The following is a 57671-nucleotide window of genomic DNA, read 5'->3' on the forward strand; positions in this document are numbered from 1 at the left end:
CACACTCCCTCCCCCGGGGCCCTGATCGGTGGCGCCCTGCTGCTTATCGTCGGCATGATCGTGCTGTCCGCGATCGTCATCGTCCAGCCGGGACAGAGCAAGGTCATCCAGTTCTTCGGCCGCTATGTCGGCACCAACCGGCGCACCGGCTTGTCGATGGTTCTCCCGCTGACAACCCGCCGGCGGGTCTCGTTGCGGGTCAACAACTTCGAGACCAACGCGCTGAAGGTCAACGACGCCAGCGGCAACCCCGTCGAAATCGCGGCGATCGTCGTCTGGCAGGTCGCCGACACCGCCAAGGCGTCGTTCTCGGTCGAGGACTATTCGAGCTTCGTGCGGGTCCAGTCCGAGGCCGCGCTGCGCCACGTCGCCACGTCGCATCCCTATGACGATGCCTCCGGTGAAGGGGAGTCGCTGCGCGGCTCGACCGACATCGTCTCCGCCGAGCTCGCTCAGGAGGTCGCCGCCCGGGTCGCGGTCGCCGGCGTGGAGATCATTGAGGTGCGGATCTCCCACCTGGCCTATGCGCCCGAGATCGCCCAGGCAATGCTGCGCCGCCAGCAAGCGTCAGCGGTCGTCGCGGCCCGGGCCAAGATCGTCGAGGGCGCCGTCGGCATGGTCGAGATGGCCCTCGACAAGCTGGAGGAGGGCGACCTGGTCGCCCTGGACGAGGAGCGCAAGGCGGCGATGGTCTCCAACCTGCTCGTCGTCCTGTGCAGCGAGCAGAACGCCGCCCCGGTCCTCAACGCGGGCAGCCTCTACACCTAGGTCGCCATGCCGACGGGTCAGCGACCATCCGGACGGCCGGAGCGGCATACCATGCTGCTCCGGCTGGATCCGGCTGTGCACGAGGCGCTTTCACGCTGGGCGAGGGACGAGCTGCGCAGCGTCAACGCGCAGGTCGAACTCGTCCTGCGGCGGGCGCTGGCCGAGGCAGGGCGGGCACCGTCGGGCGCGGCGCCGGTGCGGCCACGCGGGCGACCGCGCAAACAACCGGCGTCCGACGACTGAACTCTCGCAGCTGCCGGCCGCTCGGGTTGCCGGCGTTCTCGCCCAGGAGTAGCGTCGAATCGCGGAAGTTCGCAAGACGGAATCCGCCTCCACGACACGGATTCCGGCGTCGGTAACTCGGCACGGCAGGCCTTCGCTTGCCCGCACGGAGCACGTCCGCGTTAGCAGTGGCCGCTCCTTCTCATTCGTTTCTGCCAAGGAAGCCCGCGATGAGAAAGATCCGATTCCTCGCCCTGGTTGCGGCCGTTGGGGCCCTTCTTTTCACGACCGCACCGTCGGCTTCGGCCGACTGGTACTGGCCGCGCACGTCTCCCTACGCGGGGGTGTGCTGGAACAAGACCACGGCATACGGCGGCGCCAATCTGATGACGACGGGAATGGTGAACAACACCGCGTCCGCAACTAAGCCGAAGTTACGGCTGGTTGACGTGGCGAACCCCCTGCTGGGCAGGGGGTTCGCTGGTTTGGGTGTTGGTGGTTCTGTCTACTTGCCGTTGATGGTTAGGGGGATGGGGGCGTTTAGGAGGGCGAAGGTGTGGCGTTGGGTGGGGGTGGGTTCGGCCAGGGTGGGCACGAGGGGTGTGGTGTGGTCGGTGCCGTAGCGCAGGTCGTTGCGGGTCAGGGTGGCGAGGTGTTTGAGCAGGGCCGGGAAGGACCGCACGGGCTGGTCGTGGTCGTCGGTGTGTCGGGAGGCTTTGCGGTCCGCGGCTGGGGAGCGGTGGGCGGGGGCGACCGGGTCGGCGGGTGTTGGCGGGTGTTCGTCGGTGTAGGTCAGGGGGGCTAGGGTGGCGCGTAGGTGCCAGGTCAGGTAGGCGGCGAGCATCACAATCAGGACGTGGGCGCGGACGCGGTCTTCGAGGCGGTGGTAGATCGGGCGCAGGTCGAGGTCGGTGGCTTTGATGCTGCGGAAGTCGCGTTCGACGTGGGCGAGGTTTTTGTAGGCCTGGACGATGCTGGCGGGGGTGAGGGTCTCGGCGGGCGTTGGGGTGCGTAGCACGTAGATGCCGTCGAGGGCGGCTTCGGCGGCGATCTGGCTGGTTTTGCGGGTGATCACCACGGTGGTGTCGGTGATGGTCAGGTCGAAGTGTTTGGCCATCCGGTATTTGTTGAGGAGTTTGCCGACCCGCAGGCCGATCGTGTCGGCGCCGGCTAGCCGGCCCTCGGCCACTGCTCGCTGGGTGGGGGCCAGGGCGGTTTCGGTGGCGGTGAGCAGGTCCTCGCGTTTGCGGGCGCGTTCGGTGGCCAGGAACGGGTGTTGACCGTCGCTCTGGGTGACGACGTGGGGGCCGTGATCTGTCATCGAGGTTGCCGACGGGCGGTCGCATTGGTTTGAGTGTGGTGTTCGTGGTCCTCGGCGCCATCACTGTGCCGGGCTCGGGCAAGATGGGTGGGGTATTGGACGTTCACGGCCCTCGCGCGTGAGGTGTCGTGGAAGACGTCGCGGGAGGGCCGTGCCGGATGCGCGGAGGCATCGGTGCTCACAGTAGAAGGTGATCAGGCTCGGGTCGAGTCGCGGTTGGTGTCCGGACAGATCGGTTGTCCGGGGTGTTCTGGAGAGCTGCGCCCGTGGGGGTGGGCGCGGCCGCGGCGGGTGCATGGCATCGAGGCGGTGGTGCGTCCGCGGCGGGCTCGCTGTCCGGGGTGTTTGCTGACGCACGTGCTGTTGCCGGTGACGCTGTTGTTGCGGCGGGGGTACGCGGCCGGGGTGGTCGGTGCCGCGCTGACCGCTCGCGCGAGGGGGTTGGGACACCGGCCGATCGGGCAGGCGTTGGGGGTGCCGGGGGCGACGGTCCGAGGCTGGCTGCGGGTGATGGGCTCCCGGCTTGACCCGGTCCGGTCGTGGTTGCTGCAGGTCGCGGCCCTGGCCGGGGTGGACTGGGTGGTGCCCCAAGCGCAGGGGTGTCGGTGGCGGGACCTGTTGGCTGCCCTGGCCGCGGCGAGCGAGGCGGTCACGGGCCGGTTCGGCCGGGATGGGGTGCTCGGCCCGGTGACGGGCTGGCAGGTCGCCGTCGCCTGTTCCGGTGGTCGGCTGTTGGCGCCGGGGTGGCCGCCGGTCTGGCCGGGGCGGGGCGGCAACACGAGTTGCCCCTGACGCCTGGCCCGGGCAGGCGGCATCGTCGTAAGGGTTGTCCCTGACCGTGCCGCGGTCAGGTATTCCCCTTGCTTCAGAGGAGTTGTCGTGGAGTGCACACCCGAGCAGGAGGCGCACAAGCGGCGTGAGCGCGCGCAGCTGGTGGCGTTGTTCCGCTACCAGCTGATTAGTCCGGCCCTGGATCCGGGCTTGTCGCGCAAGGCCCGCGGGAAGGTGGTGCGCGCGATCGCGGCCCGCAGCCACGTCGGCCCGTTCGGTGGGCAGCACACCTACTCGCGGGACACATTGGATCGGTGGATCCGCCGGTACCGCGCCGGCGGGTTCGAGGCGTTGACGCCCTCGCTGCGTCAGCCGGGTTCCCGGATCGACACGGCGGTGCTGGAGCTGGCGGTCGCGCTCAAACGGGAGAACCCGGCCCGGACAGCGGCGCAGGTCGCGCGGATCCTGCGGGCTTCCTCGGGGTACTCCCCGTCCGAGTCGACGCTGCTGCGGCTCTTCCACCGGCACGAGCTGATCGGCCCAGCGACCGGGCAGGCGCCGGTGTTCGGCCGGTACGAGGCCGACGCGCCGAACCAGCGGTGGGTCGGGGACGCGTTGCACGGGCCGAAGATCGGCGGGCGCAAGACCTACCTGTTCGCCTTCTTGGACGATCACTCCCGCCTGGTGGTCGGCTACCGGTTCGGGTTCGCCGAGGACGTGATCCGACTGGCCGTCGCCTTGGAGCGCGCGTTGGCCTGCCGCGGGGTGCCCGGCGCCTGCTATGTCGACAACGGCTCGGCCTACGTCGATGCGTGGCTGCTGCGAGCCTGCGCCAAGCTCGGTATCCGGCTGATCCACGCCACCCCACACCGACCCCAAGGCAAAGGCAAAATCGAACGATTTTTCCGCACCGTACGCGAGCAGTTCCTCGTCGAGGTCCCCGACACCAGCGCCGCCGACCTGGCCGAACAGGCCACCACCGCCGCGGCGGCGCTGCTGGAACTGAACGCGCAGTTCACCGCCTGGGTCGAGTCGCTCTATCACCACCAGGTGCACTCCGAAACCGGTCAGAGCCCACTGACCCGCTGGAACGACGGCTGGCAGGCCGCCGGGCACGGCCCGACCATGCCAGCCGCGGACGCGTTGACCGAGGCGTTCTTATGGTCCCAGCTGCGCACCGTCACCAAGACCGCCACCATCAGCCTGCACGGCAACACCTACCAGGTCGAACCCGCCCTGGTCGGACGCAAGGTCGAACTCGTCTTCTCCCCGTTCAACCTCGAACAGATCGAGGTCCGCCACAGCGGACGCTCCTACGGCCAAGCCGTCCCACACGTGATCACCCGACACACCCACCCCAAGGCCCGACCCGAGACCCCCGAACCAGCCCCCGCCACGACCGGGATCAACTACCTGAACCTGCTCACCGACACCCACCACACCCACGTCGCCGACGACGAACGGATCGGCTTCCACGCCCTCTACGCCAACAGCCCCGAAGCCACCACCGAGCAGATCCCCGGGCAACTGTCCCTCGATGAAATGCTCACCGACACCACCTCGCGGCAGGACGCGGCCCGGTGAGTATCCAACGCCTGCAATCCTACTGGGGATTCACGGCCATGCCGTTCGGCCGGTCCCTGGCCCCCTCGATGCTGCACCGCCACGCCGGGCACGCCGAGGCCATGGCCCGCATCGACTGGTGCATCAGCCAACACGCCCTCGGGGTGATCACCGGCGAGGTCGGCGCCGGCAAGACCGTCGCCATCCGCGCCGCCACCGCCGCCCTGGACACCTCCCGACACGTGGTCATCTACCTGCCCAACCCCTCCGTCGGCGTCCGCGGCATGCTGCACCACATCACCTCCGCCCTCGGGCAAACCCCCACCTTCTACACCGCCACCCTGGTCCCCCAAGCCGCCGAGGCCCTCGCCGCCGAACACGCCGAACGCGGCCGCACCCCCGTCCTGGTCTTCGACGAAGCACACCTGCTCGACAACCCCCAACTCGAAGCCGTCCGCATGATGACCAACCACGGCATGGACTCCGGCGCCCCGTTCGCCGCGCTGCTAGTCGGACAACCCACCCTGCGCCAACGACTCCGCCTCGGCGTGCTCGCCGCCCTCGACCAACGCATCGCCGTCCGATACACCCTCACCGGGATGACCCCCGACGAAACCAGCGACTACATCACCCACCACGTCAAGATCGCCGGACGCACCGACACCCTCTTCAGCAACGACGCGATCACCCTGATCCACAACGCCTCCCGAGGATACCCACGCGCCATCAACAACCTCGCCGTCAACGCCCTGATGGCCGCATTCGCCAAAGACACCAACATCGTCGACGAGAAAGCCGCCCGCATCGCGATCTCCGAAACCGGCGCGGACTAACCAACCCCCGTCACCACGCCGAGCACCCCGTCACCACGCCGACCACGGCCCCGCCCGCCAACCGCGGACGGGGCCGTTCCACACCCAGACCATCGGCAAACCCGATGACGCCGCCATCCGCAGAATGAGCGACGGTCAACAAACGGGTTGCGGCAGGCGATCAGCCGTTCCCCGGGGTAGTCGGGGTGGCTGATTTCGGCCAGGTTGTGTTCATCGAACAGGGTTGGTTGAAGCGGGCCGCCCTCGGCGGCAAGGGTTTTGATCGCGGGGGCGCGGAGCGCGGTGATCCAGCCGAGGTCGGCTCGGGTGGCCGGGTCGGTGTTGGTGTGGCGGATCGCGGTGATCCGGGCGGTGGTGATCATGCCGCGGTCGCCGACCATGACCATCTCGGTGAGTTTGAAGGTGTCCCGCACCAGGGTGACGGCCTCGACGAACGCGGTGGGGTCGGCGGTGTTGCCGGGGAAGACCCGGATCGCGACCGGGCGACCGGCCGGGTCGGTCAGCAGCCCGTACTCGATCTGGGTGCGGTTCTTCTTCCCGTCGCGGGAGTAGCCGCGCCGGGCCAGTGGGCAGTGGCTGCCTTCCATCCACGAGGACGATAGGTCGAACAGCGCCATCCGGGCGGGGTTGGCGTCGGCGGCCAGGTGGCGCCGGGCCAGCTGCTTCTCGATCGCGTCCTGGCGCCCGAGTAGCCAGTCCATCGCCGCGTAGACCTCGTCGGTGGAGGCACCGGCCAGGTCGAGGTCGACGCCCAGGGTGGTGTCGGCCCACCAGGAGATGGTCGCCAGCTTCGAGCCGGGTGCCAGCACTCGGGCGATGATCAGCCCCATCGCCAGGTCCCGGGCCCGCCCGGGCGGCCCGAGTAGCCCGGGTAGGCCCAGGGCCCGGGCTTGGGCCCACACCGCGGCCACATGCCCGTGCGGCAGGGAGCGGGTGATGGTGGCGGCCTGGTCGGCCGGGATGAACGCCTGCCCGGCCAGGCAGGCCCGGATCACCTCGATCAGCTCGGCCGGCAGGTGGGAGAGGTTCGCGACCGTCTCGTTGCGCACCTTGCCGTTCTCCCGCCAGGAACGCCGCAACAGGTGGGTCTCGTAGTCCCGGGCCACCCCGTCCTTACCAACATAGTGACGACGGTGCGTGGTCACATGAACCGCTCCACCACGTTTCGCCATACCGCCAAAATATCACACCGTGCCGGATCGATCGATCCACTTTAGTGACGACACACCGAGGGGTTAGAAGCCGCATCACTGCAGGTCAAAACGGGGATCAGCCCTCAAACCACTCGCAACTTCGGACTAAGGGGTGGTCGCCTTCAGGATGGGCAGGTGGTCGCGCCTTCCCAGCCGCGCATCCAGTCGTAGGCCGCGAACGTGTCCCGCGTCGGCGGCGGGCCGACCCATTCGTAGGCGCCCGACCACGCGTTGGCCATGACGTAGCCGGCCAGCGGCTGGCCGGTGCCCAATCCGGCTGGTAGGCCGGTCAACCGCTTGACGACCCGGCCGTCGACATACCAGGTCACGCTCGTCGAGGTGAACGCGAAAGCGTAGGTGTGGAAGGCGGCCGAGGGGTCGAAGGGCATCCGCACCGTGGAGGTGCGAGCCTCGCCATCGGCCAGGTGGACGGTCAGCCACACCTTGCCCCACGTCCCCCGGCGATCCTTGGAGAGGAACTCGATGTCCACCTCGGGCAGGTTGTAGCCGTCGCCGATCCAGAAGTAGCTCGTCACGACCCCGGGCACCCGGGCGGTCTTCAGCCGCGTGGCGTAGCAGCCGGCGCCATACAGTCGCTCGGGGATGGTCTGAACCTCGGCGCTGGAGGTGGCATTGGCGCGGAAACGTAAGCGGCCATTGGCTATTTGGCTGTTGGCAAGCAGGATGGTGTTGCCGCCGGTGCCCGGCCAGTCGCCGTTGATGCGCAGCTTCCCGTCGGGTGAGAGATTGCCGGCGAAGGCCGCGTTGAACTCCTGGCGCAGGGTCATCGCGGGCGTGGCCGGATTGGCGCCGGGCGGATCCACCGCGGCACTGGATGCCGGGGCGAGCCCTCCGGCGGCGATGGTGGCAGCTGCGCATACGGCTGCGGAGAATGCATGGCGTCTCATGGCCACATCATGGCCCGGGTCGGCGCGGCACGCTCATACCACAGTGTGGAAGTTCCAGCACTGTGGGGCGACCGAGTGAGACGATGGAGGCACCGATCAGGAAGTGAGGGCGCATATGAACGCCACGCTCGCGGGATCGGCATCAATGACGCTGGCCGATTCGTCCCTACCACCACTTAAGCCCAAGCTGCGCGGCTGGTTGCACGCCAGCGCGGCCCCCTTGGTCCTGGCCGCCGGAATCGTGCTGATTTGTTTGGCGGACAACGCCGTCGAGCGCATCGCGTCGGCCATTTATGCGGCTGCCGGGTTTGTATTGTTCGCCACCAGCGCGACCTACCACCGGTTCAACTGGTCACCCCGCCCGCTCGGGGTTCTCAAGCGATGGGACCACGCCAACATCTATCTGCTCATCGCGGGCAGCTACACCCCGATTGTTGCCGTCGGCCTGTCGGGCACCGCGCGCACGGCCTTGCTGTGGACGGTGTGGGTCGGCGCGCTCCTCGGCGTCGCCTTCCGCGTCTTTTGGGTGCAGGCGCCGCGGATCCTTTACACCCTGCTGTATGTCGTGCTCGGCTGGTCGGTCGTGCCGGTCATGGGTCGGGTGTTCAGTGAGGCCGGCGTCGCGGTCGGGGTGCTGACGCTCGTCGGCGGCGTCTGCTACACGGTCGGCGGCATCCTCTATGGGCTCAAGCGCCCCAACCCGTGGCCGCGCTGGTTCGGCTTCCACGAGATCTTCCACGCCTTCACGATCGCCGCCTGGACCTGTCAGTACGTCGCGATCGCACTGTTGGTCTACTGACCCGAGCCGACATCATCTGGTGCGGCAGGATCGATCCATGCAATTCTCCTGCGAGATCCACGGCCGGCTGCGCGACCTCAACCTGGCCCGCCACGTCGACAATGTCGCAGCGATGCGCTTGCTTGACGAAGGCCGCCATCTCTTCTTCGGCGCGCGCGGCGTCCCCGGAGTCGTTGACCTGCCGGGGGTCCTTGTGGGAATCGAGGACGAGGTCACGATCCTCGTCGCGGGCCAGCGGGTGGAATACCGCGCCGAGTTCCGCGTCAATCCCGCCAAGCCCTTCCTGCTGACCATGTGGATCGGCCACCTGGGGGCCTCGTCCTTCACCGTCGACACCGAGCTGCGCACCGGCCCGGACGCATTCCCCGGCCGCGGGACACTCAAACAATCAATGCCGATCGATCCAGGGCAATTGCACGATCAAATCGGCGTGAACCACGCCCATTGATAGTTTGACGGTCCTGCACATGTGTGTGTCCGAGGGGGGACTTGAACCCCCATCCCCTTGCGAGGACTAGCACCTCAAGCTAGCGCGTCTGCCAATTCCGCCACCCGGACGAGGTGTTGGCGTGACGCTCGCGAGCGCCGCACCGGTGGGAGAGATTAGCACGCGGGCCAGGCCGCGCCCTAACCGAGGACGCGCGGAGCCCCGGTTGTCACTGGGGCGGTCCACAATGCCGGTATGCAGCTCGCCGACGTGCTCGCGACCTCCGAGCAGTTGGTCGCGACGCCCGCCCGCAACGCCAAGATCGCGCTCGTCGCGCAGGCGCTGCGCCAGGCGGGGCCGGGTGAGGTGGCCACGGTTGCGGCATACCTGTCCAACACCCTGCCGCAGCGGCGCGTCGGCGTCGGCTGGGCCACCTTGGCAGCCCTTCCCCCGCCCGCGGCCCAGGCAACGCTGACGGTGCCCGAGGTCGACGCGGCGCTCACCCGGCTGGCTGGCGCGAGCGGCGCCGGCTCGGCCGCGGCCAGGCGAGCGGCCCTCGAGGAGGTGCTCGGCCGGGCGAGCGCCGCCGAGCAGCACTACCTGCGCGGGCTCATCCTCGGCGGGGTTCGGCAGGGCGCGCAGGACGGTGTCATGCTCGCCGCGATTGCCCAAGCCGCGCAGGTCCCCGAGGTGGCGGTGCGGCGGGCGGTGATGCTCGCGGGCTTCGCCGGGCCGGTCGCCGCGGCCGCCCTGAGCGGCGGCCAAGCCGCGCTGGCAGCCATCTCGCTCGAGGTCGGCCGGCCGCTGCGCCCCATGCTCGCCGGCAGCGCACCCGACGTGGCCGCCGCCGTCCCGGACGGCACCAACGTCTATCTGGAACGCAAGATCGACGGCATCCGGATCCAGGCCCACAAGGACGGCGCCGACGTGCGGCTGTTCACCCGGTCGCTGGAGGAGATCACCGAGCGGCTGCCCGAGGTCGTCGAACTCGTGGCCGGCCTGCCCGTCGCCCGGGCGGTCCTCGATGGGGAGACGGTCGCGCTGCGCGCCGACGGGCGGCCGCAGCCCTTCCAGGTCACCGGTTCGCGCACCGCCAGCTCGATCGATCCCGCCCAGCTGCGCGCCAAGACGCCGCTAACGACCAGCTTCTTCGACCTGCTCCACCTCGACGGCCAGGACCTGCTCGACCTGCCCCTTCAGCGCCGCATCGAGCAGCTCGACGAGGTCGTGCCCGAACCCGCCCGCATCCCCCGGATGCGCACGGCCACCGCCGCGCAGGCCGCAGAGTTCTTTGCCGACCAAGTGGCCGCCGGGCACGAGGGAGTCATCGTCAAAGACCCCTCGAGCCCGTATGCCGCGGGCCGCCGCGGCGGGGGCTGGGTCAAGGTCAAGCCGCGGCATACCCTCGATTTGGTCGTGCTCGCCGTCGAATGGGGCAGCGGGCGGCGCCGCGGGACACTGTCCAATATCCATCTCGGGGCGCGTGACCCGAGCACGGGCGGTTTCGTCATGCTCGGCAAGACGTTCAAGGGGATGACCGACGCGATGCTCGCCTGGCAGACCGAGCGCTTCCAGCAACTGGAGACCCACCGCGACTCCTACACCGTCCATGTCCGACCCGAGCAGGTCGTCGAGATCGCCTTCGACGGCATCCAGAAGTCCTCGCGCTATCCGGGCGGTATGGCGCTGCGCTTCGCCCGGGTGCTGCGCTATCGCGACGACAAGAGCGCCGCCGAGGCCGATACGATCGAGACCGTGACGGCGATGCGCGGATGGTGACGGCGGGCACCCGGCGGGCCGACATCCAGGGCCTGCGGGCGCTAGCCGTGATCCTCGTCATCGCCGCCCACGTCACCGGCCGCCCCGCGTTCGGGCACCTGGGGGTCGATGTCTTCTTCGTGATCTCCGGGTTCGTCATCACCGGTGTCCTGCTGCGCGAGCGCGCCGGCACCGGGGCCACCTCGCTGCGCACGTTCTATGCCCGCCGGGCGCGCCGTATCCTGCCGCTCGCCCTGGTCGTCATCGGCGTGGTGCTCCTCGCGGCGCCGCACGCGTTCTCCCCCCAGCGGGTCGCGGACGTGCGCGTCGATGCCTGGTGGGCCGCGCTCTTTGCCGCCAAGTGGCGCTTCGCCGCGATCGGCGGCGACTACTTCCGCATCGGTGAGGCCGGCTCGCCGCTCGAGCACTACTGGTCGCTCGGCGTCGAGGAACAGTTCTATCTCCTCTGGCCGGCGCTGTTTGCTCTCGTGCTGGCCGGTTCCACGGCCCGCCACTCCGGGCCGCTGCCGCGCCGGCGGCTGACGGTGGTGCTCGCCACGGTGCTGATCGCCTCGGTGGGCTGGTCGCTCGCGCAGCAGACCGCGCAGCCGGCCACGGCATACTTCTCCTCGCTGACCCGAGCCTGGGAGATCGCGCTCGGCGCCCTGCTCGCGCTGATCCCAGCGCGAGTGGTCCGCCTCGGCCCGAGGGCCCGGCTCGCGCTGGCCTGGCTCGGCCTGGCCAGCATCGTCGCCGGCGCCGTCTGGGTGCGCCCGCAGGCCGGTATCCCCGTCCCCGCCGTCCTTCCTGCAGTCCTCGGCGCTGGATTGGTGCTCGGTGCCGGGATCGGGACACCGGGCGGTGGCCCGGCGGTGCTCACCAATCCGGTCAGCCGGTGGCTGGGGGATATCTCCTATGGCCTCTACCTGTGGCACCTGCCCCTCCTGGTCCTCCTTGGCGCCTACCTCACTCCCGGCTCGCTGGAACTGCGGCTGCTCACCGTCACCGGAACCCTCGCCCTCGCCGCGGTCAGCCACTACCTCCTCGAACGCCCCATCCTGGAAGCCCCGCGGCGGCGATCGCACCGGTCCTGGTCGACGTGGTGGCGCACGCAGCGCACCGGCATCGTTGCCTCGGCCGCCGCCTTGGTGGCGCTGGCCGCGGCCGGCTCCCTGATCATTCAGGCGGCCATACCGGCACCGGTGATCGCGGCGCCGCCGCCATCATCCGCGGCCAGCTCGACCACCCCGCCGCCGCAGGTCACGGCGACAACCAGCACGCTGTCGCCGCCCCACGCGAGCGCCCTCCCACCGACCAAGCGGCCGACAACACCACCACCACGTCCCGGATACACAGAAATCCCGTTGGGCTCGACCGGTTCCCGGCTCCGCAACGGACTGCTCACCGCGCTCGCCTCCGGCGCCTGGCCCGGTGACCTCAACCCCCAGCCGGACAGGTGGGACCAGACGGCGCAGGGCCCGGCATACGCCGCCTGCGTGGCCACCGACGCGACCAATCCGGCGTCGTGCACCTTCCACCGGAGCAGCGGACCCGAGATCATTGTGTATGGCGACTCGCTCGCCCTCGCCGTGCTCCCCGCGTTCGTCGAGGCCTACGGCAAGACCTACAAGGTGCGTGGTCTGACCAAGCTCGCCTGCGCCGCCAATGGCGCCAAGGCGGACTTCGGCAAGCCCGACTGGGCCATCCCGTGCACGAACCACCGGCTGATGACCATCCGCTATGTCAAGAAGGTCCGGCCCAAGGTCCTGGTCCTCACCGAGAACTACGCCTGGTCGCTGCGTCTGCTCTCCGGGGCCAAGGGCGCCGCTGCCGGCAAGGAGTGGGCCGCCGCGGGGCAGGATTTCGTCGACTCGGTCGCCCCCTACGTCGACCAGGTCGTCGTGCTGACCCCGTCGATGCCCGGCGTCGGCTTCCGCGACTGCTACCGCCCCGGTGGCTCGCCCGGCCGGTGCGTCACCGGCATACCCGGCTGGTGGGAGGTCGCCCGCAAGGCCGAGCGCACGATCACCGGCGCGACGATCATCGACACGACGCACTGGTGGTGCGCGGACGGCCACTGTCCGATGTTCTCCGCGGTCGGCGACACCGGGATGAAGACCGACTATCTGCATTTGTCGATCCAATATGCCCGCGTCGTCGCCGACGACCTCGCCTATCTGCTGACGACCACCGGGGTGCTGCCCGCGCGCCGCTGACGGGTTCCGATTTGTCCAAGCGGGCTGTCGGACCCGTGATCTAGGTTCCTTTCCGTGACTCTCCGCGGCATCTCCGAGCGCCCCGCGTGGCGCTTCTTCGTGACGATGACGCGCGCCGTCCCCGGGCTGGCGGCCGTGTGGTGGGTGCTGCTCGCCCTGCGGGCGCTGGTCGCGCCCGGGCTGGCAGTCACGACCGGCTGGCTCGTCGGGGCCGTGGCCGACCGGTCGGAGGTGAGCGGGCCGCTGACTGCATTCGGCATCGTGTTCGTCGCCGCCCAGGTCGCACCTCCGCTGCACCAGGTCATCGGGACGCTCGTCGGGCACCGGTTGAGTTCCGAGCTCAACGAACGGCTAATGACGGCGACCTTGACGCCGGCCGGCATCGGTCACCTGGAGCGCGGTGACCTGACCAACGACCTGACGACCGCCCGCCACTTTGACCTCGGCATGAGCGGCCCGCCGATGTTTCTCAACATCGACTTCATCGCCGCCGGCCTGGTCACGCTGCTCGGCGGGATCGCCTCTGCGCTGGTGCTCGCCGGTTACGCGTGGTGGGCGCCGCTGCTCCTGCTCGCCGCGTGGGGCTCGACCCATTGGCTGCTGCGCGAGAGCGGCGTGTGGCGCGACCGCAACACCCACGAGGTCAAGATCGCCCGCCGGCACACCGACTATGCCTATGGCCTGGCCACCGAGCCCGCCGCCGCCAAGGAGGTGCGCCTCTTCGACCTGGCCGACTGGCTGCTGGAGCGGCTCACCACCAACCGGCTGCGGATGCACGAGCTGCAGTATGCCGCCACCCGCCTGCGCGAGCGGTCGCTCGCCGGCGCCTTGGCAATCGTGCTGTGCGCCAATGCATTCCTGATGTGGATGCTCGCCCGCAGCGCCGACTCCGGGGCCATTGGGGTCCAACAGCTGATCACCTATGCCGGGGCCGCCTTCGGCGCCAGCATGATCGCTTTCGGCGGGTTGAGCTGGGCGATGGACGTCGCGTCCGCTCCGGTCCTCGCCATCGAGGCGCTCGAGCCCGCGATGCGACCCGCAGGTGCGCTTGGCCCGGTCGCGCCAGCTCCCCCGGTCGAGCCGCCAGCCCCCACGGCCCGCGATCCGCACGTGCTGACGGGGACCCACGGTGCTGGCCACGGGGGCACCCCACTCGGTGAGCCGAGCGGAGCCCGACCGCGTCGGGCGGCATCCGGGGACGCTCGATGTGGCGTCGACCCAGAGATCGTGTTCGACCAGGTGGGGTTCACCTACCCCGGGACCGAGCGCCCCATCCTGCGCGGGTTCGACCTGACGATCCCGGCGGGGGAGCAGCCTGGCGATCGTCGGTACCAATGGCGCCGGCAAGACGACGATCGCCAAGCTGCTGTGCCGGCTCTACGATCCACAGCAGGGGTCGATCCGCGTCGACGGAATCGACCTGCGCGAGCTGCCCCTGCCGGCGTGGCGGACCAGGCTCGCGGCCGTCTTCCAGGACTTCGTGCGCTACGAATTGCCGCTGCGCGACAACATCGCCCCGCTCGGCGCCCCTGATCGGCTGATCGAGAAGGCGCTCGCCCAGGCCGGCGCCGACGGGCTCGCCGGCCTGGACACGCCGCTGGCCAAGGGCTATCCGCGCGGCGTCGACCTGTCCGGCGGGCAGTGGCAGCAGCGCGTCGCGCTCGGGCGCGCGATCGCCACGGTCGGCGGCGGCGCCGACGTTGTCTTGCTCGACGAGCCGACCGCGATGCTCGACGTGCGCGGCGAGGCGGAGATCTTCCGGCGGCTGCTCGCTGCCACCGAGGCCGCGACGACGATTCTCATCTCGCACCGCTTCTCCACCGTGCGCCAGGTGGACCGGATCTGCGTCGTCGAGCACGGGCAGGCGATCGAGACCGGCAGCCACGGCGAGCTGATCGCGCGCGGCGGGCGCTATCAGACGATGTACGAGCTGCAGGCCAGCCGGTTCGTCGAGCTGAATGAGCAGGGCGAGGAGGTCATCTATGAGCCGCTCTGATCCGCTGGCCTCGCCCGCCGAGCAGCAGCTCGAGCCGCTGCCCAAGGCCGTCCCCGCGATGGTAGGGATCGTCAAGCACGGGTATCTCGCCGAGCCCAAGCTGTTGGTGGCCTCGCTCGCGATGACCTTGCTGGAGGTGCTGCCCGATGTGCTCGTCGCGCTCTGGCTGGCGCTGCTCACCGACGGGTTCGTCGCTCACGACCGCGGCAAATTGCTCATCGGCGCCGGCGGGCTGGCCGCGTCGGCGACCGCCACCTGGGCGCTATCGGTGACCCTGGGGCGGACCAAACGCCGACTCGGTGACCGGCTCGACATCTACTTCCAGGGCCACGTCGCCGCACTCCAGGCCCGGATCGGGACCATCGAGCATCACGAGCGGCCGGGCTATCTCGACCGGATCGCCGTCTTGCGCACCGGTGTCTTCGCGCTCGATCACCTCTTCGGTTCGATGTTCACGATGCTCGGCTGGAGCCTTCGCCTGGCGTTCGTCGCCGTCTTGCTCGCCACCATCCACCCCGGGCTGCTGCTCCTGCTGCCCGCCGCGCTGCCGCTCCTGGCGGTCGCCACCTGGCGGCCCAAGGTCGAGAAGGCGGCCGAGGAATCGGTGGCGCCGTTCGCCCGTCTCGGTCGCCACCTCTTCCTGCTCGCGACCAGCCCTTCCCCGGGCAAGGAGATCCGGGTCACCGGCAACCAGGACGATGTGAGCGGCCGGCGACGCGCGGCCTGGGGCAGGTGGTTTTCCCCCCTGCGCCAGGCGAGCCTGGCCACCGCGGTGTGGCTCGGCGTGGCATGGGCCCTCTTCGGGGCCACCTTCGTCGCTGCCGTCGCCTGGGTCGCCGGCCGGCCGGGGGCGAGCGCCGGCGTGGTCGTCCTGGTGTTGACCGCGGGGAGCCGGTTGACGGCATACGTCGGGTCGGCGGTCGGTGAACTCGGCTTCCTGCGCGGGATCTGGCTCGACTCGGCCCAGCGCCTGGCCTGGCTAGAGCTAGAGCCTGGCCGCCCGCGCGGATCAGGCCGCCGACTCCCCCGCGCCCGAGCGGCTCAGCGACGGCATCCGGCTTCGCGGCGTCTCGTTCACCTATCCCGGCAGCAGCCGGCGCGTCCTGGAGGACATCGACCTGCACCTGCCCGCCGGCAGCGTCGTTGCCGTCGTCGGCGAAAACGGGGCCGGCAAGTCCACCCTGGTCAAACTGCTCGCCCGCATGTATGAGCCGAACGCCGGCGAGATCACCGCCGACGGCACCGACATCGCCCGGATCGACATCCAGCAGTGGCGCTCCCGGATCAGCGGCGCCTTCCAGGATTTCGCCCGCTTGGAGTTCCTCGCTCAGACCACCGTCGGCGTCGGGGACCTCCCCCGCAGCCGGGATCGCCCCGCGGTCCAGGCGGCCCTCGACCGCGCCGGCGCCGACCAGGTCATCGACCAGCTCGCCGCCGGACTCGACACCCAACTCGGCGCCTCCTGGGACGACGGGGTCGACGTCAGCTTCGGCCAGTGGCAAAAGCTGGCCCTCGCCCGCGGCTACATGCGGCCCGAGCCGCTGCTGCTCATGCTCGACGAACCCACCGCCGGCCTCGACGCCGAGACCGAGCATGCGCTCTTCGAGCAGTTCGCCGCGGGCGCCCGCCGGGCCGCCGACAACGGGCGGGTCACGGTCTTGGTGTCCCACCGCTTCTCGACTGTCCGGATGGCCGACCTGATCGTCGTCTTGGACGGCACCCGCGTCGCCGAGGTCGGCAGCCACGCCGAGCTGATCGCCGCCCGCGGCCCGTATGCCGAGCTCTACGCGATCCAGGCCGGCGCCTATGCGTGAGCAGGGGCCATCCGCCAGCCGCTGGGGTCTGTCTGGTTATGGTCGGGGTCCCCGCAAATTATCGGAGCGACGAAGGAGCGGAGAACTTTGTGGGGTGACTAACGGCCACTCCGCCTCGCCGATCCTCGTATCGTCGAGACATGGACGACACCAAGGTCACCGTTGAACGGCTCATCCCGGCGAGCACCGCGGACATCTTCGACGTGCTCAGCAACCCCCAGCGCCACCTCGAACTCGACGGCTCCGGCTTCATCCGCTCCGATCAGGGCGCCCAGCGGATCAAGGCCGTCGGCGATGTGTTCACGATGAACATGGAGGGCGATCACATGGGCGGCGAATACCAGACCGACAACCACGTCACCGGCTACGCCGAGAACGCCCTGCTCGCCTGGCAGACCGCGCCGGCCGGCACCCAGCCGCCCGGCTGGGAGTGGGTCTGGGAGCTGGCGGCCCAAGGCCCGGACAGCACGCTGGTGCGGCACACCTACGACTGGTCGAAGGTCACCGACAAGGACCTGCTCGCCAAGGTCAAGTTCCCGCTTGTCACTGAGGCCCAGCTCGAGGACACCCTGGTCAAGCTCGACGAGGCCGTCTCCGGCTGATCGGGGCTCAACGAGAGCTCACCGGAGGCGTCGCTCCCGCCGACGCCGCTGCCCCGGTCGCTGATTGGGCCGCGCAACTAGCCTTGCCGGTATGCCGCTCACCTGGGCCGACTTGGCCGCGCGCACGCTGGCCCGCCAGTTCCCCGCTTCGGTCGCCTCCGCGGGGTCCGAGACCGCCGTGTCCGCGTCCTCGGAAACCGCCGTGTCCGGGTCCGGGGCAGCCGGCCAACAGCGTCCTGGGCCCGACGCGGCAGATGTCGTGCGCGTGGTCGGCGCCGTCGGACCGATCCAGGCCCAGACGGCCCGCTCCCCCTTCCTCGGGCTCGCCGCCCGTCTGCCCGGGGTCACCCACGAGCAGGTGAGCGCGGCATACGAGCAGCTGGGCGTCGTCCGCGGAAGCAACCTGCGCGGCACCGTGCACACCTCGACCGGCCCAGACCATGCGGTGCTGGACGCGGCCACCCGGCTGGGGCAGCGGGCGCTGTGGGCCCGCACCCTCCGGCTGGCCGACGCCAGGATGGAGGAGGTCTGGTCGGCCATCGAGGCCTATGCCGCGGACACCTGGCGCACGCCCGCGGAACTGGCCGACCACCTGCGCGCGTGGATCGCCGAGCACGACCCCGACGCCACGCCGCGGCTGGACAACAGCGCCGGCCGGTATTTCGCGTTCGGCCACGGCGGGCTGATCCGGCGACCCCTCACCGGGCCGTGGTCCGGCCAGGGGTCGCCCGGATATCACACGGCGACAACACTTCTCGGGCCAGACGACACCAGCCGCCGAGCGGTCCTGCTCGCCGACGCCGACGCAGCAACGGACGCGCTGGTGCGGCGGCACCTGACGGCATACGGACCATCGAGCCGGCAGGACATCGCCTGGTTCTCCGGCCTCGGCCTGCGGCTGGTCGACGCGGCCCTCGACCGCGCCGCCAACGAGCTGACCGCCCACGAAGGCCCGGACGGCCGCACCTATTGGGACCTGCCCGGCGGCCCCGCGCCGATCGAGCTGCCGGGCGTGCGCCTGCTCCCGGAGTTCGACGCCCTGCTGTGCGGCTTCGACCCGCCCGCCCGCGAACGCTTCGTCGACGCCGCGCACTATCGCATCCTGTGGCAGCAGGAGAACGGGCTGCTGCTGGCGCCGCTCCTGCTCGACGGACGACTCAGCGGGCACTGGCGGCTGGCCGGAACCGGGCGGCGCCGCATCCTGGAGGTCGCCTACTTCGCCGGGACCCGCAAGCCCCGCGTGGCCGAACTGGCCGCGCCGGTCGCCGCCCTGCGCGCCGTCATGGACCTCGATGTCACCGCGGTCTCGGTGCGCAAGCATGCCCCCTAGGGTGGGTCACGTGCTCGACCAGGTCGGCGCCACGCGCTATGTCACCCCGCTGCGGGAGGGCGGCTCCCTCCCCGGGATCGTCGAGGCCGACGACTTGGGCACCTATGTCGTCAAATTCCGCGGCGCCGGCCAGGGCCTGAAGGTCCTGGTCGCCGAGGTCATCGTCGGTGAACTCGCCCGGGCCCTCGCCATCCGCAGCCCCCGACTGGTCGTCATCGACCTGCCCGAACCGATCGCCACGCACGAGGCCGACGAGGAAGTGCAAGACCTGCTGACCGCCAGCCTGGGCCGCAACCTCGGCGTCGACTACCTGCCCGGGTCCTTCGGCTACGACGGCAACACCCCGCCCCCGGCCAGCGAGGCCGCCGACATCCTCTGGCTGGACGCCTTCACCGCCAACGTCGACCGGACGTGGCACAACCCCAACCTGCTGGTCTGGCACGGCCGGACCTGGACGATCGACCACGGCGCCGCCCTCTATTTCCACCACTCCTGGCCCCGCAGACCCCCCGACCCGGAGCGGTTCGCCGCCCAGCCGTTCGACCCGACCGGTCACGTCCTGGCCGGCATCGCCGCGCCCCTCGATGCCGCCCACGAGCGCCTCGCCCCGCGGCTGCCCGAGCTGGTCGACGACGTCCTCGACGCGATCCCCGACGACTGGCTCGAGCCCACCGAGTGGCTCGCCGATCCCGCGGCGCTGCGCGCGGCATACCGGGAGCATCTGCTTGCCCGGATCCAGCGGCCGGGCGCGTGGCTGCCGGGAGGCGGGCAGGCATGATCCCCTATCAATACATCGTGCTGCGTTGCGTCCCCAAGGTCGACCGCGAGGAGTTCGTCAACGTCGGTGTGGTCGTCTATGCCCAGCAGGCCGACTTTCTCGCCACCGCCGTCGACGTCGATCGCGACCGGCTGGCGCGATTCGCCCCCGACCTCGACATCGACGCCGTCGAACGCGCACTCGCCGCCGTGGATGCCGTATGCCGCGGGCTCACCTCCCGCGGCGGCCCGGACCTGCCCTCGCTCGGCAAACGGTTCGGCTGGCTGGCCGCCCCCCGCAGCACCGTTGTGCAATCGGGACCTGTCCACGGCGGGCTGACCGACGATCCGGCACGGATACTGGAGGAACTCAGTTCTCGACTGGTTTCGACCTAAGGTGGGCGACATGCGCGGCCGGCTCGCGACCGTCCTGGCAGTCCTGGCCGCGCTGTTCATCCTCGCCGCTCCCCGGGGTGACGCGGCGCTGCCGGCTCCGACGGTCCCCGAGGAGGTCGCCGACGTCTTCGCCAAGGACGTGCTGGCGTGGGTGGTCGCCGATCCCGACGGCAAGGACGCCGACCAGATCGGCAAGATCACCGGCGTCGACACCGTCCACGAGGCGTTCGGGTTCACCACCGACTTCCTGCGCGGCGACGCCGCCGCCGACCCGATCCGCTCCCTCAAGCACTGGTCGGGGGTGTTGCGCGCCGGCCGCGCCGGCGTGGGCGTCGCGTCCGTCGAGGAGCAGGACGGCGCGATCTCGCCGGCCCGGTTCACGATGAGCGCCGACCTGGCCGCTGCGCTGGAAGCCACCGGCAGCGGCTACTACGTCGAGGGGCCGGCCGGGCTCGGCCACTGGATGCTCGCCGGCCAGACCCTGACGCCGCTCGATGCCGAGGCGCGGCGCATCGCTGTCGAGCCGCTGGCGCTCACGGCGGCGCAGCCACTGCTCCACGAACGGTGGGCATCGAGCGCGCCGCGCCCGGGATTGGCCCGGGCCGGCCTGCTCGTCCTCGGCGCGCTGGTGCTGATCGGCATCGGGCTGGTCCTGATCGCCCGGGGCAATGCCGCCGCCCGCCGTGGTCCCGGATCGCCTCCGGCCGCCCGGCTGGTGGGCTGATCACGGCGCCCGCAACGCCCACGCGGCCACTGCGGCGGCCGCGGCGACGTTGAGCGAATCGACGCCGCCGGCCATCGGGATGCGGACAAGGACGTCCACCCCGTCCAGGGTGCGGCGGGCAAGACCATCCCCCTCGGTGCCGAGCAACACCGCCAGCCGCTCCGGCGCGTTTGCGGCCAACGCATCCAGGGCCACCGCCTGGGGCGCCAGCGCCAGCGCCGCCGTCGTGAAACCGAGTCCGCGCAGGGTCGCCAACCCGCCCGGCCAGGGCTCGATCCGCGTCCACGGCACCTGGAAGACGGTGCCCATCGAGACCCGGATCGCGCGCCGATAGAGCGGGTCGGCGCAGCGCGGCGTGACGAGCACGGCATCGACCGACAAGGCCGCGGCCGAGCGGAAGATCGCCCCCACATTGGTGTGGTCGACAATGTCCTCCAGGACCACGACCCGCCGCGCGCCGGCGAGCACGTCGGCGAGCGGTGGGAGCGGCAGACGATGCATCGCGGCGAGCGCACCGCGATGCAGGTGGAAGCCGGTCAGCTCCTCCAGGACCGGCGGGTCACTGACATACACGGGTATGCCGTCCGCCTCCGCCGCGGCCACGAGGTCGGCGAGGTCGGCCAGCCAGCGCCGGGCCATCAGATAGGACCGGGGACGGTATCCGGCGGCCAGGGCTCGGCGGATGACCTTCTCCGACTCGGCGATGAACAGCCCCCCGGCGGGCTCGGCCCGGCGGCGCAGGGCAACATCGGTCAGGCCGACGTAGTCGCCCAGCGCCGGGTCGTCGACGGCGGTGATCTCGATCGGCACGGTCAGGCGCTCACGTCACGGGAACCACACGATCTTCACGATGCCCGCGATGCCGACGGCGATGATGATCGCGCGCAGCGCCGGTGCCGGCAGGCGGCGTCCCACGCTGGCCCCGATCAACCCGCCGGCGAAGGTGCCAACCGCAATCCACAGCACGACCCACCAGTTGATGTGCTCCCGCGCAAAGACGATAAAGACCACGGCGGCAAGGGAGTTCGCCGTGGTCGCCAGGACGTTCTTGTAGCCGTTGAGAGTCTGCAGGTCCCCGTGGGCCAGGGTGCTGAGCAGGCCCATCAGGATGACCCCCTGGGCGGCCCCGAAGTAGCCGCCATACATCCCGGCGATCAGAATGCCCGCGAGCAGGGCGGGGTACTGCCAGCCCGGACCGGCGGCCTCGTCGTGGTGGCGCGCGCGGGCCCACGCCTGGATCCGGCCACCGAAGACGACCATGAGCAGCCCAAAGAGAATGAGCACCGGCACGATCGCCGAGAACGCCTTGGCGGGCAGCACGAGCAGAAGCACCGCCCCGATCGTCGAGCCGAGCATCGAGACGGGCACGAGGCGCCGCAACTGCCGGCCGTGTCCGGCCAATTCGCGCCGGTAGCCGAAGGACGCGGTCAGGCCCCCGGCGACCATCCCAATGTTGTTGGACACATTGGCGGTCACGGCGGGATACCCAAGGACGAGCAGGGCGGGGAAGGTGATCAATGACCCCGACCCGACGATCGCGTTGATCGTGCCCGCTCCGACCCCGGCGAGGATGACGAGAAGTGCGTCGAGAACGGACACGGGCTCACCATACGGCGCATGAACCCCTAGGGTGACGCAGGTGACCGTTGCCGGACTAGAAGCGCGCATTCCCGCGCTGCTCGTGCACGGCTATACCGCGGTCGGCGCCGTGCTCGCGCTCATGATGGTGAACTGGTCCTATCAGGGCCGCACCCGCGATGTGCTCTGGCTGTTTCTGATCGCGATGGTCATCGACGGCACCGACGGCTTCCTCGCCCGCCGCTTCGACGTCAAGCACGTGCTGCCGTGGTTCGACGGGGCGCTGCTGGACAATATCGTCGACTTCATCACCTATGCCTTCGCCCCGATGGTGCTGCTCTGGGCGACCGGCTACCTCCCGGGCGGCCTGCTCGGCGGAGTTGTGGCGGCGATCCCGGTCCTGGCGTCGTGCTATCAGTTCTGTCGCACCGACGCCAAGACCGAGGACCACTTCTTCCTCGGCTTCCCGAGCTACTGGAACATCCTCGCCTTTTATGCCGTCGTCGGGTCGCTGTCACCGGCGCTCACCTCGGGGATCGTGATCGCGCTCGCCGTGTTGGTCTTCGTGCCGATCAAGTACATCTACCCGAGCCGCACGGCCTTTTTGTGGCGCGCCAACATGACGCTCGCGACGCTTTGGCTGATCCTGTATGCCGCGATCACTGCCGGCCTGCCCGACCCGTCGCCGCTGCTGGTCGCCGTGTCGCTGCTCTATGTCGGCTACTACCTCGTGGTGAGCATCTGGATGACCGTGCGCCGGCCGAAGGTGGGCGGCTGACGCTACGCCGACGGCGGGGGCGGGTAGTTCGCCGGCGGGAACGGTTGGCCCTGGGGCGTCGGCGAGGCCCCGCCGGCGGGAGGCGGAGGGGGCGCGAGCGCCGGGGACGGCTGGGCCTGGGTGCGCTCCTCTGGTTCGAGCGCGGCCTCGCCCTCGGCGCCGGGCTGCGGGTCAACCTCCACCTGAAGTTCGGCGCGGCGGGGCGCGGCAGCCAACGTCGGCCGCTCCTCGCGCCCGGTGATCGAGCGCTCCTCGCGCCCGGAGATCGATCGCTGATTGGCCTCGTTCTCGGCCTGACCGGCCTGTCCACGGGCTTCTTCCAGCGCCTTGGCCGGGTCCTCCAAGGTCGTCTCGGCGAAGGCGTTGGCCAACTCCTCGGTCGGCTCGACCCATTCGTCGTCCTCTTCGGAGGGGGTGGCGCCGCCCCCGGTCCCGCCGAGGGTGTTGCCGATCCCGCGCAGCGCGTCGGTCAGCTCGGAGGGGATGATCCACATCTTGTTCGCATCGCCCCGGGCGAGCTGCGGGAGGGTCTGGAGGTATTGGTAGGCGAGCAGCTTCTGGGTCGGCTTGCCGCGGTGGATGGCGTCGAAGACCTGCTGGATCGCCCTGGCTTGCCCCTGAGCCTCCAGGATGCGCGCCTGGGCCGAGCCCTCGGCCCGCAGGATTGCCGACTGCTTCTCGCCCTCGGCGGTGAGGATCTGGCTGGCCTTGACGCCTTCGGCGTTAAGGATCGCGGCGCGGCGGTCCCGCTCGGCCTTCATCTGCTTTTCCATCGACTCCTGCACCGACATCGGCGGGTCGATTGCCTTCAGCTCGACGCGGTTGACCCGGATTCCCCACTTGCCGGTCGCCTCATCGAGGACGCCGCGCAGCTGGCCGTTGATCTGGTCGCGCGAGGTCAAGGTCTGCTCGAGGTCGAGGGATCCGATGACGTTGCGCAGCGTGGTGACGGTCAGCTGCTCGATGCCCTGGATGAAGTTGGCGATCTCATAGACCGCGGACTTCGCGTCGATGACCGAGTAGTAGATGACGGTGTCGATGTTCACGACGAGGTTGTCGGAGGTGATCACCGGCTGCGGCGGGAAGGAGACGACCTGCTCGCGCAGGTCGATATTGGCGCGCACCTTGTCGACGAAGGGCACCAGGAAGTGGATGCCGCCCTCGAGGCTGCGTGAATAGCGGCCGAGCCGCTCGATGATCAGCGAGGTCTGCTGCGGCACGATCCGCACTGTGCGGATGATGACGATGATCGCAAAGATCACCAGCAGGGCAAGGACGATCAGCCCTGGCGTCATGTGGGTTCGCTCCTTCGGTATGCCGATTCGGCACCTATGTGCTTGTGCCGCACCCTATTCGAGTGCGTCTTGGGGGATGGTGGGGGCGCCGCTGACGATGGCGGTGGCCCCCTGGATCTCGATGACCCGGACCTCTTCACCGGGCTCGCACACCCGCTCGCCGGCAGCGGTGCGTGCCGACCAAATGTCGCCGGCCAGCTTGATCCGCCCGTCGGTCGAGGTCACCGACTCGACCACCCGGGCGCTGCGCCCGACCAGGGAGGCGCTGCCGATGCCGTGATCGGTCACGGTGTCCAGGAAGCGCGAGCGGGCCATCGGCCGCACGACGAAGACGAGCAGCGCGCCGACGATCACGGCGATGATCACCTGGGCGGGGAAGGCTGCTCCCAGCGAGGCGGCCAACGCGCCGGCAAGCGCCCCGCCCGCCAGCATGACGAACACGAAGTCGACGGTGGCCACTTCCACGGCGGCCAGGGCCAGCGCCAGGCCGAGCCAGGCCAGCCACTCGTTGTCGCTCAGCCACTCCCTCATCGCCGGGCTTATCCTCCCTGTTCTTCCTGGTTATGACGCCGCTGCGGCCGCAGGAGTTCCGGACTCCGTCACCGCGGCCGCCCACGCGCTGAACCGGTCACCATGCCGGTCCAGGTGCAGCGGCATACCGAATGTTGTCGACAGATTGGCCGCGGTCAGCGTGATCTCGATCGGCCCTTGGGCCACGACTTCGCCATCGCGCAGCAGCAGCACGTCGGTGAAATTCGGAGGGATCTCCTCGACGTGGTGGGTGATCAGCACCAGGGCGGGTGCCTCGAGATCGGCGGCCAGGGCGCCGAGCCGGGCGACGACGTCCTCCCTGCCCGCCAAGTCCAGACCCGCGCCGGGCTCGTCGAGCAACAACAGCTCGGGATCGCTCATCAGGGCGCGAGCGATCTGCACCCGCTTGCGCTCCCCTTCGGAAAGGGTCCCGAAGGTGCGCTCGGCGAGGTGCGCGGCGCCGACAGCGGCGAGCAACTCCGCCGCTCGCGACTGATCGAGGCGGTCATAACTCTCCCGCCAGCGACCGACCACGCCATACGAGGCGGTGACGACGACATCGCGGACGCGCTCGTGGCCCGGGATGCGCTCGGCCAGCGACGCCGACGCCAGCCCGACACGGGGACGCAACTCGAAGACGTCGACGGCGCCGAGGACCTCACCGAGGACTCCGGCCACGCCGCTGGTCGGGTGCAGCCGGCCGGCCGCGATCTGGATCAGCGTCGTCTTGCCGGCGCCGTTGGGGCCCAGCACGACCCAGCGCTGGCCTTCCTCGACCTCCCAGTCGATCTCCTTGACGAGGTATTTGCCCCCGCGCACCACGCTGACGCCGGCGAACGCCAGGACATCACTCATGGTCTCGACAGTAGTACACACCAGTTCTCGGGCCGGGCAGCGAAGCGCTCCCGGCGGGCCGGTTAGAGTCGGGAACCGTGACCCTTCAACCGGTGTCCTCGTGACCCACGATGCGCTGCGCGGCAGCGGCTTGGCGCCGGTGGACGGCGAGACGTTCGTCGCCGCGTTGCGCGGCGCCGCACCGTATGTGCACGCCCACCACGGCAAGACCGTCGTCATCGTCGTGCCCGGTGAAGTGTGCGCCCGCGCCGACACCGACCGGCTGATCGGCGACATCGCGTTGCTGCACTCCCTCGGCGTGCGGCTGGTTCTGGTTCACGGCGCGCGCCCGCAGATCGAGGAGCACTTGCGCCTGCAGGGCGTGCCGAGCCGTTTTGAGGGCGACCTGCGGGTCACCGACGCGGCGGCGATGCGGGCGGTCAAGGCGGCCGTCGGAGATCTGCGGATGGATCTGGAGGCGCGGCTGTCGGCCAGCCGCAGCCTGACCGTGCGGCAGGAGACGCAGTTGCGCGTCGTCGGCGGGACCTGGGTGACCGCCCGCCCGGTGGGGGTGCGCGGTGGCGTCGATCACGGCCTGACCGGCGAGGTGCGCCGAGTCGACATCGCCCAAATCCGCGGTGCGCTGGCCAGCGGCCAGGTCGTCCTGCTCTCCCCGATCGGATACTCCCCCACCGGCGAAACCTTCAACCTGCGCAACGCCGACATTGCCGAGGCCGTGGCCATCGGGCTCGGCGCGGACAAGCTGATCTTTGTCCTGGAATCCGAGCCCCGCTCCTGGCCGCTGGCCGCGTCCGCCGGCGATTCGCTGCAGTTGTCGGTGCGCGAGGTGGCGCCGCTGCGCGGCGAGTTCGGCGAGAGCCTGTCCGCGGAGGACCGCAACTGCCTGCGCGCCGGGGTCGCCGCGGTGCGCTCCGGGGTGCGCCGCGTGCACCTGATCGGCACCGAGGGACACTCGCCGTTGCTGCGCGAGCTGTATACCCGCGACGGGTGCGGGTTGATGATCGTGCGGGACGACGACTACGACTCGATCCGCCCTGCCCGAGTCGAGGACGCGACCGCGATCGCGGAGCTGATCCAGCCGCTGGAGCAGGCCGGCATCCTGCGGCCGCGTTCTCGCGAGCAGCTCGAGCTGGACATCGCGACCTTTTCGGTCATCGTCCGTGACGGCCTGGTCATCGCTTGCAATGCGCTGGTCGACTTCCCCGCCGAGAAGGCCGCGGAGTTCGCCTGCGTCGTCGTGCACCCCGACTATCGCCGTCGCGACCTGGCCGCCGTGCTGCTGCGGCGCGCCCGCGCCACCGCTCGCGCCCGCGGCTACCGCAGGCTCTTCGCCCTCACCACCCGCACCCCGCACTGGTTCCTCGAGCACGGGTTCGTCCCCGGCTCGGTCTCCGACCTGCCGGCCGGCAAACAGCGCTCGTATGACGCTTCCCGCGCCTCCCTCGTGCTCGTGCTGGACGCGCCGTAGCTCCTGGGCGGCCGCGGCGACGCTCCGCTCGCTCAGGCGCCGAGGACCTCGCGATAGACGGCGAGCGTGCGGTCGCCGATGCTTGCCCACGAGAAGGAGTCGACGGCGCGGACGCGGCCGGCCAGGCCGAAGGCGCGGGCCCTCTCGCGGTTGCTGACCGCCTCGTTGAGGGCGGCGGCCAGATCGGCGACGAATGTGTCGGGGTCGACCGGGGTGCCGGTGCCGTCCTGGACCTGCTCGATCGGCACCAGCCAGCCGGTTTCGCCGTCCATCACGACCTCGGGGATGCCGCCCGTCGCGGTCGCCACCACCGGCAGCTCGCAGGCCATCGCTTCGAGGTTGACGATGCCGAGCGGCTCATAAACCGACGGGCAGACGAAAACCGTTGCCGCCGTCAGCATCGCGGTGACCTGCCGTCGCGGGAGCATCTCGGGGATCCAGACAACGCCCTGGCGGGTCGTGCGCAGCTCCTGCATCAAGCCCTCGACCTCGGCCATGATTTCCGGGGTATCTGGGGCGCCGGCGAGCAGCACGACCTGGACGTCCGGCGGCAGCTGCTGGCAGGCGCGCAGCAGATAGGGCAGGCCCTTTTGGCGGGTGATCCGGCCGACGAAGATAACTGCCGGCTTGTCCGGGTCGACCCCGTGTGAGCGGACCGCGTCGAGGTCGTGGTTGGGCTGCCAAATCTGGGAGTCGATGCCGTTGTGGACGACCTTGACGTTGGCCGGGTCGATCGACGGATAGCTGCGCAGCACGTCCTGGCGCATGCCCTCGCTGACCGCGATCACCGCCGCCGCCGCTTCGTATGCCGTCTTCTCCACCCACGAGGAGACGCGGTAGCCGCCGCCGAGCTGCTCGGCCTTCCACGGGCGCAGCGGCTCCAGGCTGTGAGCGGTGATGACGTGCGGCATCCCGCCGAGCAGGCTGGCGACCAGCCCACCGAAGTTGGCATACCAGGTGTGCGAATGCACCAGGTCGGCGCCGTCGGTGCCGGCGACCATCGACAGGTCGATGCCCATCGTCTGGATGGCGGCGTTGGCGCCGGAAAGCTGGGCCAGATCGCCATACCCAAAAGTGTCCGCCTCCTCCCGGGCCTCGCCGAAGCAGTGGACGCGAACGGTCATGTCGCCCCGGGCACGGAGCGCCCGGACGAGTTCGGCGACGTGGACGCCCGCGCCTCCGTAGATGTTCGGCGGATACTCCTTGCTGAGGATGTCGACGCGCACGAAGCCCAACCTAGTGGCTCGCGCCGTCACCGGCCAGTGCGGGTGACGATCACACAAACACCCCGGGGATCCCTCGCACGCGGCCCGCCGAGCGACTAGGTTTTCTCGTATGGCCAGAAGGAATGGGACGAAGGTTCTCGCGATCGTGCTCGCCGGTGGGGAGGGCAAGCGGCTGATGCCGTTGACCGCCGACCGCGCCAAACCGGCCGTGCCCTTCGGCGGCATCTATCGGCTGATCGACTTCGCGCTGAGCAATATCGTCAACTCCGGCTACCGGCAGGTCGTCGTGCTGACCCAGTACAAGTCCCACAGCCTCGACCGGCACATCTCCAAGACCTGGCGGATGTCGACGATGCTCGGCAACTATGTCGCCCCGATCCCCGCCCAGCAGCGGGTCGGCAAGAGCTGGTATCTCGGCAGCGCCGACGCGATCTATCAGTCGCTGAACACGATCAAGGACGAGAAGCCCGACATCGTCGTCGTCGTCGGGGCCGACCACGTCTACCGCATGGACTTCAGCCAGATGGTCGAGCAACACGTCGAAACCCAAGCCGGAGTGACCGTTTCGGCGATCCGCCAACCCATCGGGCTGGCCGACCAGTTCGGCGTCATCGAGGTCGACCCGGCCGACCCCAAGCGGATCAAGGAGTTCAAGGAGAAGCCGACCGACGCCGTCGGCCTGCCCGACGCGCCGCACGAGGTGTTCGCGTCGATGGGCAACTACGTCTTTGACGCCGACGTCCTGGTCGACGCGGTCACCAGCGATCACAGCCTCGAGGGCAGCAAGCACGACATGGGCGGCGATATCGTGCCGTCCTTCGTCAGGCGGGAACGCGGCTACGTCTACGACTTCAAGAACAACGACGTCGACGGCAGCACCGACCGCGACCGCGGCTACTGGCGCGACGTCGGCACCTTGGACTCCTACTACGAGGCCCACATGGACCTGGTCTCGGTGCACCCGGTGTTCAACCTCTACAACTACGAGTGGCCGATCTACACCCATTACGGGTTCTTCCCGCCGGCCAAGTTCGTCCACGGCAGCCACGGCCGGTTCGGCGAGGCGCTCAACTCGGCCGTCTCCCCCGGAGTGGTGATCTCCGGCGCCCGGGTGACCGGCTCGGTGATCGGGCCCGCGGTCAAGATCCACAGCTACACCGAGGTGGCCGACTCGGTCATCCTCGATGGCGTCGAAATCGGTCGGGGCTGCCAGGTGCGCCGGGCGATCATCGACAAGGGCGTCACGCTCGCCGAGGGGACCACCATCGGTTTCGACGTCGAACGAGACCGGGCCCGGGGCTTCACGATCACCGAGTCCGGCCTGACGGTCGTCGGCAAGGAGGCCGTGGTCGGGCCCTGATCGCCCCGCGGTTCGACGCCTGGCGCGAGGGGGGCGGCCCGCGGCATACGGTTAAGGCGTGTTGATCGCCCGACCTGAGCGTGTCGCGGCCGTGCGCGCGAACGCTCGCCTGCTGCTCGTCAGCGATGTCGACTCGACGTTCATCGGCCAGGAGGTCATCGACCTGGTTGCCGCCCACGCGGGCGCACAGATCGAGGTCGAGGCCATCACCGCGGCGGCCATGCGCGGTGAGTTGGACTTCGCTGCGAGCCTGCGCGCCCGGGTGGCGGCCCTGGCAGGCGTGCCCATCGAGGCGCTGGCGGCCGTCCGCGAGCAGGTGAGCCTGACGCCGGGAGTGGTCGAGCTGCTGGCGTGGGCGCGGCGGCGCGGTCACTCCGTCGGGTTGGTGTCCGGAGGCTTCCACGAGATCATCGACCCGCTGGCGGCCACCCATGGCATCCGACACGTGCGCGCCAACCGGTTTGCCACCGCGAACGGCCGGTTGACCGGTGACCTCGCCGGACCGATCATCGATCGCGCGGCCAAGGCCCTCGCGCTCAGCGAGTTCGCTCGCGCCGAGGGGTTGCCGGAGGCCGCCTGCGTCGCCATCGGCGACGGCGCCAACGACGTGGCGATGATGGCGCGCGCCGGCCTGGCGGTTGCCTTCGCCGGCAAACCGGCCGCCGTCGGCGTCGCCGATGTCGCCCTCCCCGGGCCGCGGTTGGACGATCTCCTCGACGTGCTTGACCCCGGCGCGCGGTAGCACCCTGACGGGTCTATAGGTGGCCCGCTCCTCTAGGCTGACGCAATGGCCGCGCCCGCCCACCGCCCCACTCTGCTCATCATCGGCGGAGCCGAGGACCGACGCGGCCGGTCCTCAATTCTGCGCCGCTTCGTGCGTCTGGCCGGCGGCAAGCAGGCGACGATCGCGATCATCCCGACCGCATCCTCCTTCCAGGACGAGGTCAGCAGCGCGTATGCCGAGGTCTTCGCTCGCTTGGGCGCCCGCACGTGCGCGGTGGTCGACCCCCGCGACCGGTCCGAGGCGAGCGACGAGCGCCTCGTCGCCCGGCTCGATGAAGCCACCGGCGTCTTCCTGACCGGGGGGTCGCAGCTGCGGCTAAGCCAAGTCGTCGCCGGCACGCCGAGCGGCGAGGCCATCCACCGCGCCTACCGTCGGGGCGCGGTGATCGGCGGGACCTCTGCCGGCGCCTCGATCATGAGCGAGTTCATGATCGCCCTCGGCGACGAAGGCGTCACCCCACGGCAGCGCGCCAGCCAGCTCAGCCACGGCCTGGGCCTACTCCCCGGCGTGGTCATCGACCAGCACTTCGCTCAGCGGCAACGCTATGGCCGGCTGATGTCGGTGATCGCCATGTCCCCCAACCTGATCGGCATCGGCATCGACGAGAACACCGCGCTGGAGGTCGTCGACGGGATCACGGCGACGGTGCTCGGTCGGGGCGGTGTCCACATTCTCGACTGCCGGGCGGCGATCACCGACGCCCCGGACGCGCGCACCGGTGCTCCGCTGCTGGTGTCGAATGCCGTGGTCCACGCCCTCCCGGCGGGCGCGACTTTCGACTTGGACAAGCGGGTGCTCGTCGACTTCGTCGAGAAGCACCTGGATGCCGGTATCAGCCAAGCCGGCGCCCGCGCCTGATCCACGCCCCCCGTCCCCTGACCGCTTTCCCCCGACACGGAGCAGCCGATGAGCGATTCGCGCCCCACCCCCGCCGGTCCGCTGGCTGCGGACCTGCGCATCCTCAGCGAGCGGGTCTATCGCGGCGGCAACATCTGGTCCTATGAGCCGGCCATCCACTTGGTCGTCGATCTCGGTGTCCTGGAGGGATATCCGACCGACACGATTCCCGGGTTCACGGACCGGCTAATGGAACTCCTGCCTGGCGTAGCCAGCCCTTCGTGTTCGCGCGGGCGCGAGGGCGGCTTCGGGGAGAGGCTGCGCGAGGGCACGTGGCTGGGGCATGTCGCCGAGCACGTGGCACTGCAACTGGAGCAGGAGGCCGGGCACGACCAGCGGCGCGGCAAGACCCGGATGATCACGGGGCGACCGGGGGTCTACAACGTCGTTTATGGGTATGCCGACGAGGGCGTCGGGCTGTCCGCCGGACGGCTGGCGGTGCGCCTGATCAACCACCTGATCCTGCCCGAGGAGGGCTTCGACTTCGCCGAGGAGCTCGACCTCTTCTTGCGCCGGGCCGAGCGGACCGCGTTCGGCCCCTCGACGCAGGCGATCTTGGAGGAAGCGGTCAGCCGCGACATTCCGTTCATCCGGCTCAACTCGGCCTCGCTCGTCCAACTTGGGCAGGGCGTGCACGCCCAGCGCATCCGGGCCACGATGACGAGCAGGACCGGTGCCCTCGCCGTCGACATCGCCAGCGACAAGGAACTGACCGGGAAGTTGCTCGCCTCCGCGGGCCTTCCCGTGCCCAAGCAGGAGACGGTGCGGACGGTGGAGGGGGCCGTCGCCGCCGCCCGGCAGATCGGCTATCCCGTCGTCGTCAAGCCGCTCGACGGCAACCACGGCCGCGGGGTTTGCCTCGACCTGCAGGACGAGAGCGAGGTGCGAGGCGCCTTCGCCGTCGCCCAAGCCGAGTCGCGGCGCGGCTGGATCATCGTCGAGTCCTTCGTCACCGGCAAGGACTATCGCTGCCTGATCGTCGGTGGGCGAATGCAGGCGATCGCCGAGCGGGTCCCGGCCCATGTCGTCGGCGATGGGCAGCATACGGTCGCGGAATTGGTGGCGATCACCAATGCCGACCCGCGACGCGGCGTGGGACACGAAAAAGTGTTGACCCGCCTCAAAGTCGACGGCGCCGCGGTGGAACTGGTCCGCGAGCAGGGCTTCGGGATGGACGACGTGCCGCCCGAGGGGAGGATGGTCAAACTCGCTCTCACCGGCAACATGTCGACCGGCGGCATCTCGATCGACCGGACGTTCGACGCCCACCCCGATAACGTCGAGATCGCCGAAGAGGCGGCCCGGATGATCGGGTTGGACGTCGCCGGGATCGACTTCATCTGCCCCGATATCACCGCACCCGTGCGCGAGACCGGCGGCGCGATCTGTGAGGTCAACGCCGCGCCGGGGTTCCGGATGCACACTCACCCGACGATCGGGGAGCCGCAGTTCATCGCCAAGCCGGTGGTCGACCTGTTGTTTCCGCCGGGCGCGCCGTCGCGGGTGCCGATCGTTGCGGTGACCGGGACCAATGGCAAGACGACGACCGCACGGATGATCGCGCACATCCTGAAGGAGACCGGCAAGAAGGTCGGCATGACCTCCACCGACGGCGTCGTCATCGACGAGCGGCTGGTGATCAAGGCTGACGCGTCCGGTCCTCGGTCGGCCCGGATGGTGCTGCAGAACCCGCGGGTCGAGGTCGCCGTCATGGAGGTCGCGCGCGGCGGGATCCTGCGCGAGGGTCTGGGCTATGACCGCAATGACGTCGCGGTGGTCACCAACGTCGCCCCGGATCACCTCGGGATGAAGGGAATCGACACCCTCGAGCAACTCGCCCACGTCAAGGCTGTCGTCGTGGAAGCGGTGCCGCGCGCCGGTTTTGCGGTGTTGAACGCTGACGACCCGCTGGTGCGGGCGATGCGCAGCCGTTGCTCGGGCGCTATCGTCTGGTTCTCCATCCAGTCGCCGGACAGCGCCGAGCGGCGCTTTATCGACCAGCGGCTGCGCCGCGGCGGACGGGCCGTGGTGCTCGAGCCGACCGACCGTGGCGACATGATCGTTATTCGCCAGGGTGCCCGCTCGATGCAGTTGGCGTGGACTCACCTGCTCCCGTCGACCTTTGGCGGCACGGCGATGTTCAACGTCGCCAACGCGATGGCCGCGGCCGGCGCGGCCTTTGCCACGGGGGTCGGGCTGCACGACATCCGCCAGGGGCTGCGCACGTTCACCACGAGCTACTACCTCTCCCCCGGCCGGATGAACCAGATCAACGTCCGCGGTGTGGAGGTCTTCGTCGACTACTGCCACAACGCCCCCGGAATGGAGGTGCTCGGGCAGTTCGTGGACCGCTACGCCGACGCCAAGGCGCTGACCTCGGAGTGGGGCAAGATCAGCCGGATCGGGATGGTCGCCACCGCCGGCGACCGGCGCGATCAGGATCTGCGCGACCTGGGCGCGGCCGCGGCCAAGTACTTCGACGTGCTCGTGGTCCGCGAGGACACCCGGCTGCGGGGCCGCCCGCCCGGGGAGGCTGCCACGTTGCTGGTCGAGGGCGCCCGGGCCGCGCAGGCCGCGGGCGGGGGGCGGGTGCGCCAGATCGAGACCGTCCTCGACGAAGTCGCCGCCGTGCGCCACTGCCTGGCCCGGGCCAACCCCGGCGACATCGTCGTCCTGTGCGTCGACCAGCACGTCAAGGTCATGGCCGAACTGGAGTCGATCACCCACTCGGTCCAGGCCGGATCCCGAGCGGACGAGGGAACCCCAGAACCCGAGGCATAACATCCAACCTCTCCACGCGCCCGCGCTACGGGCGGGCCGGCTTCGGCGCCGCTGCGAAGGCCGCGGAAGCTTCAGCGGGAAGCTAAGTCACTGCTTCCAAAATGGAAGCACAGACGAGTCACTGCTTCCGTTATGGAAGCACAGACGAGTCACTGCTTCCATAACGGAAGCAGTGACTTAGCACGTCGGCCGAACACCCAACAGCGCCGGGCCGGGCACGCGTTGGATCAGCCGCCGCGCAGCTCGGCGGCATACCGGGTGAGGGCTGCGCGATAGAGCCGGGTGTCGTCGTCGGTGGCGCGGGCCAGGAGGGCGTCGATTAGGTCAGCGACGGCGTGATCGGCTAACCCTGCGTCGAGGGCGATCAGCGCAGCGAACGCGGAGACCGCGGCGCTTTCGGTCCGCTCCTGACGCAACTGCGCGACCAGTGTGGCCGCGGAGTCGAGGCGCCCGAGGTTGCGCAGGCTGGAGGCCAACTGCAGTTGGGCCCGGTGGCGGTGCGGCTCCCGCAGGCCACGGGCGAGGGCCCGCTCATAGAGGTCGACCGCCTCGGCTTCGCGGCCGGCCGCATCGTGGGCGCCGGCGACCTCGAAAAGCACACGCGGATCGTCCGGCGCTCCTGTCAGCAGCTCGGCGGCACGCTCCAGCCGCTCGTCCTCCGGGAGCGCCCAGAGCCGCTCAAACTCCGCCTCGTCGCGGTGTTCTCCTTGCGCGGCAAGGACCTTTTCCCGGATGCCGTTCGCGTCGTCCGCGTGCCCGGCCGCGCTCGGTGATCCACTCGACGAGCCGCGCCCGCTGCTCATGGGTCATCACCGCGATGACATCGCCGTCGGTGGCGACGGCTGCCAGCGCCGCCGCGGCGGCGAACTCGTTCGCATGGGCGGTCACCTGCGCAACCCCCGCCCGGGCGAGACCGGCCCCAAAAAGCGTCTGGAACTCCTCGGGCGAGCGGCCGCGCAGGTACTTCTCCTTGTGGGCGATGACCACCCGATCGGCCCGTTGACCGGCGACCTCGCCGAGCGCGAGAAGGATGTCGTCGGTGCGATCGCCCGCCGTCCCGAGGGCGAGGAACACACGGTCACCTGGCCGCCGCAACCCGGTGGCGACATCGAGCAGCGCATCGAGACCGGCCTCGTTGTGCGCCAGGTCGAGGATGATCGTTGCGGCCCCACCGGTGACCGGCAGCGTATAAATGTTCATCCGGCCCGGGTTCAGCAGGTCGTCGGTGACGAAGTCGCGCAAGCCCGCGACGACCTGCTCGCGGGGCAGGTCGAGCGCGAGCGCCGCCGCCGTTGCGGCGAGGACGTTTGCCGTGTTGTGCCGAGACAATCCAGCCAGGGCCGCCGGAACCTGATCGAGCGCGACGATCCGTTCGGTGACCCCGCCCGGCAACAGCACGGTGATGTCCCCGTCCATCACGGTGATCCCGCGCCCGCCGCCGTTGATTCCCTCCCGCAGCGCGGGCGCCGCCGGGTCGAGGGCAAAGGCCCACGGCCGGGCCTTGGTGCGTGCCCGCATCGCCCACACCCGCGGATCCTCACCGTTCAGCACGGCCCAGCCGTCCGGCTTGGTCACCGTGACGATGATCGCCTTGACTTCGGCGAGTTGGTCGAGGGTGTCGATGCCCTGCAAACCGAGATGGTCGGCCGAGACATTGGTGACGACGCTGACGTCGTTGGCGCTAACGCCCATCCCCCGCAACAGCAGCCCGCCCCGGGCGGTCTCGAGCACGCCGACCTCGAGCCCAGGGGTATCAAGGACTCCCCGCGCTCCGGCCGGGCCGGAGTAGTCGCCGGGCTCGACCACCTCCCCCATCGCCACGATCCCGTCGGTGGAACTCCAGGCGGTCGTGCGGCCCGCGGTCATGCACAGGTGGGCGAGCAGCCTGGTGGTCGTCGTTTTTCCGTTGGTGCCGGTGATGGAGACGACCGGGACCTGCGGGGCGCGCACCGCAGGCGGCGCTCCCGGCTCGGCCGTGGCCACGGCACGCCCAAGGTCGGCGATCGCTGCTGGGCCATCGGCGCCGTCGAGCAACCCCTGCAGCAGTGGCGCCAACCCCTCGCCCAGGACCCGTGCCCGGCCGCGGCGACGCCACACCGCGGCGACCGTCAACTCCCCCGGCCGTTGCCCCGCCCGCACCCGGATGCCGACCCGCTGCGTGCCGGCGGCGCGAGCCACGGACCGGATGACGTGCGGGACCAGGCGCGCCAAGAACGCCTGCCGCTGGGCCGATTCCGGTTCCCCGATGCGGGCGCGCAGGCCGAGGACGCGCGCCAGGGACTCTAGCTGCGGCGCGGGCGCGGCAGCATACGAGCCGAGGTCGAGCCGGACCTTGACGGCGGGCCGGGTGAAATACAGGTTAGGTCCCTCGAGGAGGCGGACCTCCTCGGCGACGACGTCCGGCATACGGCCTATTGACCCATGGCGTGCACGCCGCCGTCGACGTGCAGCATCTCGCCGGTCGTCGCGGGGAACCAATCGGAGAGCAGCATGACGCACGCTTGCGCGGTCGGCACGGGGTCGCTGACATTCCAGCCCAGCGGGGCGCGCTCGTCCCAGACCCGCTCGAACTGCTCGAAGCCGGGAATCGACTTGGCCGCCGTCGTGCGGATCGGGCCGGCCGAGACGAGATTGCAGCGGATGCCCTTCGGCCCGAGGTCACGAGCGAGATAACGGTTGGTCGACTCGAAGGCGGCCTTGGCGACGCCCATCCAGTCATAGACCGGCCAGGCATACCGGGCATCGAAGGTCAGGCCGACGATCGAGCCACCCTCGCCCATCAGCGGTAGCGCGGCGACGCCGAGGGCCTTGAGGCTGAAGGAGCTGATCTGAATGGCCGTCGCCACGTCCTCCCACCCGCACTCGAGGAAGTTGAAGGCGCCCTGCGGAGCAAAGCCGATCGAGTGCAACACGCCGTCGAGGCGGTCGGTGTGCTCGCCCAAGCGCTCGGTGAGGGAGTTCAGGTCGTCCTGGTTGGCGACGTCGAGTTCGATCACCGGCGGGGTGCTCGGCAGGCGCTTGGCGATCGTCTGGGTGATCTTCATTGTTCTGCCGAAGGAGGTCAAGATGACCGTGGCTCCCTGCTCCTGCGCGAGCCGCGCCACATGGAAGGCGATCGATGAGTCCATCAACACGCCGGTGATCAGCAGGGTCTTGTCCTTCAGGAGCATGCCGTTCCTTTCATTGCCGTATGCGGAGGAGGTCGTGCGCGTTCGGTCAGTGCCCCATGCCGAGGCCGCCGTCGACCGGGATGACGGCGCCGCAGATGTATGCCGCTTCGTCGGAGGCGAGGAAAACGACGGCCGCGGCGACCTCCGCGGGCGTCGCGAACCGTCCGGCCGGGATCGACGCCTTGTACGCCTTTTGGCGTTCCTCGGGCAGCTCGGCAGTCATCTCGGTCTCGATGAAGCCCGGCGCGACGACATTCGCGGTGATGCCCCGCCCGCCCAGCTCGCGAGTGATCGAGCGGGCCAGGCCGACCAGGCCGGACTTGCTCGCCGAGTAGTTCGTCTGGCCCTGCCCGCCATACAGGCCGACGACGCTGGAGACGAAGATCAGCCGACCGAAGCGCTTCTTGATCATCCCGGTGCTGGCTCGCCGGGCGCAGCGAAAGGCCCCGGCCAGGTTCGTGTCGATGACCGCGTCGAAGTCCGCGTCCGGCATCCGCATCAACAGGCCGTCCTTGGTGATGCCGGCGTTCGCGACGACTACTTCGACGGGCCCGCCCAGCTGCTCCTCGGCTGCCGTGAACGCGGCGTCCACCGAGGCAGTGTCACTCACATCCCCCGCGACGGCGAGCAGGTCGTCGGGCGCCTCACCGGATCGGGACATGACCACGACATGGTGGCCGGCCTCTCGCATCGCCAGGGCGATCGCGAGGCCGATGCCGCGGTTTCCGCCGGTCACCAAGACGTTGCGAGCGGTCATCGGGACGCCTCCTTGGGCCGAGATGGTGCACAGTCGAGAACGGCTAGGACGAACCTAGTGGACAAAGAGGGGTCAGCGCCCGCCATCGCGACGTACGCTTGACGCGTGCGCAAGGTTCAGCCCGGGGCCGTTCAGTCGGTCACGACCGCGCACGAGAGTCTCGAAGCCGAGCAACTGCACCGGATCAAGCGCTACCTGGTCACGATGGCCATCCGAACCATCTGTTTTGTCGCGGCCGTCCCGTTGCAGGGGTGGATGCGCTGGACATCGGTCGCGCTGGCCGTGGTCCTGCCCTATTTCGCGGTCGTCATGGCCAACGCCGTCCGGCCGCGGTTGGCCGGCGACATGCAGTCGGTCACCCCGGTTGTACCGCTGATTCATCACGAGGCTGACGTGGCACCGAGCTATGTCGTCGACCGCGAGCGCCCCGCCTGATAGCGCAAGCCAGGGCTATCCGCCGATCGCCGACATCGGCCGGTCGGGCTGATGGAAGCCGGGGGTGCCGATACCGTGTCCGGCCCCCTTGCGCCACATCTCGGCGCGGATGACCGCCACGATCTCCGCGTCGGTGGCCCCGGCCCGCAGGGGATCGCGCAGGTTGGCCTCGGAGTTCGCGAACAGGCAGTTGCGCAGTTGCCCATCGGCCGTAAGCCGGACCCGGTCGCACTCGCCGCAAAACGGCCGGCTGACGCTGGCGATGATTCCGACGCTCGCGGGGCCGCCATCGACCAGGAAGCGCTCGGCCGGGGCGCTGCCGCGGCCCGCGACCGGGGTGAGCGTGAACCGCTCGGTCAGGCGCTGCTCGATCTCGTCGGCGGTGACCATCGCCCCGGCCCGCCAGGTGTGCTGCGCATCGAGCGGCATCTGCTCGATGAACCGCAGCTCGTAGCCGCGATCGATGCACCAGCTGAGCAGGTCGGCGACATCGCCGTCGTTGACGCCGCGCATGGCCACCGCGTTGACCTTGACCGGCGCCAGCCCGGCGTCGGCCGCCGCCTTCAAACCGGCCTCGACGTCGGCCAGCCGGTCGCGGCGGGTGAGGGCGACGAATTCGTCGCGGTCGATCGTGTCCAGCGAAACGTTGACCCGATCGAGCCCGGCGGCGGCCAGCGGGGCCGCCAGCCGGTCTAGGCCCACGCCATTGGTCGTCATCGCGATCATCGGCCGCGGCGTCAGTGCCGCGATACCGGCGACGACGTCCACAAGCGAGCGGCGCAGCAATGGCTCGCCGCCGGTGAGGCGGACCTGGCGCACGCCCAGTCCGACGAGGATGCCGACGAGCCGGACCAGCTCGGCATCGGTGAGCATCTGCGGCTTGGGCAGCCAGGGCAGGCCCTCCGCCGGCATGCAATAGGTGCACCGCAGATTGCACCGGTCGGTGACCGAGACCCGCAGGTCGCGCGCCACTCGGCCGAAGGTGTCGAGCAGCGGCCCATCTGCGGGCGCGTCGGGGCGCACGCTCGGCATGGGCAGGTCGGTCACGACGCCCAGCCTAAGCGGCCAGACGGCGCTCGCGCGGCTCGCGCGGCGATCCGGCCCAAACCCGCCGCGGCAAGCCAGGTACCGTGACCAGGTGATCCGGGCGCTGCTGACTCCGCGCTGGCTCGGCGCGCTGCTCCTGTCGGCGCTGTTCGCCGTCGCCGCCTACCACCTCGGGCACTGGCAATACGGCCGCTACGTGACCAAGCACGACCGCAACGACCGGATCGCCGCTCACCTCCGTGCCGACCCCGTCCCCCTCGATGGCCTGCTCGGCGCCGGCCCGATGCCGATCGAGCGCGAGTGGACGCATGTCCGTGTCCAGGGCACGTATGCCGCTCCCGAGCTGCTCGTCCGCAACCGCACCCTGGATGGGACCAACGGATACGAGGTGCTCACTCCGCTCGATCTCGGCGACGGCCGGACGCTCCTTGTCGATCGTGGCTGGGTTTCGCCCTCCGGCGCCGGGGCCGCGACGTTGCCGGCGGTCACGGCCGCCCCGGCCGGGCCGCAACACCTCGTCGGCTGGCTGCGTGGGGGCGAACGCTCCCGCGGGAAGGCCTTGCCGACCGGCCAGTTGGCGAGCATTGACCTCGCCGAAGCGGCGGCGCAGGTGGGGCGGCCGGTGCTTGGTGGCTACCTCCAGCTCGACGGTCCGATCCCGGACACCAGTCCGCTCCCACAGAACAGCGCTCCGCAACTGCCGCGCCCGCTGGGGCGCCCGGACACCAGCCTCGGCCCGCATCAGGCCTACGCCTACCAGTGGTGGGTCAGTATGCCGCTCGGCTTCGTCCTCGTCTTCTTTGGCCTGCGGCGCGAATTGGCGGCCGGCCGCGACGCAGACGCGTCTGACCAGGCCACCACGCCAGCCAAAACGCCCACGGCCGCCAAGCCCAAGAAGGTGCGGATCTGGGACGAGGAGGACGCCTGACCGGACGGAGCCCGGACCGGACGAAGCCCGCGGGGCTGGCCGCCCCTGGGTCAGCCGGCGACTGGCGCGTCCTCATCGAGGAACTGGGTGCGGTAGAGATCGGCATACAGCCCGCCGTGGGCAAGCAGGTCGCGGTGGCGGCCACGCTCGACGATCCGGCCGGCGTCGACGACGAGGATCTGATCGGCGCGCCGGATGGTCGAGAGCCGGTGGGCGATGACGATCGCGGTGCGGCCCTGCAAGGCGGTGTCGAGGGCACGCTGCACCATGAGCTCGGATTCGCTGTCCAGGTGGGCGGTGGCCTCGTCGAGGACCAGCAGCCCGGGGCCCTTGAGCAGCAGCCGGGCGATCGCCAGGCGCTGCTTCTCACCACCGGAGAGGCGATAGCCGCGGTCGCCCACGACGGTGTCCAGGCCCTGCGGCAGCGCGTCAACGAGGTGGAGGATCTGGGCGGCGCGCATCGCCTCGCGCATCTGCTCCTCGGTTGCCTCCGGACGGGCGAACAACAGGTTGCCGCGGATCGTGTCATGGAAGAGGTGCGACTCCTGGGTGACGACACCGACGGCCGCGGTGACCGAGCCGATCGTCGCCTCGCGCACGTCGATCCCCTGCAGCCGGACCGTACCCCACGTGGGGTCATAGAGCCGCGCGACCAGGTTGGTGATCGTCGTCTTGCCGGCGCCGCTCGGCCCGACGAGCGCGATCAGCTCGCCCGGCTCGGCGCGGAAAGTCACGTCGCTGAGCACCTCGGCTCCCGCTTTGCGATCGCCGCTGGCGGTGACCTCGAGCGAGCGCAACGAGACCTCGTCGGCGCCGGGATAGTGGAAGCCAACCCCGTCGAACTCGACGGCGACCGGCCCGCTCGGCAGCGCCCGGGCATCCGGGGCCTCGACGATCGCCGGGGCAAGGTCGAGGATCTCGAACACGCGGGTGAACGACACCAGGGCGGTCATGATGTCGACCCGAACGTTGCTCAGCGTCGTCAGCGGGCCATAGAGCCGCCCGAGCAGCGCCGCGAGCGCGATCAGCGTCCCGACAGTCAAGCTCGCATCGATCGCCATGACTCCGCCGACGCCATAGACCATTGCCGTCGCCAGCGAGGCGATGAAGGTGAGCGCGACGAAGAGCACGGTGCGGTTCATCGCGATCTTGACCCCGATGTCGCGCACCCGGGCGGCCCGATCGGCATACTCCCGGTCCTCGCGGCCGACGTCACCAAAGAGTTTGACGAGCAGCGCGCCACCGACGTTGAACCGCTCGGTCATCCGCGTGCCCAGCTCGGCGTTGAGCGACATCTGCTCGTGGGTCAAGCCGGCCAGGCGTCGGCCCATCCAGCGCGCAGGCAGCAGGAAGACGGGCACGAGGATCAGTGCGGCGAGCGTGAGCTGCCAGGACAGGGCGAACATCGCGATCAGGATGAGGGTCAGCGAGACCGCGTTGCTCACGACGCTGGACAGCACGCTGGTGAACGCCTGTTGCGCTCCGATGACGTCGTTGTTGACCCGCGAGACGAGCGCTCCGGTCTGGGCGCGAGTGAAGAACGCGATCGGCTGACGCAGCACGTGCGCGAACACCTCGGTGCGCAGGTGATAGATCAGCCCCTCCCCGATGCGGGCGGAATACCATCGCGACCACACCGACACCAACAGGTCGAGGACGGCGATGCCGGCGACGATCAATGCGAGCGTGACGACCAGCGAGCGATCCTTGGGGATCACGCCGTGGTCGATCAGCCGGGCCAGCAGCAGCGGCACCGACACGACGAGGATCGAGTCCAGGACGACGAGCGCGAGGAAGGCCGCGATGATGCGGCGGAAGGGCGCGGCATACGACAGCACGCGGCGCGCCGTGCCCGGCGGCAGCGTGGCATCGGCGACGCTGCCGTCGCGGGTGAGGCTGTGCATGACCTGCCAGGCCGACATGCTCATGGCCCTAGTCAACCGCGGGCAGCCGACTCTTCTTCCCGGGCATGCCGGCCTGGCAGCCAGCGCCGTCCCGGTCAGCCCGCGAGGAGCCCGTGCGCCGACAACGCTCCGGCGAGACCGCCCATGTTGAAGTCACCGATTGCGCGGAAATGCCACTCTGTCCCTTCGCGGAAAAGCTCTCCGAAGATCAGGCAGTCCTGACCGGCCGCGCCGTCGGTCAGCGAGAATCGCGCCAGCTCCCGGTTGTCGCTCTGATTGACAACGCGAATGAACGCATTGTGCACCTGTCCGAAATGCTGTCCTCGGCCCGCGGCCTCGTGGATGCTGACGACAACTCGTAGACGTTCGACCTGCGCGGGAACCTGGCTGAGCACGGCCAGGATCTCCTCGTCGTCGCCCTCGCCCTCGCCGGTTCGGCTGTCGCCGCAGTGCGTCACGGCGCCCGAGTAGTGGACCTTGCTGCCATAGAAGACGAAGTCACCGTCCGATGCGCATCGCCCCCACGAGTCGGTCAGGAAGACCGACGCGTCCAGGTCGAACTCGACGCTGGCCTGCGCCGGGTCCCACCCGAGGCCGATCATGATGCGGTCCAGCGGAGCCGGTCCGGACTCCTTGCTCAAGGAGACGACGCCGCCCTTGGACAGGTTGATTGCCATGTTGTTCTTCTCTCTTTCGTTGACTAACTACTATCTAGCGGAGACTATTGCGGGAATAATCCCCTTTTTGTGGAATATCCACAGAAGTGGGTCCAGCACGCGGAACGGGGTGATCCCGCGTGGCGGCAGAACCTGACCATTCGCCGCATCACCCAACGCCGATGTCGCGAAGAAGCGATGCGGCAAGACCGTTTTGTTGGCGGGATTCTCGACCATATTGACGATGACGGTCCCATTGAGCAGCATCAACGTCGAACGCACCTCTTCGCTCAGCAATTCGGCGGCATCGACGTCATATCCTGGGCCGGCGCCCTGGGTCCGTTGCGTTGATTCGCGGACCAGGGTGGTTCCCGGATTGGCGAAGACTGGACTAATCGGGTTGTTGTGTCCCGCCAGCGTCTGCAGGGCATCGACCTTGGCCAGACAAACCGCAAGGTGCGGCCGGCCGGAGCCGATGTATCGCAGCACGTTCTGCAGGACCCGTTGCGGCTCCTGCTCCGCGCTCGGTCTCTCTTGGGGCGGGATAAGGTTCTCCAGCGCATCGCGGATGCTCCGGATCGCCAGCGGGTCGAAAAGGAAGATGATGAGATCGGCGCGACCCAGGAAGCTTAAGTTGATGCGGCTGCTGTTGACCTCCAAGTCCTCGCCGGCAATATCTCGGATGGCGAGGTAGCGACGCTTGCCGCCGATCTGGCCGAGGCTGTACATAACCGACCGGGCAGTTCCGGGAGGAGTCGGTGGATAGATGTTGCCGGTGAGAATTTGCTCGATGTATTCCTCCCTTTCATCCGTTCGAGAGTAGCGCTGCTCAAAGTTCAGCGACGACCGAAGCTCTTCGATGAGCTTCTCCAGGAACAGTCGCATCACACCGATCGAGACGGACTTGCCGGTCGCCCGCGCCCCGGCCAGCGCAACGCACGTCACATCGGATTCCCCGATATCCTGTGGTATCTGATAGCGGCATACGGTGCATGCACGTTCCATCTCGTGGCCGCAGGAGGTGCAGAACTGATCCCCCGACGGCCGCCAGGTCCCCCGGAAGTCGCTGGGCCGCACCTCCTCCCGATGCTGCTTGACCGTGAACTTATTACCGAGATAGGCCTCGGCTAGCGGCTCAGCCGTGGACTCCTCGGAACACTCGCTGTTTGCGCAATGAAAGCGCGCACGAGTGGGGTCCAAATCACTGAAACACAACGGGCATTTACTCATGTGCTCACCGCTCGTCCGCAGGCGCTGTTGGCGTCGAAGCAGCCCCGGAGTAGATCCTTGGCGAGGCTGGGCAGGCGAGCATCGTCGAGGGGACCAGCGGGCCAGACGGTCACATCCACCGGTCCCACGGTCGGCGGAGCTGGGGAAGGGTTGGCGAGCACAACCAGGTGGCGAGCCTGCATCGCGACGTCGACGAAGTCGGCCAGCCTGCCGGGAACGTCGTCGCTGACGAGATAGACAACGGTCAATTCGTTCCCGGTCGTGCTGGCGATGCTCGGTAGGTCCAGCGAGCAACCCAGGCCGTAGGGCATCGCGTCCAACGCGACAAGCAATGCCTCGGCGTTGTCGAAGCTGCACTGTGGCGCGGTAGCCAGATGCCATTCGAGGCGTTTGCTCTTGCCGCCGAGCATCGCGTGTATCCCCGTGAGTGCCTCCACCGCCTCATTGAGGCAGTCGCGTGCACGGGCCGTCTTCATCGAACCCGAGGCATCGACCACCACCACGACATGGGCACGCTGGGTCTCGGGAACGCTTGCCACACCCAGCGCGTGCCGCGCAGCCGCGGCCATCCGAGTCGCCTTGGGGGTCAGGACGTCCTCCTCGAGAATGCCCGCTGGGCGAGCGAACTCAAGCCAGTCATCGGCCACGGTGAGCGTGACCACGTCGCAGGCGGGCATCCCACCCAGGCCGGTGACGCTCCATGCGATGACATCGCTACCGACGGAGGCGGCCACGCGCAACGGAGGGCTCGTCGGGAAGGGACTCCCGCTGGCTTGGGCGACCGACAGCGTCACCTCGCGGGGCAAGTCCTTGGCGTCCCGATTGAACATGCCGAGATAGCCGACACTCTGCGGGATCCATAGCCCCCCGATGGGGGCACCCGGATCCGCGGTGCGCAAACGAACAGGGACCGACTCTTCCCCGATCCTCGCCTCGAAGGTCACCCGCCCCCGGCGCAGTCGTACCGGGCGCTCTCCCAGCTCATAGTTCGCCATGTGATTCTCCCTTGCGGCAAATTCCCGCGCTGCAATTCATCGGCCGAAGATCCGGCCGCCGACGTTTCGGAGCCGCTCGCCGACTCCTCGATTCCCACTGACTCGTCCGAACCAGCTGCGCGCAAAGTCCAGGATCTCGGGGTCCTCTCCGTACCTTGCGGACGTCACGTTCAACAGGCCGTCCCGGCAGGCGGTCAGAGCCTCCTTGTCCAAGCCCGCGAAGTACTGCGCCAGACCAACCGTCAACGCCGGTTGCCCGCTCGGATCGAGGATGGCGTGGGTGACCATATGCGGGCTGGTCGGCGCCGACGGCTTGGGGAAGCCGGGGTCGCACACCATGGCTCGCGCGGCGATGACGTCGAGGCGTCTGGCGGTGGTCTGCTCGGTCATCGGCAGGCTAAGCAGGGAGGCGAAGAGGGCAGCCGCCCCGGGCGCAACGCCCGGGGGCTGCAGCGCCGCCAGGGCCCCAGAGGCGGCCTGATTCAGGTTCGCGAACTCGGCGGCAGCGGCGATGTAGCCCGCCCAGAACGGGCCCGCGGGTTGGCGTGCGGATAGCCACAGCGCATCGAAGGCCTCGAGGACCTTGTCGGCGTAACGATCGACAACGACGTCAACGGTGGGGGCGCCCCAGGCAGGCTGGGTCATGAGGTGGAGGACATGAAGAGCGTTAGCAATCCCGGGTCGGTCGGCGGCCGGAACGAGGTCCCGCAACAAGCTGAGAACGTCGCTCGCCTCGGCGTCGCCGGCACCGACGACGGCGGCAGCCACCTGGGCATCCGACAGATGGTGCCCGGCCGAGATGAGCCGGCGCGCTTCGGCCGCCCGTAAGGGGCTGGACTCGCCAACGGCGGCGAGGATTTCGGCGAACTCGCCGTCCCGCTCGGGCGCGGGCAGGGTGATCGCATGTTCGAGCAGTTGGCTTCTGGCCGTGGCTCGGTGTGTCTCGCTCACTCCGTCCACCGCCGCGCGAGCGAGCGCCTCGAGGTCGAGTTGAGACGGCCACGCAGACCTCGTGCTGGTCGCCTCCTCCCCCGGATAGAGCCAGTCCAACACTTCCGGTGGCACCCGGTGACCCACGGGACTCGGGGCCAGGGTGCGCACGTCCATCGGCCAGTCCGCGAGCGCCGGCCGCAGCAGGTCCTGGCGGGTGCCTTCACAGGGGTGGATCATCGACGTCAGCCGGTCACGCACGGCGGGATCGGCCAACGCGGGACGAACCGCGTGATCGAGAGCGCCGACCAGGCGCCCGTCGAGCACAGCGTCCGGGTCCGTGGTTGGCCAGCCAACGCGCACGAGTAGGTCGGCGAGATTCACCATCGTGACGGCGCGAGTCAGTGGATCGGCATACGCCGCAATCCGATTGAGAGCCACTGCGACCTCGGTGCTGAGGGCAAGGTCGCCCGAGGGATCCCACGTCGGGTCCCGGCGAGCCGGTGCGCCGCCTCCCTGGGTGAGCCACGCGTCGTCCGCGACGGCGCGCCCAACGTAGATCCTCTGCAGAACCGATGTGATCGGGCCTTGGGCAGCGTCCGTCACCGCTGCCCAAGCATCGGCGGCGGACTCACCGGTGTGGCGGGCGACCAGGTCCACCGTCGTGTCCATGAGGTCGAGGTGCCCCGCCAGCTCCGGCGGCGTCCCCGCCCGTAACGCGGCGGCAATCGGGTGCGAGAGGAAGTCCCAGCTGTCCAATCGACGAGCCATGGCCATGGCCAACGGCCAGTGCCGGACTAAGCCGTGGTCGCCGACACGGCGCGCCAAGTCGTCGACCTCGAGGAGAACCACCTCCGGATCCGGGGCGAGACTGAACATCCCCACAGCGAGAGCCCCCCACGCGTCCCCTCCCGGCGCCCCGTCAGCTCTCCACTCGCGCAGGGGGCAGTCGTCCGTTTCGCGCAGGATGGTCAACTTCGGGAATCGCTCGCGGACGGAATCGACACCGCTGGTCGGTATGCAGATCAGCTCGAGTCGAGGGGCACGGTCTGACTGAAGGGCACGGCTGGTCTCCCAGACGCCGAAGCCAAACTGGGCGGCAGCGCCGGGTGACATCAGGTGAGCGAGCGCTCCGATCCACAAGGCACCCGCATCCGGGCTCGAGACGCCAAGGACGACCGGGCCACGCTCTCCCCGGGGAATTGCCAGTTCGTCGCAGAGCCGCGACAACACGCCGAGGCGCCACACGGCCGGGTCGAGAAGGAAGTCGCACACGGGCCGGTGCCCGACCATCTCCCCGGAACTCGGCGCCACCGCGGGTAAGGCAGCGGCCCCGACTTCCGATGCACCGTATGGCGTGACCCAGTCCGGGGAGCGCCAGGTGTCGATGACGCGTTCCCCGTGATGCGCGGACGTCCGGTCGAGCACGGCATGCACGAACACATTCCCCGGTCGCCCGCTCTGGTCCGATCCTGCCGGCGCGCTGTGCCACGTGGCGGTCGTGTGCTCGTCCAGCGAGACGGAGACGAGGTTGCGATTGAACCGAGCAACCTCGTCCGGCGCAGCGAACCGGGGCAGTTGCTGTCCGAAGTCGGTGCGCTCGGGATCGGCTCCGCGCACGAGCACATCCTTCTCTGCCGCGGTGGGCTCCCCCGCCTCGGAGTGGATGCCGAAACCGCCACGGCTGGAGGTGTAGGCGATTTGGGCGAACCGGCTGGTCGGCCTGCCAGCGACATCCGTCATGATCCCCACCGCAATTGCGCCACAGGTGGATCGAGGACCACGATCTTGCTCAATCGGTCGACCCCGACCGAGGGGGCAACGAACAGGCGGACGTAGCCGCGCGCCGAGCCCCCAGGTATCAGCACGCGCCACCGCGGCGAGCCTTGTCCCCCCATGAGCGTCGCAGGTTTGATCACCAGGCTACGAACTGCATCCGGGGTGTCGTCCGGGACGGCTTCCAAGACCTTCCCATCGCCCGCATGCATCGGCAGGCGGTCGTCGCGGAAGACGGCCAGGAACGGCGGCGAACCGGTGACCTGGTCATGGGGAGCCCACAGGACGATCCTGGCGTGGTCGACGGGTCCGACGCGATAGCGCCGGCGGACCTCGACGGAGTAGTGAATCAGCAGCCGTTTTGCGAAGGGCACGCTGGACGCTGCGCTTGTGACCTCGCCCCGGACACCCGTAAGGAAGATCGCGGCGTCCTGGGGAAAGCGAGCGGAGAACCGCATCCCGCCGTGGCGGCGGTAGTCCTCCTCCGAGACCTGGCAGAAGGCCGTCCCGCCGCACACCGACGTGGCGTCCGCGCCGATCGGGCCGACGTGTGCCCGGACGTAGGTCGCCCCCGGTGGCCAGACGAAGGTCACGACTTGCTCGGTCACCCGGTCAACGAGGCGGGGATCACCCGGCGGGACGATGCTTTCATCAGTGACCGGCTTCCCGGGAAGGGCACGGTTTCCCAGGACGGTCACCGGCACGAAATGGACGCGGGGCCAGTTGGGTGGCCACACCACGCCGAGCATCTGGGCCGTGCCGGGCCCGTCGGGCAGTTCGACCGGATTGCGGCACTGTTCCCGGTCGGTGAGCCCCATCTGCGGCAGCGCGCCCTTATCGACTTCAACCCCGACGATGCCGGCCACAATCGGTTGATCGACCCGAAAGATGATGCACGTGCCCACGGACGGTGGCGTCCATTCCAGGTTGACGATTCCCGGCTCGAACTTGGTTGGTGGCTGCATCTGATGGATCGTCAGATCAGTGACCTCACGAAGGACCGCGGGCCATTCCACGTCGAGGTGCACCGGATCCGAGCTTTCGATCGCCCCGCGCGCATCCCGCGCCTCGACGACCATGCGGTAGGTGTAGGTCGTGCCAGCCTCGCCGCCACGGTCGACGCATCCGGCGAGGTTGGTACTCCCGGGCTCGACTTCACGCAGGTCTGCGCCATGGCCCGAGGGGTCACCGCTCGAGAGCCGATAGACCCGGACCCGCTCGGCGCCCCTGGGGCAGGTCCACGCCAGGTTGACCTGACCGTAGTCGGGCACGCCCGACGGCCCCTGGATCATGCCCACGCGAACACATTCGGCAATCAGCCGCGGTTGGCTCGCCTTTGCGGCAGCGATCGACTCCCCGCTGTTGGCCCACACCTGGACGTAGCGGAAGAGACTGCTGACGGGCTCGGGATCAACGGCCGACGTCGACATCGTGGCGCTCAGCAGCTCGCCCATCTCGGGGAGCAACGGGCGCTCACCGGAGACGATCACGCGGTAAATGGTCCCGGGCGCCGGGTCGGCGGGCCAGTGATAGGCGCTCCCCGCCTCGGTCTGCGCCCAATCGATCTTCGTCGTCACGGGAATAGCTACCGCACTGGTCGCTTCGGCGTATCCGGCAGCGAGATCGTCGATGCCATCCGCGTCGCTCTCCCCACGAACGTCCGAGCCCGCTGGTGGCGCCGGCGCGGTGGGACCAGGTGCGGGAGGAGCTGGTGCGGGAGGAGCAGGTGCGGCACCAGCACGTGAGGTGGGACTCGGTGGTGCAATGGGACTGACTGGTGACGGTGCCGGCGCAGCATGCGAGCGGCTGATTCCAGGAGCTGATCTGTCACCCTGCGCCGGTCGAATGTCCGGCGCAGCCGCACTCGGCGCAGACGAGGACTTAGCGGGCGCCAGGGAATTGGCCTGGGGGGCCGGCGTTGACCCCGCGGCCCCGGCATACCACGACGTGGGTGGGTAGATTGGCGTGGACGTCGACGGGTTCCACGGTGTTCGTGGCGAGGCTGGGCTGCTGGTGGCAGCAGGCTCTCGAGGTGACGACTCTGGGCTCTCGCTGGTAAGTGAACTGCGTGGCCTCGTCTTGACGACGTCATCGACGGAGTCCGCGGCCGTCACCGACGGTGGCGAGGCTTGGGTAAGCAGGTCATAGATCTCGCGGGCGAACCCGGCCAGACTGCTCACCCGGTGTCCGACGTCATCCGGCGACCGCATGGGCGCGACCAGACGCATCAGCGACTGATCGTTCGCTGCCTGCGCGTCGAGGCGTCCGTCCTGAACTGCGCGATCACGCCAGGCCCGCAGTCGCTCCATCGGACTGCCAGGGCGTCCGGTGGTGGCTTTTGCCGGCCGATCTGGGGAGTCGGGTGACGGGTTGTTTTCCCGTGGGGCCAGCGGGGCGGGGCGCAACAGGTCCGGCGTCAAATGCACCGCCTCCCAGGTCACGCCGAATCGGCTCTGACTCTGGAGAAAGGCAATGACGTGTCCCCACTGCGCGACGACCGGGGACGGCTGGTCGGGGATCCGGCCGTGTGCACAGATGGCGCTCAGTTCGGCCTCGGAGGGCAACGGTGAGACGCCCTTGGCCACCATGGCGGCGCGCCAACGGAGAAGGATGCAGTCCTTCTGGTCACACACGACGGATCCTCACAGTCAAAAGACGCGGTTGTCGATTGGTTCGGGGTCTCGGGGCCCAGGGATCGGAGTCTCCGCGGACCCAATCGTCTGGTCAGGCTGGCGGGGTTTCCCCGGCGAATCCTGTTGCGGTTGCAGATCCTCCGGCGGCATCGCGTCGGAGGACTGCGTGAGAACCACAGTCCTCGACAGCCCTTCGGCGCGCTCCTCGCACCACGTGGTCACCGGTCGGGTCAGGTCTCGCGTGACGGCTGCCGCAGAGAACAGTTCACTCGGGAACCCGGTCGGGTGGCTAACCTGCCCGGTCAGCCCGCCGAGGAACTCGGTCAGGGTCTCGGTCGCCCCGCTCTCGGTGCGGACGTGCCCCAGTAGGGCCTCCAGCTGGGGGCGTGCCGTGGTCTGCAGTGCGGACACGATCGCGTCCCACAGGTCGGCCCCGGCGACTCCCGGAACTCCATCGCGCTGGAGTGCGGCGACCCACATGGGCAAGAGGGTGTCTTCCTGGATCGCTCGCTGGCGGTAGAGCAGTTGGGGCTCGTCGAGCAGGACGGTCCCTCGAGCGCCGAGAAGTGAGCCGGCCGAGGCCAGGAATGTCCCCCAGACACCGTCGAGCCAACCCACCGGGAAGACCTGGCGCCGGATCTGGGTGGCCCTGCGGGCGACCTCCAGGTCGTTGACTTCGGCCCGGCCGAATTGGATGGCGAGGGGATGATCCGTGCCTGGTCCGCGACCATCGCTGCCCTCGGCACTCGCGCGTCCGAGGGGATCGCCCGCGAAGATGGCCAGGGCCTCCGCCCACAACTGCAGCAGCCGATAGGCATCGCCGCAGCGCCGCGCGTCGCGGATCGCGGCGGCGAGGTTGTATTCGGCCGCATCGGCCTTGCCCAGTGCTTGCGCCCGCATGTTCTTCAGCTGGAACAAGCGGTGCTGTCCCCGCATGAAGGTGATCACGGACCCGATCAGCCACCCGAGAATCCACACGGCGATCGCGATTGCGGCGATCAGCCAAGCGATGATCGACAGCGCGCCGAGAACAACCGTGGCGACGACCAGCACGAGTGCCACGATGACCAGCAGGCGCATCCGCTTGGCCAGACGCCCCTGCTCCTGACGGATCTCATCGGGAAGTCCGGAGGTTGCCGCCGCCGCCTGGAGGATCTTGGTGTTCTCGGCAATCTCCGCGAGTCGCTGCTCGAACTCATCGGACAGCCGCAGGGCGACCTTGGCGGTATAGGTCGTTCCGACCCGACGCCACCAGCCCTGGAACCTCTCCACGACCCCGCTCGCCTCGGCCCCGGCCACGGGGTCGGCGGCCAAGCCGTTGAGCGCGTGGGCAAAGCGGCGAATCGCCAAGGCGTCATACGGCGCGAGCGAATCCGTCCGGGTCGCTGCGCGCACGCCACCAGGGATCTCCGTGAACGCATCCGTGACGCTCGACGGCGCGAGCATCCGACCGGAGCGCAGAATTCCCAGTTCGGTGCCGATGCGCGTCGCGTCCATATCGGATCGTCGCGGCTGCCCGTCAAGCAGCGTCAGTCCGCCGGCGACGAAATCCTGCCAAAGACTGTCGAGCCGGGCGTGGACCTGGTGACCCTCCCCCGCCGGGCCGAGGCTACTCTCCAGATCGCCGAGCGCGCGGACCTGCGCCTCCCAATTCCCACCGTCTCCACCTCGCACCCCACCCACCACCACGGCGAACGCGCTGTTGTGGCCGAAGATCGCCTTGGTCGCCGCATTGGCGGCCCAGGCCTTGCCTGTGTAGATGACCCGATTCGCCCAATCCAATGGTGCGTTCTTCAACGCCGCCCACAGGAACGACCACAGCATCCGGAATGCTTTCCAGAGGGTGAGCGACTCGATCGGCGGCACCTGCGGCTGCCGCCGCGCACTCATCAAGACATCGCCGTGTCGGTTCCACAGGGCGGCCGCCATGTCGAGGTTTGCCCGGTCGATGTTCTCGATATATGTCGCGCTCGTCGTCCCCCCTTCGTAAACGAGGGGATAGCCCTCCGAAAGCCCTAGCACCTGGGCCTGCATCGCCTCGCGCACCGCTCCTCCGTCGAGGTGGCGGGCAAAGGCGCGCAGCACCCTAAATGACGCGCCGGGCGGGGGATTTTGCTCATCGAGGGGGCCGGCATCGACGCTGTCGAAGAGCGCACCGATCACCGCGACGGCAGGCAGCGCGAACCGCGCCACGTCGTCGTCGGTTGCCGTGCCTTCCAGTGTGGTGTGGGCACGGGCCGGGCCGGAGGCATCGTCGGGGGAAATGACCAGGTTGTGCCAGCCAACGATCGCCGTCAACGCCGCTGTGCGAACGCCGAGCCGGGTGACGAGCACCTGCGCCTGGGTGGTACGCATCTGGCCGCCCGCCTCGCGGACTCCGGCGAGGACGAATTGGGCCGCCTGGGTGGAGTCGGCTCCCGGCTCGAGGTCGCTGGTCAAAGCAATAATCCGCACATGAGCAGGGGATCGGCGCGCGAGAATGTCCCCCATTGAGGAGACGGTCACATCCCCCGCCTCGATCAGGCGCGCCACCAACGCGCGCCCGGCGGCGTCGGGCCGCGCGACCCACACAAAGGGCCGGATCAGGCCGGCAGCCGACCAATCTCGCAAGGCAGCCGGAATACACGCCAGGCCCGGGCTCTCGGTGACGATAATCGTCAAGTCATTCATCGGCATACGATCCTGGTCTTTAGAACGTGGAGTTCATCAGCGCGGTGGTGCCCGGGTCGGCGGCACCGATGGGAGCGTCGGTGACGGTGTCGATTAGGCGTGGCAGGACGACCATCAAATCGGGCGCGAGATCGCGGAAGTAGGGCACCTTTTCGCGTTGATCCGCGGTGTGGATCTGGGCGAATTCCCCGCGACCGTTGCTGTCGAAGTGCTCGGTGACGAGGCTCAGGATGGAGTTGAGCCACTCCAAGGCTGCGGTGCGGCGCTCTTCTCCGGTGGAGGTGGGCTCCAGGCCGGGCACACGGGAGCCGGGCCCCGGCGGGGTCCGGCCGTCGGTGAGCCAGTTCGCGATGGCGCCCGCGGCGCGCAGCTGGAACATTCCCGCGGCCACCTGGGTGGGTCCGTCGGGGTTGTCGTCCCAGAGCCGGCGCAGCGATTCATATGGGGCCATGGCCTGCCCGACCGGGCTAGCTCCGAAGTTGGCGACGGCCAGCAAATGGGACTCCAAGACAGCAGGGAGCCAGTCGAAGTTGCGCAGGAATCGCTCCGGGGGCGTCAGCAGCGGGTTGGGGAAGGGCTGCCAGGTGTTCTTCTGGTGGTCCCACACTCGCACGGGCTGGGTGTAGGGCGGCGGCGGGATCTCGATCTCGCCGGTGATCTGCCCCAGGAACCAGCCACCGATCATCGCCTGTCGCTCGGCGTTGCTCAGCGCCAGCGCCGCGGGAAGGGGCCGGCTGCGCCGCCCGTGCCAGAACGTAGTGCGAGCATCCGCGGAGAGCGACTGCGCCCATTGGGACCGGGTGGGCTCGAGCAGGCCGGAATAGACGACCGGCAATTCGTTGGGGTAGTAACCGAAGACGTCGATGCGGGTCGCCGGAGCCTGGCTCAGCGCGCGCGTGAGGTTCTGGGTAGTGAGGGCATCGACCGAGGCGTCCTGGGTGACCAGGGCCTCCAACTCGGCCGCGATCGGCAGGCCGGCGAAGGGGATGTCGGAGAAGAAGAAGTTCACCGTTGCCGGGCCATCATGGACTTCGTCCACAACCTGCGGGCTGACCTGGGCAAAGGGGACCGCCTTGGTCAGAACCTGACGGAACTTGCCGACGACTTCGTCCCCGCGGTGTCCGCCGCCGGAGTCGAGATAGGACCGGATGGACTCACCGACGAAGATGGCGAACGAGGACTGGGTCCGGTTGACGTACTGCCGCGCCCGGTCCAAGACGTTGGTCGCCGTGACATGCACCGTGTAAACCGCACGGGTCGGGATTTGCGGCTTGCCGGTGGCCGGGTCGATGGGCAGCGACTTGGCGACGAACGGCGGATCGGTCGTGATCAGGCCGCCGGGTGGTGAGTAGCCGCCCGCAGTCGCCCACAGGCCGGTGACGACCGCCTGGATGGTCCGCCGGCGCGCCTCCGCGGGCGCGGGTGGGGCCTCGTCGCCGTCGGACTTGCAGGCGGCGGCCTGGTCTCGCAGATATTGGTCGGGGAAGGCGCTGGCCGGGGTGAGCAAGACCTCGTTGTCGGCGGCGCTCCATCGGGCATCGACAATGGCCTCCCCATCCGCAGGCCATAGGGCGTACTGGTAGGTGGCGACCGTCGCCAGGCCCGTGCGCGTGGCGGCGGTCTGCTGGGCGGTCTCGACATCTCGCAACGCGGCCATGACGGCCTCGCCCAGGGGAGCGAGCACACCGCTGGAGATGTCGCCGAGGATCTGGGCCGCCAGGACGCACCACTGCCCTCGGGCGGAGACGTCGATCATGGCGTGGTAACGCTCGCGGACCTGATCGGCCAATTCCTGCCCGCGGTTGATCACCCCTCGAACCGAGGACGCCAGTTCACCCACGGCCGGTGGGATTTGCTCCGCATCAGGCGTCTGGGCGCCCAGCGCCGCCAACCCGGCAGCGCCATAGTTGCCGGACAGGTGCTCCTGGAGCACGGACACCAGTTCCTTGGCATAGACCAGCCCATGGGTCGCGATGGCCTCGCCGATGACCCGCTCGATCCGGGCAACGAACGCCCCTTCCCAGGTGTAGGCCTCCGCATAGGCGGCGTCCTTGGCCAGCTGGGCCAACCGAGCCCGCTTGGCGGCCAGGAAGTTCATCAGGGTCGGCATGAACTGCTCCGCCGGCATCCCGGCGGTCGCGACCGGCATCTCGGCCGCCAGACCTCGCTCGACCACCGATCGGGCGATTTGCGCCGACTTTTGTCGCGGCAACCCGAAGTCGTATACCCAGCGCACGAGCGCCTGCGGGTCTTGGCCGCCACCGGCAGGGAGGCCGAGTTGGCTGCATACATAAGGCCATTGGGAGGTGACCAGTGCCCGGGCCTGCAGTTGTCCCGAGTTGGGATTGCCACGCTGCAAGTGCCCACCGATCAGGTGGTCGAGCGCGGCCCGAGCCATCCGCTGTGCGGAATACTCCGCATAGCGATCTCGGCCCATGGACAACGAGGCGTACCCGATCGATCCCCACTGGATGTCGGGGTTGTTGTGGGCGCCCCACCCGAACGCCGACACCCGGGTGTGCGCCCGTGGAGTGAAGTTCTCCAAGATGAACTTGCGGTAGTTGTCCAACGCCTTTTCGCTCACGGTCAATGCCGCCAGACACTGGCCGACGCCGCGATAGATCGTCTGCATATTCCCGTCGCCAAATGGCGTCCCCGCCGTGCCGAGGAATCGCCCCACCGGAATGACCCGAGCGAAGGGAACCGGCGCGGCGCCAGTCACTGGCGCTCCGACGGCGGCGAGGAGTGCCAGATCGTGTTCATGGGACTCCCCCAACTGGCTGGCGACGATCTCACCGAGCATTGCCAGAGCGTTCGGGCGCACGCCGGCACGCAGCGATGCCGGAATCGAGTCGAAGACATCCGGTGAACACATGAAGACCGACATCAACGAGCTGTCGACGATCTGGCCGAGGATGCGGCACACGTCGAGGGCAATCGAGGCACCAGTGCCTCCGGCCATCGACGACAACACGATGGTGTATGACGCCTGCGACGCGTCATACGACTCCCCCAGCGCCCGCGCTACGGCATACATCTGGCTGGTCGACTCGGCCGATTTCATCCCGTCGACGACCGACTTGAGCTGCTCGATCAGGCTGGGGGCGCGCGAGGCCAGCAGGACCCTACCGAGAACCCGTTGCTGGCCAGCCCCAAGTTGAATGGGCACGTTGACGCGATCGGGTCGTCGCGGGGCCCACGTTGCGATGTGGCCCACCGCGCTGCCGCTCGTCACCGCCCGGTCGACAATCGCGTAGGACCCGACCTGAGGCGCCAGCGCGATGTATTTGCCGCCCAGATCCCATACCGTCCCCAAACCAGGGGCCACCTCATCGGGTGCCGGGGGGCAATCGACGTGAACAAATCCCCAGCCGCCCGGCAGGTTCTCGATGCCGTGGCGGCGCAGGTCGGAGCGCAGCTGGTCCATCAGATAGCCCAGCAGGGCCCCGCCGGAACCACCACAGCCCACGAACAGGATGTTGCGCACAGGATTCTCCTTTGCGGCGCGTCAGCGCGCTTGGTCGGGGTTGTCGAGGGCCGAGAAGTCGAAGCTCGGTGGTGGGGGCGTGCGGTTCGCCTCCGGCGCGGCAACCGGCGGCTCGCCCTCGGGCTTGGGGCGAGGTTGCGTCTGCCACTGATCGGGATCCTCGACCGAACTGCCAGCCCGTGGCATCGTCACATCGTCCGGGTGGGCGAACGCCGCTCCCGTACCTGCGGGGGCGCTGGCGGGTTGGCTCGACCAAGGGTCGGTCTGCGGGCTCGGCGGCACGGGTCCGGTGGGGGCCCATGGGTCTGACTGGCCCGACGAAGACACCGTTGGAGCGGCCCACGGATTGTCGGTTTCGGTGCCGGGGGAAGGCTCGGCGAAGGACCACGGGTCTCCCGCACCGGCCGGTTCCGGCGACTGCCGCGTTTCCGCCGCGCCCGAAGGAGCGGAGCCAAACACCCCGGCCTCCTCCCACGGGTCGCGGGTGGCGGTCGGCGAGTGAGTCCAGGCGGCGTCGGGGTCGGTCAGGCGCGGGCCCGGTTGCTCGCCGCCGCCGGGATCGGTGAGCCCGGTCGATGCCGCGGTGGACGCGGCCCCGGCCAACTCGAGAAGGCGCTGGGGAACCTGGCCCAGGGCCTCGGAGATCAATCCCTGTTTCTTGTCCGGCGAGGCGTCCCCGCCCACGAGCAGAAGCAGGCGGCCGTGTCCCGGCCCGCGTTCCGGTGCATTGAAGAGCGCCCAGTTGTTGTGTATGGCGAGCGGCAGTTCCGCGGCACCGTCCTTGCGGGGGGTCGTTCGGGTGGCGGAGATGCCGGCGGCGCCGGCGACGCTGGCGAGCACCTGTCCCGGGCCGAACGGCGACCACCCGTTGCTCACCCGCAACTCGGCCGGACCGATGGTCAGCCGGGAGGCTCCTCCGGCCGGGATCGGGATCGGATCGCGCAACTCGTGCGGTTGGACGGCAAACGGCATACCGTCTCGAACGACCTGCCCACCCTCGAGCGCGATGTCGAAGACGCCGGGAATGAGCGGCAGCGGCGGAATCTTCGAGTTCAGCCGTTTGACGAGATACATCAGCGCAACGGGGATGCCAATGCCGAGAG

At 69.3% G+C, this 57671-nt stretch carries 48 protein-coding genes and 1 tRNA gene (2 of these 49 cut by a window edge); 25 read left to right on the plus strand and 24 right to left on the minus strand.

The genetic code is table 11. The features are described from left to right. Window positions 1-768, plus strand: the 3' portion of a protein-coding gene (locus V9G19_RS07130) for an SPFH domain-containing protein (RefSeq protein ID WP_462284778.1). The gene continues 201 nt to the left of window position 1, outside the view; the window shows 768 of its 969 coding nt (coding positions 202-969); its start codon lies off the left edge, out of view; the stop codon is at window positions 766-768. Between the two features lie 6 nt (window positions 769-774). After that, window positions 775-1011 carry a type II toxin-antitoxin system antitoxin gene (locus V9G19_RS07135; protein ID WP_462284779.1) on the plus strand — a complete coding sequence of 79 codons (237 nt, stop codon included), beginning with the start codon at window positions 775-777 and terminating at the stop codon, window positions 1009-1011. Between the two features lie 484 nt (window positions 1012-1495). Here the strand turns inward: V9G19_RS07135 and V9G19_RS07140 are convergent, their stop codons facing one another. Next, complete coding sequence (locus V9G19_RS07140; protein ID WP_462284780.1) at window positions 1496-2311, minus strand: IS1634 family transposase; 816 nt, start codon at window positions 2309-2311, stop codon at window positions 1496-1498. Between the two features lie 357 nt (window positions 2312-2668). Here V9G19_RS07140 and V9G19_RS07145 point away from each other — a divergent pair, with 357 nt between their 5' ends. The 3 genes from V9G19_RS07145 to V9G19_RS07155 all read left to right on the plus strand — a co-directional run bounded on the left by V9G19_RS07145 (window position 2669) and on the right by V9G19_RS07155 (window position 5478). Next, window positions 2669-3103, plus strand: a complete 435-nt coding sequence (locus V9G19_RS07145; RefSeq protein ID WP_462283544.1) for a hypothetical protein — start codon at window positions 2669-2671, stop codon at window positions 3101-3103. Between the two features lie 87 nt (window positions 3104-3190). Further along, complete coding sequence (locus tag V9G19_RS07150; RefSeq protein ID WP_462283670.1) at window positions 3191-4666, plus strand: DDE-type integrase/transposase/recombinase; 1476 nt, start codon at window positions 3191-3193, stop codon at window positions 4664-4666. After that, window positions 4663-5478 carry an ExeA family protein gene (locus V9G19_RS07155; RefSeq protein WP_462283669.1) on the plus strand — a complete coding sequence of 272 codons (816 nt, stop codon included), beginning with the start codon at window positions 4663-4665 and terminating at the stop codon, window positions 5476-5478. Before V9G19_RS07150 ends, V9G19_RS07155 begins: the two co-directional genes overlap by 4 nt. Here the strand turns inward: V9G19_RS07155 and V9G19_RS07160 are convergent. Together V9G19_RS07160 and V9G19_RS07165 are read right to left on the minus strand one after the other, a co-directional pair. Further along, the gene (locus tag V9G19_RS07160) at window positions 5475-6623 is read right to left on the minus strand and encodes an IS1634 family transposase (RefSeq protein WP_462284781.1); all 1149 of its coding nucleotides are present in this window, start codon (window positions 6621-6623) and stop codon (window positions 5475-5477) included. The two genes, V9G19_RS07155 and V9G19_RS07160, sit on opposite strands and share 4 nt — an antisense overlap. 170 nt (window positions 6624-6793) lie before the next feature. Next, window positions 6794-7579 carry a family 16 glycosylhydrolase gene (locus V9G19_RS07165; protein WP_462284782.1) on the minus strand — a complete coding sequence of 262 codons (786 nt, stop codon included), beginning with the start codon at window positions 7577-7579 and terminating at the stop codon, window positions 6794-6796. A gap of 115 nt (window positions 7580-7694) precedes the next feature. Between V9G19_RS07165 and trhA the strand changes: the two genes are divergently transcribed. Both trhA and V9G19_RS07175 read left to right on the plus strand, forming a co-directional pair. Further along, window positions 7695-8378 carry a PAQR family membrane homeostasis protein TrhA gene (gene trhA, locus V9G19_RS07170; protein ID WP_462284783.1) on the plus strand — a complete coding sequence of 228 codons (684 nt, stop codon included), beginning with the start codon at window positions 7695-7697 and terminating at the stop codon, window positions 8376-8378. A gap of 37 nt (window positions 8379-8415) precedes the next feature. Continuing rightward, the gene (locus tag V9G19_RS07175) at window positions 8416-8826 is read left to right on the plus strand and encodes an acyl-CoA thioesterase (protein ID WP_462284784.1); all 411 of its coding nucleotides are present in this window, start codon (window positions 8416-8418) and stop codon (window positions 8824-8826) included. Window positions 8827-8852: 26 nt separating this feature from the next. On the opposite strand, the gene V9G19_RS07180 is transcribed toward V9G19_RS07175, so the two are convergent. Further along, window positions 8853-8936: transfer RNA gene (locus tag V9G19_RS07180), tRNA-Leu, on the minus strand. Between the two features lie 124 nt (window positions 8937-9060). Here V9G19_RS07180 and V9G19_RS07185 point away from each other — a divergent pair. From V9G19_RS07185 to V9G19_RS07230, 10 genes are all read left to right on the plus strand, one after another. Then, entirely contained in the window at window positions 9061-10584 is a 1524-nt protein-coding gene (locus tag V9G19_RS07185) for an ATP-dependent DNA ligase (RefSeq protein ID WP_462284785.1), read from the plus strand. Next, entirely contained in the window at window positions 10578-12779 is a 2202-nt protein-coding gene (locus V9G19_RS07190) for an acyltransferase family protein (RefSeq protein ID WP_462284786.1), read from the plus strand. The genes V9G19_RS07185 and V9G19_RS07190 overlap by 7 nt, the downstream gene beginning before the upstream one ends. Before the next feature lie 1354 nt (window positions 12780-14133). Further along, window positions 14134-14775: an ATP-binding cassette domain-containing protein gene (locus V9G19_RS07195; RefSeq protein ID WP_462285043.1), complete on the plus strand. Its 642-nt coding sequence runs from the start codon at window positions 14134-14136 to the stop codon at window positions 14773-14775. Beyond that, the gene (locus V9G19_RS07200) at window positions 14762-15985 is read left to right on the plus strand and encodes a hypothetical protein (RefSeq protein WP_462284787.1); all 1224 of its coding nucleotides are present in this window, start codon (window positions 14762-14764) and stop codon (window positions 15983-15985) included. Before V9G19_RS07195 ends, V9G19_RS07200 begins: the two co-directional genes overlap by 14 nt. Beyond that, window positions 15900-16589, plus strand: coding sequence for an ATP-binding cassette domain-containing protein (locus V9G19_RS07205; protein ID WP_462285044.1), 690 nt, complete (start codon window positions 15900-15902; stop codon window positions 16587-16589). The genes V9G19_RS07200 and V9G19_RS07205 overlap by 86 nt, the downstream gene beginning before the upstream one ends. A gap of 140 nt (window positions 16590-16729) precedes the next feature. Continuing rightward, entirely contained in the window at window positions 16730-17191 is a 462-nt protein-coding gene (locus V9G19_RS07210; RefSeq protein WP_462284788.1) for an SRPBCC family protein, read from the plus strand. A 91-nt stretch (window positions 17192-17282) separates the two neighbouring features. Continuing rightward, on the plus strand, window positions 17283-18521 hold the full coding sequence (locus tag V9G19_RS07215) for a DNA glycosylase AlkZ-like family protein (RefSeq protein WP_462284789.1): 1239 nt from the start codon (window positions 17283-17285) through the stop codon (window positions 18519-18521). Window positions 18522-18531: 10 nt separating this feature from the next. Continuing rightward, a complete protein-coding gene (locus tag V9G19_RS07220; RefSeq protein WP_462284790.1) occupies window positions 18532-19299 on the plus strand; it encodes a HipA family kinase in 768 nt (255 codons plus the stop codon). After that, the gene (locus tag V9G19_RS07225) at window positions 19296-19673 is read left to right on the plus strand and encodes a DUF3037 domain-containing protein (protein WP_462284791.1); all 378 of its coding nucleotides are present in this window, start codon (window positions 19296-19298) and stop codon (window positions 19671-19673) included. Before V9G19_RS07220 ends, V9G19_RS07225 begins: the two co-directional genes overlap by 4 nt. Before the next feature lie 10 nt (window positions 19674-19683). Beyond that, window positions 19684-20397 carry a hypothetical protein gene (locus V9G19_RS07230; RefSeq protein WP_462284792.1) on the plus strand — a complete coding sequence of 238 codons (714 nt, stop codon included), beginning with the start codon at window positions 19684-19686 and terminating at the stop codon, window positions 20395-20397. On the opposite strand, the gene V9G19_RS07235 is transcribed toward V9G19_RS07230, so the two are convergent. Both V9G19_RS07235 and V9G19_RS07240 read right to left on the minus strand, forming a co-directional pair. Beyond that, on the minus strand, window positions 20398-21207 hold the full coding sequence (locus V9G19_RS07235; protein WP_462284793.1) for a TrmH family RNA methyltransferase: 810 nt from the start codon (window positions 21205-21207) through the stop codon (window positions 20398-20400). Window positions 21208-21222: 15 nt separating this feature from the next. After that, complete coding sequence (locus V9G19_RS07240) at window positions 21223-21996, minus strand: sulfite exporter TauE/SafE family protein (RefSeq protein ID WP_462284794.1); 774 nt, start codon at window positions 21994-21996, stop codon at window positions 21223-21225. Between the two features lie 40 nt (window positions 21997-22036). On the opposite strand from V9G19_RS07240, the gene V9G19_RS07245 reads away from it, so the two are divergent. Beyond that, window positions 22037-22753, plus strand: coding sequence for a CDP-alcohol phosphatidyltransferase family protein (locus V9G19_RS07245; protein WP_462284795.1), 717 nt, complete (start codon window positions 22037-22039; stop codon window positions 22751-22753). 2 nt (window positions 22754-22755) lie between these two features. Here V9G19_RS07245 and V9G19_RS07250 read toward each other — a convergent pair whose 3' ends face one another. Genes V9G19_RS07250 through V9G19_RS07260 form a run of 3 tightly spaced genes read right to left on the minus strand, consistent with a single transcriptional unit; the run spans window position 22756 to window position 25434 of the window. Further along, window positions 22756-24048, minus strand: coding sequence for an SPFH domain-containing protein (locus tag V9G19_RS07250; RefSeq protein ID WP_462284796.1), 1293 nt, complete (start codon window positions 24046-24048; stop codon window positions 22756-22758). A 54-nt stretch (window positions 24049-24102) separates the two neighbouring features. Next, the gene (locus tag V9G19_RS07255; RefSeq protein ID WP_462284797.1) at window positions 24103-24579 is read right to left on the minus strand and encodes an NfeD family protein; all 477 of its coding nucleotides are present in this window, start codon (window positions 24577-24579) and stop codon (window positions 24103-24105) included. Window positions 24580-24609: 30 nt separating this feature from the next. Continuing rightward, window positions 24610-25434 carry an ABC transporter ATP-binding protein gene (locus V9G19_RS07260; protein ID WP_462284798.1) on the minus strand — a complete coding sequence of 275 codons (825 nt, stop codon included), beginning with the start codon at window positions 25432-25434 and terminating at the stop codon, window positions 24610-24612. Between the two features lie 100 nt (window positions 25435-25534). Between V9G19_RS07260 and argA the strand changes: the two genes are divergently transcribed. Continuing rightward, a complete protein-coding gene (gene argA / locus V9G19_RS07265; RefSeq protein WP_462284799.1) occupies window positions 25535-26902 on the plus strand; it encodes an amino-acid N-acetyltransferase in 1368 nt (455 codons plus the stop codon). Between the two features lie 32 nt (window positions 26903-26934). Here the strand turns inward: argA and glgA are convergent, their stop codons facing one another. Next, window positions 26935-28128, minus strand: a complete 1194-nt coding sequence (gene glgA / locus V9G19_RS07270; protein WP_462284800.1) for a glycogen synthase — start codon at window positions 28126-28128, stop codon at window positions 26935-26937. 109 nt (window positions 28129-28237) lie between these two features. Here glgA and glgC point away from each other — a divergent pair, with 109 nt between their 5' ends. The 4 genes from glgC to cphA are packed head-to-tail and all read left to right on the plus strand — an operon-like array spanning window position 28238 to window position 33950. Then, entirely contained in the window at window positions 28238-29488 is a 1251-nt protein-coding gene (gene glgC, locus V9G19_RS07275) for a glucose-1-phosphate adenylyltransferase (RefSeq protein WP_462284801.1), read from the plus strand. Window positions 29489-29546: 58 nt separating this feature from the next. Then, window positions 29547-30230, plus strand: coding sequence for a phosphoserine phosphatase SerB (serB, locus tag V9G19_RS07280; protein WP_462284802.1), 684 nt, complete (start codon window positions 29547-29549; stop codon window positions 30228-30230). A gap of 45 nt (window positions 30231-30275) precedes the next feature. Further along, complete coding sequence (locus tag V9G19_RS07285) at window positions 30276-31130, plus strand: cyanophycinase (RefSeq protein ID WP_462284803.1); 855 nt, start codon at window positions 30276-30278, stop codon at window positions 31128-31130. Between the two features lie 48 nt (window positions 31131-31178). Continuing rightward, window positions 31179-33950: a cyanophycin synthetase gene (gene cphA / locus V9G19_RS07290; RefSeq protein WP_462284804.1), complete on the plus strand. Its 2772-nt coding sequence runs from the start codon at window positions 31179-31181 to the stop codon at window positions 33948-33950. A 227-nt stretch (window positions 33951-34177) separates the two neighbouring features. Here cphA and V9G19_RS07295 read toward each other — a convergent pair whose 3' ends face one another. From V9G19_RS07295 to fabG, 4 genes are all read right to left on the minus strand, one after another. Beyond that, complete coding sequence (locus V9G19_RS07295; RefSeq protein ID WP_462284805.1) at window positions 34178-34549, minus strand: tetratricopeptide repeat protein; 372 nt, start codon at window positions 34547-34549, stop codon at window positions 34178-34180. Window positions 34550-34628: 79 nt separating this feature from the next. Further along, complete coding sequence (locus V9G19_RS07300; RefSeq protein WP_462284806.1) at window positions 34629-36356, minus strand: Mur ligase family protein; 1728 nt, start codon at window positions 36354-36356, stop codon at window positions 34629-34631. Between the two features lie 5 nt (window positions 36357-36361). Continuing rightward, the gene (gene fabI, locus V9G19_RS07305) at window positions 36362-37120 is read right to left on the minus strand and encodes an enoyl-ACP reductase FabI (RefSeq protein ID WP_462284807.1); all 759 of its coding nucleotides are present in this window, start codon (window positions 37118-37120) and stop codon (window positions 36362-36364) included. Between the two features lie 46 nt (window positions 37121-37166). Further along, window positions 37167-37877, minus strand: a complete 711-nt coding sequence (gene fabG / locus V9G19_RS07310; RefSeq protein ID WP_462284808.1) for a 3-oxoacyl-ACP reductase FabG — start codon at window positions 37875-37877, stop codon at window positions 37167-37169. A 105-nt stretch (window positions 37878-37982) separates the two neighbouring features. Here fabG and V9G19_RS07315 point away from each other — a divergent pair, with 105 nt between their 5' ends. Next, on the plus strand, window positions 37983-38312 hold the full coding sequence (locus V9G19_RS07315) for a DUF3099 domain-containing protein (protein ID WP_462284809.1): 330 nt from the start codon (window positions 37983-37985) through the stop codon (window positions 38310-38312). A 15-nt stretch (window positions 38313-38327) separates the two neighbouring features. Here the strand turns inward: V9G19_RS07315 and moaA are convergent, their stop codons facing one another. After that, window positions 38328-39344: a GTP 3',8-cyclase MoaA gene (moaA, locus tag V9G19_RS07320; protein WP_462285045.1), complete on the minus strand. Its 1017-nt coding sequence runs from the start codon at window positions 39342-39344 to the stop codon at window positions 38328-38330. A 106-nt stretch (window positions 39345-39450) separates the two neighbouring features. On the opposite strand from moaA, the gene V9G19_RS07325 reads away from it, so the two are divergent. Continuing rightward, on the plus strand, window positions 39451-40287 hold the full coding sequence (locus tag V9G19_RS07325; RefSeq protein ID WP_462284810.1) for an SURF1 family cytochrome oxidase biogenesis protein: 837 nt from the start codon (window positions 39451-39453) through the stop codon (window positions 40285-40287). Window positions 40288-40337: 50 nt separating this feature from the next. On the opposite strand, the gene V9G19_RS07330 is transcribed toward V9G19_RS07325, so the two are convergent. The 9 genes from V9G19_RS07330 to V9G19_RS07370 all read right to left on the minus strand — a co-directional run. Next, window positions 40338-42215: an ABC transporter ATP-binding protein gene (locus tag V9G19_RS07330; protein WP_462284811.1), complete on the minus strand. Its 1878-nt coding sequence runs from the start codon at window positions 42213-42215 to the stop codon at window positions 40338-40340. Window positions 42216-42286: 71 nt separating this feature from the next. After that, window positions 42287-42868 carry a TerD family protein gene (locus V9G19_RS07335; RefSeq protein ID WP_462284812.1) on the minus strand — a complete coding sequence of 194 codons (582 nt, stop codon included), beginning with the start codon at window positions 42866-42868 and terminating at the stop codon, window positions 42287-42289. Between the two features lie 30 nt (window positions 42869-42898). Then, a complete protein-coding gene (locus V9G19_RS07340; protein ID WP_462284813.1) occupies window positions 42899-44077 on the minus strand; it encodes a hypothetical protein in 1179 nt (392 codons plus the stop codon). Continuing rightward, the gene (locus tag V9G19_RS07345) at window positions 44074-45072 is read right to left on the minus strand and encodes a hypothetical protein (protein ID WP_462284814.1); all 999 of its coding nucleotides are present in this window, start codon (window positions 45070-45072) and stop codon (window positions 44074-44076) included. Before V9G19_RS07345 ends, V9G19_RS07340 begins: the two co-directional genes overlap by 4 nt. A gap of 36 nt (window positions 45073-45108) precedes the next feature. Next, window positions 45109-47745 (minus strand): GAP1-N2 domain-containing protein, encoded by a 2637-nt coding sequence (locus V9G19_RS07350; RefSeq protein ID WP_462284815.1) that lies wholly within the window; start codon window positions 47743-47745, stop codon window positions 45109-45111. Continuing rightward, window positions 47742-49355 carry a hypothetical protein gene (locus tag V9G19_RS07355; RefSeq protein ID WP_462284816.1) on the minus strand — a complete coding sequence of 538 codons (1614 nt, stop codon included), beginning with the start codon at window positions 49353-49355 and terminating at the stop codon, window positions 47742-47744. The genes V9G19_RS07350 and V9G19_RS07355 overlap by 4 nt, the downstream gene beginning before the upstream one ends. A gap of 1071 nt (window positions 49356-50426) precedes the next feature. Then, window positions 50427-53081 (minus strand): hypothetical protein, encoded by a 2655-nt coding sequence (locus V9G19_RS07360; protein ID WP_462284817.1) that lies wholly within the window; start codon window positions 53079-53081, stop codon window positions 50427-50429. A gap of 19 nt (window positions 53082-53100) precedes the next feature. Beyond that, window positions 53101-56568 (minus strand): tubulin-like doman-containing protein, encoded by a 3468-nt coding sequence (locus V9G19_RS07365; RefSeq protein WP_462284818.1) that lies wholly within the window; start codon window positions 56566-56568, stop codon window positions 53101-53103. A 21-nt stretch (window positions 56569-56589) separates the two neighbouring features. Next, a protein-coding gene (locus V9G19_RS07370) for a vWA domain-containing protein (protein WP_462284819.1) crosses the window boundary here: on the minus strand, window positions 56590-57671 show its 3' portion. It continues 2029 nt past the right edge of the window; 1082 of the gene's 3111 nt are visible here — the last part of the coding sequence; its start codon lies off the right edge, out of view; it ends in the stop codon at window positions 56590-56592.

The sequence above is a fragment of the Nostocoides sp. genome (genome assembly GCF_037045025.1).
Taxonomy (GTDB): domain Bacteria; phylum Actinomycetota; class Actinomycetes; order Actinomycetales; family Dermatophilaceae; genus Nostocoides_A.

Coding starts and splice junctions, on each gene's coding strand:
- V9G19_RS07135 (WP_462284779.1), top strand. CDS start 775: ATGCCGACGGGTCAGCGACCATCCGGACGGCCGGAGCGGCATACCATG.
- V9G19_RS07140 (WP_462284780.1), bottom strand. CDS start 2,311: ATGACAGATCACGGCCCCCACGTCGTCACCCAGAGCGACGGTCAACAC.
- V9G19_RS07165 (WP_462284782.1), bottom strand. CDS start 7,579: ATGAGACGCCATGCATTCTCCGCAGCCGTATGCGCAGCTGCCACCATC.
- trhA (WP_462284783.1), top strand. CDS start 7,695: ATGAACGCCACGCTCGCGGGATCGGCATCAATGACGCTGGCCGATTCG.
- V9G19_RS07175 (WP_462284784.1), top strand. CDS start 8,416: ATGCAATTCTCCTGCGAGATCCACGGCCGGCTGCGCGACCTCAACCTG.
- V9G19_RS07185 (WP_462284785.1), top strand. CDS start 9,061: ATGCAGCTCGCCGACGTGCTCGCGACCTCCGAGCAGTTGGTCGCGACG.
- V9G19_RS07190 (WP_462284786.1), top strand. CDS start 10,578: ATGGTGACGGCGGGCACCCGGCGGGCCGACATCCAGGGCCTGCGGGCG.
- V9G19_RS07200 (WP_462284787.1), top strand. CDS start 14,762: ATGAGCCGCTCTGATCCGCTGGCCTCGCCCGCCGAGCAGCAGCTCGAG.
- V9G19_RS07210 (WP_462284788.1), top strand. CDS start 16,730: ATGGACGACACCAAGGTCACCGTTGAACGGCTCATCCCGGCGAGCACC.
- V9G19_RS07215 (WP_462284789.1), top strand. CDS start 17,283: ATGCCGCTCACCTGGGCCGACTTGGCCGCGCGCACGCTGGCCCGCCAG.
- V9G19_RS07225 (WP_462284791.1), top strand. CDS start 19,296: ATGATCCCCTATCAATACATCGTGCTGCGTTGCGTCCCCAAGGTCGAC.
- V9G19_RS07230 (WP_462284792.1), top strand. CDS start 19,684: ATGCGCGGCCGGCTCGCGACCGTCCTGGCAGTCCTGGCCGCGCTGTTC.
- V9G19_RS07250 (WP_462284796.1), bottom strand. CDS start 24,048: ATGACGCCAGGGCTGATCGTCCTTGCCCTGCTGGTGATCTTTGCGATC.
- V9G19_RS07255 (WP_462284797.1), bottom strand. CDS start 24,579: ATGAGGGAGTGGCTGAGCGACAACGAGTGGCTGGCCTGGCTCGGCCTG.
- V9G19_RS07260 (WP_462284798.1), bottom strand. CDS start 25,434: ATGAGTGATGTCCTGGCGTTCGCCGGCGTCAGCGTGGTGCGCGGGGGC.
- glgC (WP_462284801.1), top strand. CDS start 28,238: ATGGCCAGAAGGAATGGGACGAAGGTTCTCGCGATCGTGCTCGCCGGT.
- V9G19_RS07285 (WP_462284803.1), top strand. CDS start 30,276: ATGGCCGCGCCCGCCCACCGCCCCACTCTGCTCATCATCGGCGGAGCC.
- cphA (WP_462284804.1), top strand. CDS start 31,179: ATGAGCGATTCGCGCCCCACCCCCGCCGGTCCGCTGGCTGCGGACCTG.
- V9G19_RS07300 (WP_462284806.1), bottom strand. CDS start 36,356: ATGCCGGACGTCGTCGCCGAGGAGGTCCGCCTCCTCGAGGGACCTAAC.
- fabI (WP_462284807.1), bottom strand. CDS start 37,120: ATGCTCCTGAAGGACAAGACCCTGCTGATCACCGGCGTGTTGATGGAC.
- fabG (WP_462284808.1), bottom strand. CDS start 37,877: ATGACCGCTCGCAACGTCTTGGTGACCGGCGGAAACCGCGGCATCGGC.
- moaA (WP_462285045.1), bottom strand. CDS start 39,344: ATGCCGAGCGTGCGCCCCGACGCGCCCGCAGATGGGCCGCTGCTCGAC.
- V9G19_RS07330 (WP_462284811.1), bottom strand. CDS start 42,215: ATGAGCATGTCGGCCTGGCAGGTCATGCACAGCCTCACCCGCGACGGC.
- V9G19_RS07335 (WP_462284812.1), bottom strand. CDS start 42,868: ATGGCAATCAACCTGTCCAAGGGCGGCGTCGTCTCCTTGAGCAAGGAG.
- V9G19_RS07340 (WP_462284813.1), bottom strand. CDS start 44,077: ATGAGTAAATGCCCGTTGTGTTTCAGTGATTTGGACCCCACTCGTGCG.
- V9G19_RS07345 (WP_462284814.1), bottom strand. CDS start 45,072: ATGGCGAACTATGAGCTGGGAGAGCGCCCGGTACGACTGCGCCGGGGG.
- V9G19_RS07350 (WP_462284815.1), bottom strand. CDS start 47,745: ATGACGGATGTCGCTGGCAGGCCGACCAGCCGGTTCGCCCAAATCGCC.
- V9G19_RS07360 (WP_462284817.1), bottom strand. CDS start 53,081: ATGAATGACTTGACGATTATCGTCACCGAGAGCCCGGGCCTGGCGTGT.